Consider the following 52,107-nt stretch of genomic DNA (forward strand, 5'->3'; position numbering starts at 1 on the left):
GCGGGTGCGCGAGACGAGCGAGCCGACTTCTTCCGCGCGGCGGGTGGAATCCTTCACCGTCGTGGTGATCTCTTCCAGCGCGGCGGCGGTTTCCTCCACGGAGGCGGCCTGCTGTTCGGTCCGCCGGGCGAGATCGTCGGCGGCCGAGCGGATTTCCGTGGCGCCGGCATCGATGGCGCGGGCGTTCTGGCCGACCGTCGTCATTGCCGTGTGGAGCTTGGTGAGCGAGTGGTTGAAGTCGGTGCGCAGGCGATCGAGATGGCCGACGAAGGGCTTTTCGATACGGTGGGCAAGATCGCCCTCGGCAAGACGGCCGAGGCCGTCCGCAAGCGCCTCGACGGCGTGCTGGATCTCGCCAGCTTCGCGCGCCTTGACGGCTTCGCGCTCGCGGCGCTCGCTTTCGGAGAGCACGCGGCCTTCTTCCGCAGCGTTTTCAAGACGGGTGCGCTCGATGGCATTGTCGCGGAAGACCGCGACGGCAGCAGCCATGCGGCCGATCTCGTCGGTGCGGTTCTCGCCGGGAATATCGGTGCGGACGTCACCCGCGGCGAGCTTATCCATGGCCGATGTCATATCCTTGACCGGGCGCACGACGAGGCGGGAGAGCACGGTGGCAAGGAAGCCCATCATGACGACGACGGCAAGGATCGTGGCGATCGTCGCGGCGATGCGGAACTGGTCGATCGCCGCATAGGCCATGCCGCTGTCAATGGTGAAACCGAGATACCATTCGACCGACGGCAGACCGGTGACCGGCACGAAGGAGACGAGCACCGGCTTGCCGGCATAGGTCGTGTGCGTGATGCCGTCGCCGATGGCCGGCGTTGTCTCGGGGAAAGCATCGGTGAGCGTCTTGGTGACGAGCGCCTTGTCCTGGTGCACGAGGATCTGGCCGTTCTTGCTGACGAGGAAGGCGAAGCCCGTGCCGCCGAGATCGACCGAATTGACCATGTCGACGAGGGACTTCAGCGAGAAGTCGCTGCCGGCGACGCCCAGCAGCTTGCCGTCGTGCTTGACGGGTGTCGCGGCGCTGATGATCAGGTCGTTGGTGGAAGCGTCGATATAGGGCTCGGTCAGCACGCTGCCGTTTGCCTTGACGGCATCCTGATACCACGGGCGCTTGCGCGGATCGTACCCCTCGGGCATCTCCGATTTCGGCCACTGGGTGAAGAGGCCCGTCTCGTCGCCGACATAGGTGGTCATGAACTGGCTGACGAGAACGTCATTCTGCAACACGGCTTCGATACCCGTCGCATCCACGGCCTTGCCGGCGGCATTGCCGGCCATCTCGGTCAGCGAGACGCGGGCATTCAGCCAGTTGGCGATGCTCTGGGCGGCCTGCTTGCCGGAACTGTCGATGCTTTCCTCGACGGAATTCGTCAGGACGCTGCGCTGCAGGCTGTCGATATAGAGGGAAAAGCCGGTGAAGGCGGCAACGACGACGAGGGACGCGACAACGAGAATGCGCGTCATCAGATTGGAGCGCTTGGCCATGGGCGATGTTCTCTGGGGCGCCGCGCCGGAAACGGCGGGGACGCGATGCTGAACGGCATGCCGAAAGGCGAAAAATCGGGCGCATCATGCGGCCGCCGGCTGGACGCCGGAGAATGCCGCACAATAGGAAAACGTGTTTAAGGCGCCGTTAAAATTGACAGACCACAAATGGGGTGCAACCGGTGCCTGCGGAACAGGGTGCGGAAAATCGACCGGATCGGGAGGCGCCGAAAGGCGCTCCAACCCACCAATCTGCTGGTTTTCCCGGCGGAAGAGCGGTTCCCGTTTTCAGGACCGGTTCTAGCGACGGGCCATGAAGGCTTCGAAGGCGGCGCGAGCTTCCGGGCTCTTCAACTGCGCCGCGAAATGTTGGGCCTCCTCGTCGATCCGCCTTGCCACATCCGCGCCATCGCCCCGGATAAGGGTGCGGGCGATGGCGAGCGCCTTCGGTGGCTTGGCGGCAAGACGCACGGCGGCGGCGAGCGTGTCGCGCTCCACCGCGGCGGGCTCGACGACGGCATAGACGAGGCCCGCCTCCCGCGCTGCGGTGGCGGAGAAGCCCTCCCCCGCAGCCAGCAGCGCGAAGGCCCGCTGGTGGCCCATCAGGCGGGGGGCGAGAAGGCTGGACGCCGCCTCCGGCACCAGCGCCAGATCGACGAAGGGCGTGCGGAACTCCGTGCGGATCGAGGCATAGGTGAGGTCGCAGTGCAGATGGATCGTCGTGCCGATGCCGATCGCCAGACCGTCGACGCCGGAGACCAGCGGCTTGCCGTGCGCAGCGAGCGCATGGAGAAAATCGACCACCTCGCGCCCCATCGTGCCGCCCATTGCGAAGGCGAGGAAATCGTTGAGATCGTTGCCGGCGGAAAAGCAGCCTTCCGAGCCGAGGAAGACGGTGGCGCGCACGCTGTCATCCGCATCGCCGGCCTTCAGCGCGTCGGTCATCGCCTGGTACATGGCGCGGGTGATGGCGTTCTTCTTGTCGGGGCGGTTGAGGCGGATCACCTGGACGCCCGGCGCGTTTTCCGGGTGCTCGATCAGGATATGGTCGGTCATGGGTATCGGTTTCCTTCGCCGGATGGCAATCGTACGGGGCCGCCCCCTCTGCCGTAGTCCTATCGGTTCGATCGCGGCATCCTATCCCAGCACCACACGTGCGGCTTCAAGGCTCCCGGCACCGGAGATCACCCGGTCGCGCAGCGCCGCCGTCTCGCCGATGATGTTTTCCGCGGCGAAGCGGCACAGCGAGGCCCGTTCGCCGTTGCGGCCGTCACCGCCATCGGCAAGCGCGCCCTTGGCGAGATAGGCCCCCGTCAGCACCAGGCCGAAGAGGCGCTGGTAGGGCGTGGCACCGGCAAGCGCTTCGGCCTGCCTGCCCGCGGCGAGCGTGGCGAGCAACCATTCGGTGGCGGCTTCAAGATCAGCGATGGCAGTATCGAGGCGTTCGCCGGTTTCGCCGAGATCCGGCGCATTTGCCGTGCCCGCACGAAGACGGGCCTTTTCGGCGATCTCGCGCAGTTCGCCGACAAAACCCCGCACATGGCCACCGTCCGACAGCGGCAGCTTGCGCGTGACGAGGTCGATGGCCTGAATGCCGTTGGTGCCCTCGTAGATCGGCGCGATGCGGGCATCGCGATAGAGGCGGGCGGCGCCCGTCTCCTCGATGAAGCCCATGCCGCCATGCACCTGAACGCCGAGCGAGGCGACGTCGACGCCGGCATCGGTGGCGAAACTCTTGGCGATGGGGGTGAGCAGGCTGGCGCGCTCGGCCCAGTGCCGTGCCTCCGCGCCATGGCTCATGTCCACCGCGTGGGCGCAGGCATAGGTGATCGCGCGGGCGCCCTGGGTCAGCACCTTCATGGTCAGAAGCATGCGGGCGACATCGGGATGCTCGATGATCGGACTCATGCCCGAACCCTGGTCGCCACCGTGCCAGCCCGGCGCCTTGCCCTGCGTGCGCTCCTTCGCATAGGCGATCGCCTTCTGCGTCGCGGCCTCCGCGATCGCCACGCCCTGCATGCCGACAGCGAGGCGTGCGTTGTTCATCATGGTGAACATGCAGGCAAGGCCCCGGTTCTCCTCGCCAACCAGCCAGCCGATGGCGCCCGGCTCGTCACCGAAGCGGCCGTCGCCGTAGATCATCGTGCAGGTGGGCGACGCATGGATGCCGAGCTTGTGCTCGATGGAATGGCAATAGGCATCGTTGCGGGCGCCGAGCGATCCATCCACGCCGACCAGGAACTTCGGCACGAGGAAGAGCGAAATGCCGCGCGTGCCGGCCGGCGCATCGGGCAGGCGGGCAAGCACCAGATGCACGATGTTGTCGGTGAAATCATGCTCGCCATAGGTGATGAAGATCTTCTGGCCGAAGAGGCGATAGGTGCCGTCGTCACGGCGTTCCGCGCGGGTCTTCATCACGCCGAGATCCGAGCCGGCATGAGGCTCGGTGAGGTTCATCGAGCCCATCCATTCGCCCGACACCATCTTCGGCAGATAGGTGGATTTCAGGTGGTCCGAGCCGTGCGCCGTGAGCGCCTCGATGGCGCCGATCGTCAGCGTCGGGCCGATCGCAAAGGCCATGGAGCCGCTGTTCCACATTTCGAGCGCGGCGACGTGCAGCATGTGCGGCAGGCCCTGCCCGCCGAAATCGGGCGAAGCCGTCAGCGAGTTCCAGCCGCCTTCCGCCCAGGCCTTGTAGAGCGCCGGCCAGCCGTCGGGCATCGTCACCGCGCCATCGGCGAGGCGGGCACCCTGTCTGTCGCCGATCTCGGCAAGCGGCGCCACGGCTTCCGTGGCGAACCGGCCGGCTTCGGAGAGGATGGCATCGACGAGGTCGTCCGAGAGATCGCCGAGATGGCCGCCTTCGAGCGCGGGCGCAAGGCCCGCCACATGCTTCAGCGTGAACGCAATCTCCTCGACCGGCGCCTTGTACATCTCTATCCTCCTCCGGCCGCCTGCCCGCTTCGGCGGGGCGATCCGCTGGCGCACAGATTATTGATTTTTACGTAAACGTCAACTTGCGATGAGGCCCCAGAAACGGAAACGGGCCGGCCGGCCTCAACGACCGGTCAGCCCGTTCCAGGAGCCGGGGGACCGCCGGCTCGGAGAGGATTGCCCTATCAGCTATAGGGCGAGATGCACTGGCTGCGCGGACCGTTGTAGGGCTGGAACGTGTTGTCGTAGGCCCTGTACGAACGATAGCGGTTTGCGCACCAGTTCACATGCGAGCCACCACCGCCGACATAGGTCCGGTCGTTGGCAATCGCGCCGCCGATGATGGTGCCGATGCCGAAGGCGGCAAGCGGGAACCAGTAACCGTCATAATAACGATAGCCCGGGCGCTGATAGCGGTAGCCGCGATGGCCGCGGTACCAGCCGTAGCGGTCGCCGCGGTCACGCCAGCCCACATCCCGGTCGCGATAACGGTAGTCGGGACCACGGTAGCGGCGGATATCGCGCCAGCCCCGATCGTCGTTCCAGCTGCGCCCGCGGCGCCAGCCGTCGTCGCCCCGCCCGCGGTCAGCGCGCCAGCCACGATCGGAATTCCGGCGCACCCAGATACGGCGGTCATGGTCGCGAACGAGCTGCACATCGTTGCCGCCGGCCGCGGTCGTCTGCACCTTCGGAACCCCAAGCGGCATGGCGCTGGCCGGCACGACCGGGGTGGCGGCAAAGAGCGCCGACATGGCGACCGCCAGGCATTTGTTGAGAAATCTCATGACACTTCTCCCTGAGAGGGCCTTTCGACTGTTGCTCGAACGGCAATTTGAACGCGAAACGCACCAAAGTCCCTTTCGTTCCATATGCGATCTTCTCGCGCGCGATTCAATGTTCAACGCCGGGTTTTGTGCATGTTAGCCATCCGTTAACCATGTTTCGCGCACCATGCGCACTTGCGCCGGCGCGATATCGAACAGGAGCGTCCATGAACCCGAAGCATCTTTCCGGCCTGGCCGCCCTTCTCCTGCTGGCCGCCCTGCCCTTTTCAGCAAGCGCCGCGAACGTCGAACCGTGGAAGAAGCCGGAAAACGCCATCGTCATCGATGCCTATGAGCTGAACGAGATCGACTGGTCGGAAATGCTGTCCGACACGCGCATCGCCGGCTTCATCTCCAAGGCGTCCGACGGCCTGCCGGAAAGCTTCAGCTGCAAGGGCGAGCACAGCGGCGACACGGTGGCGCATTGCAAGACCATGTGGCGCAAATATGCGGTGAGCCGCGAACTCTATGAGACCCGCCGGCTGCTCGCCCGCTCGAAAGGGCTGCTCTGGGGCGCCTATCACCTCGCCCGGCCGGGCAATCCGGTCGATCAGGCCAACCATTTCCTCGACTATGCCAATCCCCAGGACGACGAGATGATGGTGCTCGATATCGAAGGCATCGATCCCGACAACTACATGTCGCTGGAGGATGCGCAGGTCTTTGCCGGACACATCAAGACGCGCACGGGCCGCTATCCCGTGCTCTACACCAACCATTCGACCGCCCGGTTCATCGCCCTCAACCGTGACAGGTACCGCATCCTCTCGCGCCTGCCGCTCTGGTATGCCCGCTACAAGCCGGGCATCGAGGACGCCTTCCCGATTGGCAACTGGGACAATTACGCGCTCTGGCAGTTCTCCGCCGGCGTCAACTGCTCGAAACGGCGCTGCCCCTACCGGGTGAAGGGCGCGCTGACCGATATCGACGTCAACGTCGCGCCGATGACCAAGGCGGCGCTCGGCAAGGCCTGGGCCTTCGGCGAACTCCTGCCGGAAAAGCCCTTCGAGCCCGTCGACACCATGCTCACCGCCTCCATCCCGTCGGGCGGCAGCTTCAAGGCAACGGTAAGGGCCGAGGCCGAAGCCGGCACCGGCGCACAGACGGCCGGCGCCGTCACGCTCGCCTCGGGCGCGACAGCATCCTTCCCCGTCGCCGTGACGGCCGAAGTCCGCGCCGGCATCATGGCCAAGGGCACCGCGACCACCACGGTCGGCCGCCGCCTGGTCGAGGTGACGCCGCTTAACTATCAGGATTTCTGAAACGCTTGCGGCGGGCGCAGGCTCGCCCCTACGCCTCGATCTGCACGTCGCCGACCGGCCGCGAGCAGCAGGCAAGGATGTAGCCTTCCTCGATCTCGTCGTCGAGGATGCCGCCGTTGTGGCGCATGTCCACCTCCCCAGAGAGCTTCATCACCCGGCAGGTACCGCACAGGCCGCCTTCGCAGGCCGCGCCGATGCGCACGCCGGCCGCCCGGGCGGTCTGGAGGATCGTCTGGCCGGGCGGGCATTTCGCATCCTTGCCGGCCATGGTGAAGGTGACGGTCGCAACGGCATTGGCATCGACGTCGTGCTCACCGGCGCCGGCGCGGATGGCGATCTCCTCCGGGGCAGGCGCTGCGGCCGGCTGGAAGCTCTCCTCGTGGTAGCGCTCCATGTTGAAGCCGCAAACCTTGAGAAGGTCTCTGACGCCGCGCATGAAAGGTTCCGGGCCGCAGCAGAAGACGGTGCGCTCGCGAAAATCCGGCGCGAGCAGCGAGAGGCGGGCGGCATCGATGCGGCCGCGCAATCCGTGCCAGCCGTCGCGCGGATTGTGCCCCTCGACGACGAAGCCGAGCGTCAGGTTCGGCATCTGCGCGGCAAGACATTCAAGCTCCGCCTTGAACAGCAGATCCTCCGGCTTGCGCGCGCAGGTGACGAAGGCGACGTCGGACTGCGGCGCGCAATCCGACATCCAGCGCGTCATCGACATCATCGGCGTGACGCCGGAGCCGGCCGAGATGAAGAGATACTTTTCGGCGGGATAGCGCACGAGGGAGAAGTCGCCGAGCGGGCCGAAGGCCTTCAGCTTCATGCCGGGCTTCAGGTTGTCGAACATCCAGCGCGTGCCGATCGAGCTCTTCTGCGCCTTCACCGTCACGGAAACGGAGAAGGGGCGCGAGGGCGTCGAGGAGAGCGTATAGGTGCGCAGGACGGGATCGTCCTGCGCAACCGGAATTTCCAGCGTGACGAACTGGCCGGGCAGGTATCGGAACCAGTTGTCGCGGTCGGACCGGAAGGTGAAGGTCATCACGTCTGATGTCTCCACCGTTGCGGCAATGCATTCCAGCATGTGCTGGCGATCGTTCCACGGATGAAGCTCGTCGAAATGACGGAAATGGCTTGCGATCGTCATGTCATGCCACCCGCGAGAGCGGCTTCTTGGCGCCGTCGAGCCGATCGACCATGAAGTTCACGTACCATTCGACGAACTGCATGACGCCCCCCTCGTCTTCCGGCGAATAGGGGCCGGGCTGGTAGGCCGGCGAGCGGATGCCGAAGGCGTTTTCCTCGACGATGCGGCGGTCCTGGTCGTTGGTCTCGGTCCAGACATGGGTGAGCTCGTCAAGGCGGTAGTCGACGCCCTCGACCGCGTCCTTGTTGACCAGCCATTTCGTCGTGACCTGCGTCAGCTCCGGCCCAAGCGGCAGAACGCGGAAGGTGATGGCATGGTCGGCGAGCACATGATTCCAGGTCGTCGGATAGTGGAAGAGCAGCAGCGTGCCGATGTGGTTTTCCAGCACGTCGTTCGACAGCGGGCGGTTGACGGCGCGGGCGCCGGACATCGTGTAGCTCTCGGCATCCTGGATGAGCGGCATGCGGGCCGCGCGGAACTGGCCGGTCGGCGACATGCGGAATTCGCTCGGCAGGCCCGCCGCCTCGCATTTCTCCCAGTGCGCGGCGATGACGGGATCGTCCTTGGCACCCTGCACGCCGGTGGCGCTCGGCGCTTCGGGATAGGTGCGGCAAAGCTCGGGATGGTTGGCAGCGCAATGATAGCACTCGCGGTTGTTTTCCCAGACGAGCTTCCAGTTGCCCTTCTCGACGATCGTGCTTTCGAAGGCGACCTTGGTCTCGCCGAGGCGGTGACGGGCAAGATAGGGCTCGACCAGGTTGCGGAAAGCGGAAAAGTCCGGCGCCTCGTTTGCAAGGCAGATGAAGATGTATCCGCCGACGGTCTCGCAGTGCACGCGCTTCAAACCGTGCTGGCTCTTGTCGAAATCCTCGGCCATGTGACGGGCGAAGAGCAGCGAGCCATCCAGCTCGTAGGTCCACTGGTGGTAGGGACAGACGAGCTTGGCCGAGGACCCCTTGTGCTGGGTGCAGACGCGCGAGCCACGGTGGCGGCAGGAATTGTGCAGGGCGCGCACGGTCCCCGTGCGGTCGCGGGTGATGACCACGGGATAATCGCCGACCTGCACGGTAAAATAGTTGCCGGCCTTCGGGATCTCGCAGTCATGGCCGATGAACAGCCAGTCGCGATACCAGATCGTCTCGAGATCGAGCCTGTAGTGATCGGGGTCGATGTAGAAGGCCTGCTCGAGGCTGTGGCCCTCGCGCCGGTTCTTGAGCTTGCGGAGCACGTCGCTGCTGATGTCCATGCCGGATCCTCGATATCCTATTGGGGATGAGGCGCACGGAAGGAGACGGCATCCGGGCGCGGGGGCGCCGGACTGCACGCTTCCCGGCCGCCCGCCGCAGCCAGTCACGATCATTCCCAAGGCTGGTTTCCGGGCTCAGGAGTGTCCGTCAGGACCGTCGCGGCGCCTTCCCGGACTTTCTGTCCAGTGGCGTCTCGCCGCGCGTTTCTCCTACACCGTTGCGGGGGCAGCGCCGGATTTCAACCGGCTTCCCAATTCTCCGCTCTTCGTCAGAACGGCACCTCGAGTGTTCTTATCTAAACGCAAGACCGGGCAAACGACATGTCAGTTAGCGACATGCCATTCCGATTTGGCGACAGAGATAAAATGGGCAGAGGCAAGCCAACCTCAGGCCTAATTGCATATATTTCAATCAATTATGCAAAGGAAACGAGCAACATGAATACCCTTTGGGCCACCTGGCCCGCCCGGTGACACAATTGTCATATTGCGACCCCTCCGGAACCTTTGGAAAAAGCGGGGGCGGATTGGCAAGGAATGCTTAACGCCGTTTCCATAAACTTCATCGCATCGGGGCGCGAGGATGGAGTGCCGACGCGTGCAGCAAACCAAGTTCCGTTACTACGACGCAGTCGCCTACAAGCGCGCGAATCAGCCGAAATCAGCCGCCCATACCGAGTTCCTGCGCACCGGCCGCATCGACCGGAATGTCAGCTGGAGCCCGAACGAGAAGCGCTACCTCAGCTACCAGGAAGTGGCCGAGCGTACCGGCCGCAAGCTGGAAAATGCCGGCAGCGTCACGCATGACCGCATCAACGGCTTTCACCAGTCGATCCGCTTTCCCAAGCTGATCTTCCACCGCACGCTCGCCCAGACGCCGCATCTCGGCTATTGCCACATCACCGTCGCCAATTCCCGCTTCGCGGAATTCGAGAATGTGCAATGGGCCTTCTACATGGCCAATTTCTTCGCCGAGATCGGTGAGGAGGAGCAGTTCTTCGCCGACATCTCGAAGAAGGTCGGGCGGATGTATTTCGCCGTCGCCATCACGCCGGCCGAAGAGGAAGGCCGCCTGCAGATCGACCGCAAGGTGCGCGGCAACGGCGTGCTCTTCCGCACCGACGATCCGAAGCTTGCCATGAAGAACGTGCTGATGCTCGGCGCGCACAACGAGGCGCTGCGCAAGATCATCCGGGCGCTCTAACCCCTACCCCGCTGCGTCAGGCCACCCCGGACGGCCGGTAGATCAGCCACTCCTTGCCGGCCGGCACCTCGTCGCCGCGGCCATAGACGACGATCTGGTCGCCGCCCGCGCCCCGCGCCTCCGCCAATGCCCGCTCGCAGGCCGCCGAAAGGTCGAGCGCGCTGTCGGCGCGGTCCGCCATGCACACGCCGGCAGACAAGGTGAGGTGACCCAGATTGCGCCCGGTGCGCGGATCGCGCAGCGCCACCGTCTGGAAGGCGGCGCGCAGCAGGTCGATCAGCCGCGTCACCTCCCCTTCGTCAGCGGTGCGAAACAGGAAGCCGAAGCGCAGGCCGTCGAAACGCACGGCCAGCTCGCCTGCGGGAAAAGCCTGGCGGATAAGGCCGCCGTAGAAGGTGACGAGATGATCGGACAGGGCCTCGATCTGGCCGGCGGAGAACCGCCGCTCGGCATCCACCTCGGCGATCGCGACGCCGCAGAGCATCGGCAGGTCCGGATTGGCATAGACCCGGGCGAGCGCCTTGTTGAAGGCGCGGCGGTTGCCGAGCTTCGTCGGCGGATCGACGAACTTCATCGCCTCGAATTCCGCCATCTCCTTCTGGATGCCGTCCATGACGACCGATTGCGCGGCGACCTTCTCCGCCATTTCCGCCGTATGGGTGGCGCGCAGTTCGGTCGCGCGCTGCAGCGCCTCGAGCGAGGAGCCGAGTGCGCCCTCTCCGAGGCTGCCGGCGTCACGGATGACCTGCGAGGCCTCGCCGATCAGGCGGCCGTAATCCGACAGCGAGGTGCGTTCCTGGCTGAGCAGATCCATGAAATTTGCCATCTCGTTGCTGATGGCGCCGGCCGAGCGCTGCAGCACGCCCGCCTCATGCTGGTGCGGCAGGTACTTGCGGCCGAGTTCGTCGAGCGCGCCCTGCGTCTTGTATTTGCCGAGCGCGATGAAATCGCGCACCAGATCGGGATTGCAACCCGCATAGGCCTCGTAGACCAGTTCATAATTGCGCGGCAGGCCGTCGATGCCCATCTGCTTCATCGCCGTTGCGACGCGCAGGGCGATATCGGTCGTCGAGGATTTCTTATGCGCCATCAATGCGGACCTGCTGCTTGATTTTTCAACCCTCCATAGCAGCCACCACTTTCGGCCGATCTAATCCGGTCGCTCGCATTTTAGGCAATGGGCAACCCTTGGCTTTTGCGGGAAAAGCCCTGTAAAGGAAGCCCGGACAAGGAAGGGCGACATGGCTGATATCGTGGATACGCGGACGGATGCGGAGACGGCGCTGGCCCGGGCCTGCGAAGCGCTCGGCCGGGGCGTGCCGGTCGCCATTCCCACCGAGACGGTCTACGGCCTTGCCGCCGACGCCACCAACCCGCTGGCCATCACACGCATCTACGAGATGAAGGGACGGCCACGCTTCAATCCGTTGATCTGCCACATGGCCGACCTCGCCATGGCAGAGGAGCATGCGGTCTTCGATCCGCTGTCGCGCGCGATCGCCGAGGCCTTCTGGCCGGGGCCGCTGACGCTCGTGTTGCCGATCCGCCCGGAAAGCGCCATCCATCCGCTCGCCCGCGCCGGGCTCGACACGATCGGCATCCGCGTGCCCAAGGGCTTTGCCAGCCGCCTGCTGTCGGCCTTCGGCCGACCTCTTGCAGCGCCGAGCGCCAACACGTCCGGCCGCATCAGCCCGACCACCGCCCGGCATGTCGCCGAGGATTTTGGCGCAAAGCTCGAGCTGGTTCTGGATGCCGGGCCGGCCGTCGTGGGGCTGGAATCCACCATCCTCAAGGTCGAGGGCGACACGATCCGCCTGTTGAGGCCGGGCGGGCTGGATGCCGCCGAGGTCGAGCGCGTCACCGGCCTGAAGGTGGTGCGCAACGAAAAGGCGGGGGCCGCGATCGAGGCGCCGGGCATGCTTGCCTCGCATTACGCGCCCGATGCACCGGTGCGGCTCAATGCACACGACGTGGCGCCCGGCGAGGTGCTGATCCGCTTCGGCGGCGCGGCATTGCCCGGCGAGGCCGATGCCGCACTGGTGCTGGACCTCAGCCCCAGCGGCGACCTTGCGGAGGCCGCCGCCAATCTCTTCGGCTACATGAAACGGGCGGATGCGGCCGGCGCGCGCGCGATCGCCTTCGCGCCGATCCCCTCCCGCGGCCTCGGCGAGGCGATCAACGACCGACTGCAACGCGCGGCTGCCCCGCGCGGCTGACCGCTGCGAACCGATCCAAGCGCACCAGCCCTGTGCGAGGCGGCGCCAACGAGGACAGAGCCATGACCCAGGCGACGCTTGCCCCAGATCTCATCGACCGCTTCGCCACCATCACAGGCCCGGCCCACGCCCTGACGGCGGAGCGCGACATCGCGCCCTATCTCGTCGAAAGCCGGGGGCTCTATCACGGCACCTCGCCGCTCGTGCTGCGGCCGGGCTCCGTCGAGGAGGTCTCGAAAATCCTCGCGCTCGCCACGGAAACGCGCACGGCCATCGTCCCGCAGGGCGGCAATACCGGCCATGTCGGGGGCGCGGCGCCGCGTGAAGGGGCGACGGATGTCGTGCTGTCGCTCTCCCGGCTCAACCGCATCCGCGATGTCGATCCGGTCGGCAATGTCGTCGTCGCCGACGGCGGCTGCGTCCTCGCGGAGATCCAGAAGGCGGCCGAGGCCGCGGACCGGTTGTTTCCGCTGTCGCTCGGCTCGGAAGGCTCCTGCCAGATCGGCGGCAACCTGTCCACCAATGCCGGCGGCACCGCGGTGCTCGCCTATGGCAACATGCGCCAGCTCTGCCTCGGCCTCGAAGTCGTTCTGCCGACCGGCGAGGTCTGGAACGGCCTGCGCCGGCTGAAGAAGGACAATACGGGCTACGACTTGCGCGACCTCTTCATCGGCGCGGAGGGCACGCTCGGCGTCATCACCGGCGCGGTGCTGAAACTCTTCCCGCGGCCGCTCGGCCACGAGGTGGCCTTCGCCGGGCTGAAATCCGTCGCGGATGCGCTCGCCCTCTTCGAACGCGCCTCCAGCCGCTGCGGCACCGCGCTGACCGGCTTCGAGCTGATGCCGCGTCTCGGCGTCGATTTCACCACGCGGCACATTCCGGGCGTGCGCGACCCGCTCGCCAGCCGGCATGACTGGTACGTGCTCGTCGATATCTCGACATCCGACGCGGCGGAGACCGCCGCGCGCATGATGGAGGCCCTGCTGGCCGAGGGCATCGAGGCCGGGCTCGTCGAGGACGCGGTGATCGCCGCCAGCGAGGAGCAGCGCCGGGCGCTGTGGCACATGCGCGAAAGCATGTCGCCGGCGCAGAAGCCGGAGGGCGGCTCGATCAAGCACGACGTCTCCGTGCCGGTCTCGGCCATCCCGGCCTTCATGGCGGAAGCGGATGCGGCGGTCATGAAAGCCATCGACGGGGCGCGCATCTGCTCCTTCGGCCATATGGGCGACGGCAACATCCACTACAACATTTCGCAGCCCGTCGGCGCCGACAGGGACGCCTTCCTCGGCCGCTGGCGCGAGATCAACGACCTCGTGCACGCCATCGTGCTGAGCTATGGCGGGTCGATTTCCGCCGAGCACGGCATCGGCCAGCTGAAGCGCGACGAGCTCGCGGCGGTGCGCGCGCCGATCGAGATGGACCTGATGGCAAGGATCAAGCACGCCTTCGACCCCGCCGGCATCATGAACCCCGGCAAGGTCGTCAGGGGCTAGCGTATTTCCGCTTTTCTTCGAACAGCGAAAACGCTCTCTATCTGTTTAACGCCGTTCCGGGTGCAAAACCGCGCCGCGCTTCTGCTGGAATTGCGCCAGGCGGATCAGCCGCCGGTGCGCAGCTGCGCCAGCGACATCATGAGATCGGCACTGATGCCGGCCGAACCCGAACTGGTGAGCACGGAGAGCGCCGGATCCGTCGTGCTCTGGTTCTCGAGATCGTAGAGCACGGAGAACTTCACGATCATCTTGGAGACCTTCTCCGGATCCTGCAGATCCTTCAGCTCGAGATAGCGCTCGACCATGTCGGCCTGGGCGTCGACATCGGCGCTCGCGATCTCGTCGGGCAGCTGGTAGAGCACCTTGAAGACTTCGAAGAGCGCGTCGTCGGCCAGAAGGTCGTAAGGGCTCGAAACCGTTTCCGCCTTGCGCTCGAAATAGAGCGCGAGGCGCACGCCGGCATTGTCGTTGCCCGCATCCGCCTCCAGCTTCTGGCGCACGTAGCCGTCGATCGTCTGGTAGATGCCGCGGCGCGACTGGATCTCGGCATCGTCCTGCCGCTCGACCTGGCCCTCGGCATTGAAGTTGAACGAGGCCACGATCTGGCGATAGGCGCGGTCGGGCTGCTGGTTGGCAAAACTGTCGGGGTCGTCGAGGTCGGAGGTGAAGATCTTTGCCATGAACTCCGCATCGACGCTCTTCGTATCGATGCCGTTGGCCGTCAGCACGAAGGCGACGAGACGCGGATCGGACAGGAATTCCTTGACGCTGTCGATCTTCTGCATCTGGAGGGAGTAATATTTCGCCTCCTCCTCCGCCAGTTTCTTGTCATCTTCCGTTCCGAAACGGGATTTGGCCGTCACATAGGCGCGCGACATGACGAGGATCTCGGATTCGGACTGTGCCAGCTTCGGCGCCGTGATGTTGCCGTCCGACCCGAAATTGAACGCCTTGGCGAATTCGACGAAGCGCGGGTCGCCGAGCTGGTACACGTAGCTCTTCGGATCGTTGAGATCGCTCTTCAGCACGTTCTTGACCGTCAGGGCCGAGACCTTGGCCGGATCGAAACCGAAGGCCTTCAACGCGAAGTCGTAGAGGCTCGCCTCGCCGACGAACTCGTTGACAGTCTTCACCGCGCCGATCTGGCTCTTGAACCGCCGAATGGCCAGCTCGTCCGCCTCGTCGTCCTTGTCGTTGTAGCGGCTCATGTAGCCGGAGGCGACCGTTGCGGTCTGGGTCGCGGTCTGCGCCGCATCGCCGGCGGCCAGCGTGCCGTCCTCCTGGAAATTGAAGGCGGCGCGCAGGGCGAAATAGGCGTCCTTGTCCGATCCGCCGAACTTGTTGATGTAGCTGTTGGCGTTGTTCGGGTCAGGATCGCTGGTCAGGATGTTGGCGATGGTCGAGCTGACGATCGACAGCTTGTCGAGGCCGAAGGCCACCTTGAGATAATTGACCATGCGCGGATTGCCGGCAACCTCGCTTGCCGTCGTGACGCTGCCGATCCGGCTTTCGAAATACTCCTTATGGATCAGCGCGGCGGCCGATGTCGCGCGCGGATTGGAGAGTGTGTAGAGCTCGGTCGTGCTGGTCTTCTGGCTGGCGTTCTGCACCGTGCCGGCGACCGCCGTGCCATCGGCGGCAAAATTGAAGGCGCTGGCGAGCGTGCCGTATTTCTCGGCATTGGCGATGATGGCGCTCTGGCGGACGATCTCGGCCCTGAGCTGGGCGATGCGGGCCGCGTTGGCGTCGTTGGGTTGGAGTGTCGCCAGCTCGTCATTGGCCGCCTGCATGGCTGCCTGCGCGGCGGTCGCCTTGGCGCCGAACTCCGTGTTGAAGTAGCTGGCGGGATCGTCAAGGTCGCTGGTCAGCACCCCGCGGATCGTCTGGCGCGACCAGGTCGACGGATCGATGCCGAAGGCCGTGAAGACGTAGCTGCGCAGCCGGTCATTGTTGAGCAGCTGGTCGACGCTCGTGACCGTGTCGATGACGGCATTGTAGTAGCGCGTCTCCTCCTTGATCGCCGCGCCGGCATTGGCCGCCGTCGCCGAATAGAGGCCGATGATCTCGTCGAGCTGCACCTCGGTCTGCGCCGAGGCGGTCGACGCCTCGAAACTGAAGGCGGTGGCGAATTCCCGGTAGCGCGAATCCGTCAGGAGGTTGACGAAGCTGTTCGCATCCGACGTATCGCTTTCCAGCACCTTGCGCATGAAGGCGGTGGCATAGGTCATCTCCTCCAGGCCATAGGCTTTCATGGCATAGGAATAGAGCTGGTAGTCGTCGAGAAACGCGTCGACGCTGGTCACCTTGCCGATGTTTTCCTTGTAGTACTCGGCCTCGCGCGCGGTGACCGTCTCGCTCGCCGTGCGGTCCAGCGACACCAGCATGTCACGCGCGATGAGGTTGTAGCTCGTATAGGTGGACAGCATCGGAGGGGTCTCTTTCGACAATGCGGGCGGGCCGATCGGGGGCCACTCTCGCGCGCGAGGCTTGTCCCGACCTGTCGCACGCGTTCACCTCTCCTAAACCCTAGCCCGTGCGGTTTTGCTAACCATCAGGAACTGCAAAGTTTTCTTAACCGCGATTTTTAAGCGGCTCGGAAGGGGGTGCGCCTATTCTCGCCCTCAGAGGACGAAAAGTCCCGATGAGAAGACCGGACACCGGCTCTCAAGGAAAACAAGGGCGAAAGACATGCTGAATACCGTTTCCAAGCCGGCCTGGGCCGGCACCACGCTCCGGCTCGATCCCAAGCGCTTTCCGCAGCAGGTGACCTTCGAGCTGCGCGCCGAGGGAACCGACGCCACCATCACGCTCGACGAACGCGGCGCCGTGCTGCGCAAGGTTCTGCCGTCCAGCGGCCTGCCGCTCTCGATCGCCCTGCCGGCCCGCGCCTTCAAGGGCGTCGCCGCCCGCGCCATCGACCACGGCAACGGCGACGTGACCGTCACCCTCGAACTGCACCACGACGATCCGGACCTCTGCATCCCGCTCCTGGTGGCGCACGACCTGTGCGACATCGCCGCCGACTGGCGCAGCTGGGCCGAGGCCTACCGCATCCCCATGCTGATGGTCGAGGCCGACGGCATCGCCCGGCCGCTCGACGACAACCTGACGGTCGGCAGCCGCCCCGCCAAGCAGCGCCGCCGCCACTCCTACTTCGCCGACCGCCGCCCCCGCTTCCTGGTGCGCCGCACCACCGGCAAGCTCGGCGTGCAGATGAAGATCGACGGCCGGGAAATCATTGCCCGGCGTTGAGCCTGAGCCGCATGACCTCCAGAAAAGCCGGCCGTTCCCTGCGGCCGGCTTTTTCGTGCGCCCTTGCCTGTTCCCTCCGGAACACTTTTCCCGCGCCCGGCGTGGGAAACAGCGTTCAACACACCGGGTTCGTACCGGGGAACGCGAAGCAAGGGACAGATCACAATGGCAAAGTTCTTCACCACCCTCCTCGGCCGCATCCGCACCGTCGACAGCGCGACCGTCGATCGCGTTCGCCCGCCACGCCGCGGTTTCGAGATCGCCCTTCATCCGACGACGCTGCGGCGCGGCGAAGACCGTCCGCAGACCGGCTCGCGCGGGCCGCGGCACCGCTGATCAGGCGAACGGGATGGCGACGGTGAGCGCAAGGAAGAGGCAGAGGCCGACGACGCCGTTGAACTTGAAGAGTGCGAGGCACTGTTCCGGGTCGTCGATGTCGAGCGTGGCGATCTGCCAGGCGAGCATGGCGGCAGCCACGCCGAGGCCGAGCCAGGCCACGATGCCGATGCCGGCAAGCCAGAAGGAAAGCGCGACCAGCACGACCGTCAGGCCGTAGAGGCCGACGAGCCATCCCGCGGTCTTCTCGCCAAAGAGGCGCGCGGTGGAACGCACGCCGATCAGTGCATCGTCTTCCTTGTCCTGGTGGGCGTAGATCGTGTCGTAGCCGATGGTCCAGGCGATGGCGGCGACGTAGAGCGCCAGCGAGGCGGCCGACACTTCGGAAAATTCCGCCGCCCAGCCCATCAGCGCCCCCCAGGAGAAGGCCATGCCGAGGAAGAATTGCGGCCAGTCGGTGAAGCGCTTCGCGAAGGGGTAGATGGCGACGATCGCCAGCGAGGCGATGCCGAGCACGATGGTAAAAAGATTGAACTGCAACAGCACGACGAGGCCGACAAGCGCCTGCAATGCCATGAAGATCTTCGCCTGCCGGCGCGTGACGCGGCCGGAGGGCAGCGGACGCGAGCGGGTGCGGGCCACTGCCTGGTCGATCTCGTGGTCGACGAGGTCGTTGTAGGTGCAGCCGGCGCCGCGCATCGCGACGGCCCCGACGAAGAAGAGGAAGAGCTGCGTGACGAAGCGCGCAAGATCGAAGGTGCCGATCGCCGCCGAGACATTGGCCGCCAGCGCCGCCGACCAGAGGCACGGCAGGAGGAGAAGCTGCCAGCCGATCGGCCGGTCCCAGCGGGCGAGCTGCGCATAGGGCCAGGCCGCGCGCGGCAGCACGCGGTAGACCCAGTTTCGGGACGGCGCATCGGCGACGCGGCCGGAATCGGAGGGAGAGCTGATCATTCCCCTAGATCGCAAGCCGCCCGGCGCCGGTCAAGCCGGCACCGCGCCGCAGGGCAGGTCGTGCGCGCCGAAAAGGTTACGGCAGCGTGAAATCGAACCGGTAGGTGGCTGAAAGGCCGATCAGCACCTGATCGCGGCTGCCGCGCTCCTTGACGAGGCTCGACTTGGCCGCGTCGCCAACGAGGCGCTTGTATTCGGCAAAGGCGCTCGTCTCGATCTTCTCGTTGACCTGCCAGGTGATCGCCGCGCCCGCGCCCACCGAGTGGATGCCGCCGTCGGGATCGTAGGCGGAAAGACCGGACTTGGCGACCTGGTTCGGCTTCACGCCATAATAGGTGTCCATATAATCGTTCGAGGCGAGCGTCACACGCGGGCCGGCCGAGATGCGCACATCAGGGCGCACGTCGACGAAGGCGTCGGCCGCGATATCGGCAACGATACCGTCATGGCTGCGGATGCCGTGGCGCACCTCGCCGCGCACGCGCAGCCAGTCCGTCGGATAGGCTTCGGCGAAGGCGCCGAGTTCGCCGCCAAACTTCACCGGGGTCAGGCCGCGCAGATCCTTCGAATCGTCGTCGTCACGCGGCATGACGAGTTTACCCGTCGCACCGGCACGAAAGCCGCCATTGTCGATCAGCGCGAAGGACGGGTTGTCATTGCGCGAGGAGAAGCGGACGGTGCTGCCCGCCTTGCCGAGCGAGATCATCGGCGTGACCTGGAACAGGTATTTTTTCGCCCCCTCGTAGCGCGGCGCGGCAAAGCCGGCGGCGCCGACCTTCAGATACCAGTCGCCGGACCAGAAATAGCCGCCTTCGCCGGCAAGGGCGGAAACGGGCACAAAAAGGAGAGCGGCCGCAGTCATTGCGGTCGAAACACGGATACTCAAGACACAATCCTCGCTTCACCGGCAGACCCGCCGCGGGCTGCCGAAACCTTTGATTGCGTGAACATTAGCTGCGTTTCATTACCGCTTTGCTAACCATCCGGCCTGGCGGCGCGCGGAACGATTCGGCCGTGCCGACGTTTTTACGGGGAACGAACAAGGAGTTTCCCGATGACCGTCAGCACGATGGAACTGAAGCTGCAGGCGATCCGCAACGACAGCGGCCTTTCCCGCAAGGAGAAGATCGTCAGGCTGGAAAAGCTGCGCACAGAAGCCCGCGCGCTCCAGCGCGCCGCCACCGAAAGCGCCATGGTGGAGGATGATGGCTGGTACGAGGACGTGCACCTGATCGACACGGAGCTGGAGGCGCTCGGCCGTACCGTGGAGGAAAAGGGTGCGGCGACCCTATAAGGGCGGCACCGTACAGTCGCGGCAGCGGGATGAGGGGCAAACCTGACATTCTCCTGCCCGCGCGCGCTCCCGGTCCCGGCAGCCCTTGACCTTTCAGCCCCATCCCCTTAACCCGCCAGCAACGAAGGACGGATCGAGGATATGGGCATGAAGGTTCTGTTGATCGGATCGGGCGGACGCGAACACGCCCTTGCCTGGAAGCTGGCGCAATCTCCCCTCCTCGAAACGCTCTACGCCGCCCCCGGCAATCCCGGCATCGCCGACTGCGCCACGCTCGTCGCGCTCGACATCGAGGATCATGCGGCCGTCGCGGCCTTCTGCAAGGAAAACGGTGTCACCTTCGTGGTGGTCGGACCGGAAGCCCCGCTGGTCGCGGGCATGGCCGACGTGCTGCGCACCGCCGGCATCGACGTCTTCGGCCCCTCGGCCGCCGCCGCGCAGCTCGAGGGATCCAAGGGCTTCACCAAGGATCTCTGCGCGAAATACGACATTCCCACCGGCGCCTACCAGCGCTTCACCGACGCCGCGGCCGCCAGGGCCTATGTGGAGCGCGAAGGCGCGCCGATCGTCATCAAGGCGGACGGACTTGCCGCCGGCAAGGGCGTGACGGTCGCCATGACGCTCGACGAAGCGCTGGCCGCCGTGGACGACTGCTTCGACGGCGCCTTCGGTGCGGCGGGCGCGGAAGTCGTGGTGGAGGCCTTCCTCGATGGCGAGGAGGCGAGCTTCTTCTGCCTGTGCGACGGCGTGAACGCCCTGGCCCTTGCTTCGGCGCAGGACCACAAGCGCGTCGGCGACGGCGACACCGGCCCCAACACCGGCGGCATGGGCGCCTACTCGCCCGCCCCCGTCATGACGCCCGACTTGGTCGCGCGCACCATGAAGGAGATCATCGAGCCGACGATCCGCGGCATGGCGGCAGACGGCCATCCCTTCCAGGGCGTGCTCTTCGCCGGGCTGATGATCACCGCCAAGGGCCCTGAGCTCATCGAGTACAATGTGCGGTTCGGCGACCCGGAATGCCAGGTGCTGATGATGCGGCTCGAAAGCGACCTGCTCCCGATCCTGCATGCGGCCGCGACCAGCCGGCTCGACACGGTTTCCGCCAGCTGGCGCGATGCCCCGGCGCTCACCGTCGTCATGGCCTCGAAGGGCTATCCCGGCGCCTACGAGAAGAACACGCCGATCCGCGCGCTGCCGGCCGACGACGCAGCCAGCAAGGTGTTTCATGCCGGCACAGCCCTGAAGGACGGCCAACTGGTGGCGACCGGCGGGCGCGTGCTCAACGTCACGGCCGTCGCCGCGACTGTCGCGGAGGCGCAAAAGGCCGCCTATCAGGCGCTCGACCAGGTAGAATGGGACAACGGCTTCTGCCGCCGCGACATCGGCTGGCGCGCCGTCGCGCGCGAAAAGGCGTGAGGTCCGGCACGAAAAACGCCGGATCGCTCAAATTTTACCATTTCCCCTGACGGGACCGTAACCGGCGGGCGCTATTCTCCCTACAACCATAAGGGAGAACCGTTGATGCGTACCCTGCTGCCGACCTTTGCTTTCATGCTTCTCGCCGCCCCCGCCCTTGCGGGTTCGATCGAGCCCGTTGCCGGCGCATCGTCCGAGGGGTCGAGCATTTCGGCGGTCCGCTGCGGCGACTGCCCGGCGCTGAAACCGAAGCCCAAACACGCCACCTACCAGGTCGATGCCATCGACCCCGGCACGCAGAAGGTGGAGATCCGCGAGGAGAACGGCGAGCGCAAGATCTTCCGCACCGAAGCCTGGATGGGCGGCTCGCCCGTGCTCTTCGTCAGCAAGGCCCCGGCGGAAGTCCGTCAGGCGGCCACTGTCGAAACGACGGTGGACGAGAAGGCCACGGCCGTGGAAACCGTCGATGCCGGCGCCCATACCAGCGCGCTCGACGAGACCGCAGCCCGCAAGACGGCGGCGGCCGGCATGGCAACTTCACAGGAGTTTGATCCGTCAGGGTTTGAACTTCGGGTCAACTGACCCCATAGTGGGCGCGCCCTGCCTCTCAGTCCCTCCAGGCTGACAGGAATCCGCGGAAGCGGACGTTTTGCGCCCCTGACCTCAAGCGGGGGCGCAGGCGTATCAGCCCCTCTCTCCGAGATCGCCGACCAGCCGATCGACCTCCCGGTCGGAATAGACCGCAATGCCGCCGCGCCGCAGCAGTGCCGCCGTCACTCCCTGCCCCGCATGCCGGATACCTGAAAACGTGCCGTCATAGACGAAGCCGGACCCGCAGGACGGGCTGCCGTCGATGAGCAGCGCATGCCGGCAGCCATTCTCCCGCGCCACGTCGAGCGCAATGCGCGCGCCCGCGATGTAGGCGGCGGAAACATCCCCACCGGACACCTCCAATACCCGCGCCCGGCCGTCGAGCACATCCTCGCCGTCAAGCCCGTTCTCGATCTCCGCTGGCGGCCGCGGCACCTGGAAGCCGCCGGAAAGCTCCGGACAGAGCGTCACCAGCCGCCCCTCCACTCGCCAGCGCTCGACCGCGCCATGGACAAGCGGCTTGGCCGACCCGTTGTACCGCACCGGCAAACCGGCAAGGCAGGCGCTGATGAGGATCTTCGCCGACATCAGCGCCCTTCCCTCATCCCGCGATCTTGGAGAAATCCGCGACCGTGCCGGTTGCGGCGCGGATGGCGGAGAGCAGGGCGAGGCGGTTGGCGCGGATGGCGGGGTCCTCGTCGTTGACGAGCACGTCGTTGAAGAACTGGTCGACCGGGGCACGCAGCGCCGAAAGGGCTTCCATGGCGGAACGGAAGTCTTCCTTCGAAACGGCGGCAGCGGCGTCCTTCGTCGCGGTCTCGACGGCGGCGTGGAGGGCCTTTTCGGCATCGAGCAGGAGAAGGTCGGCCGAGACGGCGCCTTCGACGACGGTGCCCTTCTTCTCTTCGGCAGCGAGAAGCTGCGTGGCGCGTTTGGTGCCGGCGAGCAGGTTCTGCCCCTCTTCCGAGGTGATGAAGGCCGTCAGCGCCTCGACGCGGCGGGCGACCATCAAGAGATCATCGGCTTCGGGCGTCAGCACGGCATCGATGAGATCGTGGCGCGCGCCCATGTCGCGGAGATAGACTTTGAGGCGATCGTGGAAGAAGGCAACGAGGTCCGGATCCTTCGCGACGGAGGCGAGCGGCAGGCGGATGTTCTTTTCGAGCAGCATGCGGATGACGCCGAGGGCGGCGCGGCGCAGCGCGTAGGGGTCCTTCGAGCCGGTCGGCTTCTCGTCGATCGCCCAGAAGCCGATCAGCGTGTCGAGCTTGTCGGCGAGCGCGACGGTAAGACCGACCTTGCCGGCCGGTACGCGGTCCGAGGGGCCCTGCGGCTTGTAGTGATCCTCGATCGCCTCGGCCACCGCGGCGTCCTCGCCCTGGAGCGCGGCGTATTTCCGGCCCATGATGCCCTGCAGCTCTGGAAACTCCCCGACGGCCTCGGTGCGCAGGTCCGCCTTGGCGAGCACCACGGCCCGGTCGACGAGCGCCGCATCCGCGCCGATGACGGGGGCAAGTTCGCCTGCAAGCGTGCGGATGCGCTCGACGCGGGCGCCCTGGGTGCCCAGCTTGGCATGGAAGGTGACGTTCAGCGCGTCGAGCTTGGCCATGCGCTGGTCGAGCGGCTTCTTCAGGTCGAGGCCGAACTTTTCGGCCGATGCCTTCAGCGTGTCGAGGTCCGGCAGGTCGCGCTGGTCGCGCAGCCAGAAGTGCTTTGCATCGGAAAGACGGGCCCGAACGACCTTGCCGTTGCCGTGCACGATCTCCTTGCCGCCGTCCTTCGCCTCGATGTTCGAAATGAGGATGAAGTGGTTGGAAAGTGTTTCGGCGCCCGGCTTGCGGGTGACGAAGCATTTCTGGTTCGTCTTGATGGTGAGGCGGATGATTTCCGAGGGGATCGCCAGGAACTCCTCCTCGAAGGTACCCATCAGCACCTGCGGCCATTCGACGAGGCCGGAGACCTCCTCCAGCAGGCCCTCGTCCTCGACCAGTTCGAGGCCGTTCGCAAAGGCGATGTTGCCCGCATCCGTCGCGATGATCTGCTTGCGGCGTTCGGCATCGAGCACGACCTTCGCCTTCTCCAGATTGGCGACATAATCCTCGAAGCGCCGCACGGTGATCGCGCCCGGCGCATGGAACCGGTGGCCATAGGTGACATTGCCGGCGACGAGCCCGTCGACCTCGAAGGGCACGATGCGGGTTTCCTCCGTCTCCGAGCCGAAGGTGCAGACGATCGACTGCAGCGGGCGCACCCAGCGCAGCGCACCGGGCTTGGCCGAGGCGGCGCCGGAGCGCATCGATTTCGGCCAAGGGAAGTTGCGGATGATGCCCGGCATCACCTCGGCGATGATCTCGTCGGCCGGGCGGCCCGGCTTGACGATGTGGGCGACGTAGAAATCGCCCTTCTTCGGGTCCGAATGGACATGGGCTTCGGAAACCGATGCGAGGCCCGCCTTGCGCAGGAAGCCCTGGATCGCCTGTTCGGGGGCCGAGGTCGTCGGGCCCTTGATGTCCTCGCGCACGTCGCTCGAGCGGGCGTTGAGGCCGCGGATATCGAGCGTCAGGCGGCGCGGCGTCCAGTATTCGCGCGCACCCTCATAGGTCAGGCCCGCATCCACCAGCGCGTCCGTGACGAGCTTCTTCAGATCGCCCGCGGCCTTCCGCTGCATGCGGGCGGGGATTTCCTCGGAGCGGAGTTCAAGCAGAAGATCGGGCATGTCAGCTTTCCTCGCCCTCCCCTTCGCCGGAGAGGGCCGGCGCAGCGGCCGGAGTGGGGGTCAAAATCGTGCGCCTCTGCTAGCAAAGTTCGGCGGTGCTGTTCAACGGCAAATGTGCGCCCCGCCGCCCAATCGCGCCGAATAGGCGGACCGGACGGCGTTCCCGCCGGCCCGCGCTCGCCGTTCAGGCGGCGACGCTGGCCGCCACTTCCCTCGCCAGCTGCTCGAGCAGCCCCCGCGTTCCCTCCTTGCGGCCGTCGATGTTGCCGTCGCGATAGGCGCCCTGCTCGGTGAGGAGAAGACGCGTTCCGCCACCCTCCGCCTGAAACTCGGCCGTCAGCAGCGAGGCGGAGAGTGGTGCCCCGTCCAGCGTCATCGCATAGGCGAGGATGACGCATTCCCCCTCGCGCACCTCCAGGAAGGTCGTCTCGTTGGTCAGCACGACATCCGCGCCGGGCGGGCTGAACTTGCTGAATTCCTGCGCGCCGGCAGCGACGCGCCCGGCGGGCCGATATTCGTGCACCGTCCAGCCGTCAGAGCTGATGAGCCAGCGGTAACGCGCCTCGGCTTCCACATAGGCGGCAAAGACCTTTGCCACGGGCGCATCGTAGAGACGGTCGAGCGTGAAGCTGCCGTGAATGATCTTCGGATCGGTCATGTTCATTCCTCTTCCTTGGTTTCTTTCAGATAGGCATCGAGATGGTCGAGCTTGCGCTCCCACGGCCGGCTTTGCGCGGCAGCCCAGCGTTCCAGATCCTTCAAGGCCCCCGGCTTCAACGACACGGTCCGCACGCGGCCGACCTTTTCCGACACGATCAGCTTCGCCTCTTCGAGCACGCCGAGATGCTGCATCACCGCGGGCAGCGAGATCGGCGCGACCTGCGTAAGGCCGCTGACGGAGCACGGCCCCTTGGCCAGCCGCTCGACGATACGTCGGCGCACGGGCTCGGAAAGGGCGTTGAGCAGGATGTCTATCGGGTCTGAATAGTTAGGCATACGCTTAAGTATTGGAAGGCAACCTTCCCTGTCAACAAAAAACTTCAGCCGCGACTTAAGTGTTTGAGAAACGCGCTCCTGCGGCATGTGCCATCGACGGAGCAAGCCAGCTGCAAATGATTGTGCCTGAGCCGGCCGGCTACCAGCCGCCGCCGCCACCGCCGCCGCCGCCGCCCCCGGACGAGCCGCCACCGCCGCCCGAGGAGAAGCCGGAAGAGGAGCTTTTCGGCGGATCCGGCAGGGAGGAGGTCATGGTGCTCGCCATGGAGCCGGCAAAGCCGCCCATGCGATCGGAAAACCGGCCGGAGGAAAAGCTGTCGCCACGGTACCAGGCGGGCTGGTAGGCGGCAGCGGCGGCACCGGCTGCCGCGGCGGCGACGAGCCAGCGGTCGAAGGTTTCAGACCAGGGTTTCTCGACGCCCAGCGCCACGGCATAGGGCAAGAGGGTCTCGTAGTGGCGCGGCGACATGTCCGGCGCGCCGGCCATGTTCATGCGGTCCTTCTCGGCAAGCGTCAGATACTGGCGCAGGCCCTCGATGCCGTCCATCATCCTGCGGCCGAGCGGCGTCGGCGCGCCCATCAGGAAGAAGAAGACGAGATTGGTGACGACGATGCCGCCGACGGCGGCAAAGAGCGGCATCTGGCCGGCGGCGGCGCTGGTGACGAACAGCGCGAGGATGATGCTGCCGAAGACCGTGAGGAAGACGAAGCCGACGAAGGCGATCATAACGACGGCGAGGATGCGCGCGCCGAGCGACTTCGCCCGCCGGAAATTCTGCCCGAGCGCCAGCGCGAAGATGGAGATGAAGACCGAGGCGAAGACCGGCAGGATGACGAGCGCGATGCCCTCCTCCGGCAGCGAGCCGAAGATGAGGAGAGCCGCAAGGCAGACGAGCGACAGGAGAATGCCGCAGATCACCTGCGGCCAGTTGGCAAGGTAATACTTGTAGCGGTGCTCCTTCTCCATCGCCTCGCTGAAGTCCAGGCCGAGCGTCTGCACCCGCTTGCCGTTCGACTTGTCGATGATGAAGGTGCTGCCCGCCGAGCCGACGGTCTTCAGCAGGGTCGCCTCGCCGGTCGGCAGCGCACCTTCGACCGGCTTTTCCGTCCGGGTGACGGTGATCGAGGTCTTCAGGTCCTTCAGTTCGACGAGCCCCTTGACCGCAAGGTTGAGGAAGGCGGCGGAAATCGCCGTCCAGCCCTGCCCGCCGAAGCCTTTCTCGTCGATATAGTTGACGAGCGCCGGCGACAGGCCCTCCGGCGCATCCCAGCGCGGCACGATGACGCCACCCGCCGGATCGCGGCCCACGGAAAGCCAGGCCCAAAGGTAATAGCCGACGACCAGCACGAGCCCGCCGAAGGCGAGGAAAAGGTTGCGGTTGTCCTTGAGGAACAGGGTCCGCTCTTCCGCCGCCGTCGGGCGGTCGATGCTGCCGGCCGGCATTTTCACACCGATCGTCAGCCCCTCGTTCGGGCCGAGTTCGCGCGTCGTCTCGAACGTTGCCCGGTTGCCCTGGTTTTCGCTGCGCGCGTCCTTGCCCGTGGCGCCGAGCGGTCCGGTGAAGACGGTCAGTTCCTCCGCCCGCACCCCCTCGGGCAGGGTCACCGTCGCCGTGGCCCTGTCTATCGGAAAGGCCCATTCGGTGCCGGTGACGTTCCAGAAGAGTTCGTCATGCGTGTCGAAGAAACGGATCTGCCGCGTCGTCTCGTAGGTCAGGCGATACTGGTGGAAGCCGGGATCGAGGAGCACGTCGGCCGAGCCGAAATAGATGCGGATGCCGCGGCGGATGGTTTCCGTGCGGTAGGGCTCCGGCCGGCCGTCCCGCTCGACGCTGAGGATCTTGAAGCCCACCTCCCGCTCCCGCCCGCCGGCGTCGACGAAGGTCAGCGGAAAATCGCGATAGATGCCGCGGCGGATCTGGTTGCCCTCGGCGTAGACGCGGATCGTTTCCGTCACGGTCAAGGTGCCGTTCTTCGCGACAGCGATGTCGGAATGATAGCGGTCGAAATACTCCTCCGCCCGCGCCGCGTTGCCAGCCAGAAGACAGAGCCACAGCGTCAGGACAACGGCAATCCGCATCATGAAGGGCTCCGGTATTAGAACTTGACGGTCGGCACGGCCCGGTCGGCCGGGTTCTCGATCTCGAAATAGGGCGCCTTCAGGAATTTGAAGAGGCTGGCGACGAGGTTCGAGGGAAAGCTTTCGACCTTGACGTTGAGATCGCGGGCGGCGCCGTTGTAGTAGCGGCGGGACATCTGGATCTCGTTTTCCAGTGTCTCCAGCGTCTCCTGCAGCTCGGCGAAGTTCTGGTTGGCCTTGAGGTCCGGATAGGCTTCGGCCAGCGCGAAGATGCGACCCAGCGCCTGGCTGAGCAGGCCTTCCGCCTGCGCCCTGCCCGCGACGTCCCCGGCCGGCACGGCCTGCGCCCGGTTGCGCAGCTCCACCACCTTTTCCAGCGTGTCCTTCTCGTGCGCGGCGTAGCCTTTCACGGTTTCGATCAGGTTGGGGATGAGGTCGGCGCGGCGCTTCAGCTGCACGTCGATGCCGGACCAGGCCTCCTCCTTCACCTGACGGGCTTTGACGAGGCCGTTGTAGAGAATGATGGCGTAGAGAACGACCACCGCCGCGATTGCCAGACCGATCATGAAAGCCTCCGCTCGTTCTTTGTCTCGGGCACGACCTTAGCATCCGCATCGCCGCAGAAAAGCCCCCCAAGGGGCCCGGCGCCGCCTCCTCTTCCTCAAAGCAGGCGAGCGCCCGCAAACCCTGTCACCCCGGGAACCGCGCCACGGCGCGCTTTGGCCGATAGTCGCTTCACCAACCACACGAACCCTGAAGCAACCGCCATGAAAGCCCTCGTCCTCACCATCAACGTTCTCGGTTTCACCGCCCTCTTCCTCGCCTACACGATGGGCGCTGCGGTCGACCGTCCGAAGGGTGTACGCCGGGCGCTCCAGACCTATGCCGGCCAGCTTCCCACCGGCGCGATGCCGACGCTGAAGCCCGTCTGGGAACTCGGCGTGAAGGTTTCGACCCTCGCCTGAAGAAAATGCCTCCCCGGCCGGACCGGAGAGGCACAACAAGGCATCCCGCTTTCCGCCTCAGATCGCGCGCGTGATGCCGCCATCGACGCGGATGTTCTGGCCGGTGATGTAGGCGGCGCCATCGGAGGCGAGGAAGGCCACCGTCGCGGCGATCTCCTCGCTCGTGCCGTAACGCTTCATCGGCACACCGTCGCGCCGCTCCTCGGTCGCCGGCAGGCTGTCGATCCAGCCGGGCAGCACGTTGTTTATGCGGATGTTGTCGGCCGCATAGGTATCGGCGAAGATCTTGGTGAAGGAGGCAAGACCCGCGCGGGCGACGGCCGATGTCGGGAACATCGCGCTCGGCTCGAAGGCCCAGGCGGTGGAGATGTTGATGATCACGCCGGACTTCTGCTTCTGCATGACCGGGGTGACGAGGCGCGTCGGGCGCACGGCGTTGAGGAAATAGACGTCGATGCCAGCGTGCCAGTCCTCGTCCGTCAGATCAAGGATCGGCTTGCGCGGGCCGTGGCCGGCGCTGTTGACGAGGACGTCGATACGGCCCCAGCGTTCCAGCGCCCCATCGACGAGCCGCTTCAGGTCGTCAGTCGACTGGTTCGAGCCGGTGACGCCGAAGCCACCGGTCTCGGCGGCCAGCGCCTCGCCCTTGCCGGAGGAGGAGAGGACGGCGATCTTGAAGCCATCCGCCGCCAGCCGCTTTGCCGCCGCTGCACCCATGCCGCTGCCGCCAGCCGTGATGATTGCCACTTTTTCTACTGCCATCGCTTGTCTCCCTCTTGAGAACCGGTTGCGGGCAAGCCGCCTTTCTTCATTTTCCGCCAAGTGATATCATTGCTCCAGCAGGAGTGCGAGCCAGTTCCACTCTCATCATCCAGTAGAAAATCTACTCCATGACAGACGCCATACGACGCCTCCCTCCACTCAACGGCCTGCGTGTTTTCGAGGTGGTGACACGGCATCTCAATTTCCGGCTGGCTGCGGAGGAGCTCGGCGTCACCCAGGGCGCGGTGGCCCAGCAGATCCGCGGGCTGGAGGCCGAACTGGGGCTAAAACTGTTCGACCGCCAGCCGCGCATGCTCGCGCTCACCGAGGCCGGGCGCAGCTATGTCGCCAACGTCCGCCGCGCCTTCGAGCTGATCGCCGAGGCGACGGAGGCCCTGCGACCGGAGCCGCAGCACCTGACGATCAGCGTGACGCCGACCTTCGCCTCGAAATGGCTGATCCCGCGCCTGCCCGAATTCACCGCAGCCCATCCGGACATCGACCTGCGCATCCTGGCGACGGACCGGATCTCCAATTTCCAGACGGATGCGGTGGATCTCGCCGTGCGTTACGGCCGCCCGCCCTTCGGCCCGGGGCTCGATGTGGACCTCCTGTTCGAGCAGGTGCTGGTAGCCGTCGCCAGCCCGCTCCTCATCGAGAAGCTGGGGAACCCGACACGCCCGGAGACCTTCGCCCGCTACGCGCTGCTGCACGATGCGCATGACTTCTGGCCGCAATATCTCGAAACGGTCTTTCCGGATGGCACGCCCGCGGCAGCGAAGAACATCCGCTTCAACCAGACCGCCCATGCCATCGAGGCCGCGATCGCCGGCCAGGGCATGGTGCTGGCGAGCCGGTTCTTCGTCGAGGAGGATATCCGCACCGGGCGGCTGGTTCGCCTGTTTGCAGGCGACATGCGTGCGGGGGCGGACTTCTATGCCGTCTCGCCCCGCAAGCCGCGCCACGCCGCATCCGTCGCAGCGGTTCGCGCCTGGCTGGCCACCACCGGCGGCCAGGCCTTTCGGAGCCCGCGTTTCCGCTGAAAGACGGAAACGCGCGGAAAACAGGCTCAGGCCGCGTCCTTCGTCCAGTTCACGCCGCCGGCATCCGTCAGCAGGAAGGCCTCGCCGCAGGCCTTTGCCAGCGTGCGCACGCGCAGGATATAGCTCTGGCGTTCGGTGACGGAGATCACGCCGCGCGCATCGAGCAGGTTGAAGACGTGGCTGGCCTTGATGCACTGGTCATAGGCCGGCAGCACGCATTTGTGCAGGCGCTGGTTTTCCGCATCGCCCGGTGCGCCGGCCGCGAGCAGCGCCTGGCACTCCTTCTCCGCATCGATGAAATGGCGGTGCAGCATGGCCGTATCGGCGAATTCGAAATTGTGGCGGGAATATTCCTGCTCGGCCTGCAGGAAGACGTCGCCATAGGTGATCTTTTCAGCGCCCTCTCGGCCGTTGAAATTGAGGTCGTAGACATTGTCGACGCCCTGAACATACATGGCGAGGCGCTCGAGACCATAGGTCAGTTCGCCCGCGACAGGGGAGCACTCGATGCCGCAGACCTGCTGGAAATAGGTGAACTGCGAGACTTCCATGCCGTCGCACCAGCATTCCCAGCCAAGGCCCCAGGCGCCGAGCGTCGGGCTTTCCCAGTCGTCCTCGACGAAGCGCACATCGTGCAGCAGCGGATCGAGGCCGATGGCGGCCAGCGAGCCGAGATAGAGCTCCTGCAGGTTCGACGGGTTCGGTTTCAGGATGACCTGGTACTGGTAATAGTGCTGCAGGCGGTTCGGATTCTCGCCGTAACGCCCGTCGGACGGGCGGCGCGAGGGCTGCACATAGGCGGCGCGCCACGGGCGCGGACCGAGCGCACGCAGCGTCGTTGCCGGGTGGAACGTGCCGGCGCCCACTTCCATGTCATAGGGCTGAAGCACCGCGCAGCCCTTGTCCGCCCAGTAGTTGTGCAGCGTCAGGATCAGCCCCTGGAAGGAGCGCGTCGGGTTCATGTGGTCAGGCAGGGCGGCAGGGGTCATCGGTTTCGTCCGGGCATTCTGGAAAAAGGTGCCGGACTGGTGCCACGATGCGCCTTGGGGGTCAAGGGTTTCGGCCCCCGGCCCCGCATGCATCAATGCCGTTCGAGCGAACGGAAGAGCCCGGAGCCGGCCGCCTGGGTGACGGCCTGCACGCGCTGCGGGGCGAGATCCGGCACATGCCGCACCTGACGGCGCAGGCCGACCGGAATGCGTGCGCCATACCAGGCGGCAAGCATGGGCAGCTCGCGGCGCAGCGTGCCCTTCGCCTGCCAGCCGAGCGCCTTCAACGCCCGCGTGTCGAGCGGCGGACGGCTGACATTGTCCGGCCGGCCAGCCGTGAAGCTGACGCCGGAAACCGGGTCCTGCACGGCATCGAGGACAAGGCGGGTGATCGCGAGGATGTCGAGAAGATCGTCGCCGGCGACATTGTAGGTGGCGTTCTCCGCCCCGCGCGTCACCACTGCGCGCAACGCCGAACAGAAATCCGCCATGGTGACGAATCCGCGCGTCTGCAGGCCGTCGCCATGCACCGGAAGCGGGCGGCCGACGGCGGCAAGTTCGAGGAAGCGTGGCAGCAGTTTTTCCGTGTTCTGGCGCGTGCCGACGATGTTGACGGGGCGCAGCACGCGGATATCGAGATCGAACGAGCGGCGCAGGCCGGCGATCAGCATTTCGGCGGCGGCCTTGGAGGCGCCGTGCGGGTTGTCCGGCAGGAGCGGCGCAAGCTCGCCCATCGGCTGGCCATTGCCGGCGCCGTAGACCTCGGCGGAGCTGACATGGATCATCAGCGGCACGCGGCGGCGCCCCATCGCCTCGACCAGCACCTGCGTGCCGAGCGCATTGGCCAGCGTGAACCGCTCCGGCACCGAGAAGGCGCGCTCGACATGGCTTTCGCCCGCCGCATGCACGACGAGGTCGGCATCCTTCAGCATTTCGGTGACGAGATCGAGATTGCCGACATCGCCATCCTGCAGCGTCACGCGGCCGGTGCGGAAGGCGGCATCGAGATGCGACATGTCGGCGGCATAGGTGAAGGCATCGAGAACGCGGATGCGCGCATTCGGGCAATGGGCGAGCAGATCATCGACGATATGCGAGCCGACGAAGCCGGCACCGCCCGTTACAACGATGGTGCGAATCCAATCGAGGTCGAGCGAGGCCATGCGCATTCTCCGTTCACTGCCGGGCCTCCCTCATGGCGGCCCTGACCGCTAGATCGGCCTTCCTGCGCGCGGGGGCAACGCCGGCCGGCAGACGCAAAAGCATAAATCCCGCGTTAACCTTACGGAGCGTGGTTAATGTGCCGGAGCCGCACGGCAGGCCTTCTGCTCCAGTCCCGCGCTGGCACACAGTCGTATCGCGGCGACCGGTTTTTTCAACGTGCCCGCGAACCGAAGGTGTAAAATGCTTGGAGGCCGGGCTGACACAGCCCTAGTCGTCGTCACGGCGCAGGCGGTATTCGCCGGTTTCCGGATCCTTGACGAGCGTGCCGTTGGCGCCGGTGCGGCGCTCCTCCTCGGAACGCTTGCGTGCCTTGCTGAGGCGCTCGGCATCGGCCACGAACTTGCGATAGCCGAACCAGGCAAGGCCGACGACCAGCAGCAGAAAGATGATCTGGGCCATCGCCCCTCCCCTCGTTTTCCCGGCGCCTTATCCGGAAAGGCCGAAGCGGCCCCACAGCGCCTTTTCTTCCGCGAGGCCCGCCACGGCGGCCACGCCCGCAGAGCCTATACGCTCCGCCATATCCGATGAAAGCCCCCCGATGCCCGGCGCCTTGCGACCAAACAGCCCCTTGGGCGCGGAGACCAGCTCCAGCCGCGTCTTGTCGCCATACCGCTTCTTCAATTCCGAACGCATGTCGGCAAGGCCGTCGACGAGGCCGAGCGTCACGCCGCGGCCACCGGTCCAGAACAGGCCGGAGAAGAGATCGGGATCGTCGGCGAGTTTCGCACCGCGGCGCTCCTTCACCATGTCGATGAACACCTGATGGATCTCGAGCTGCAGGGATTTGAGATATTCGATCTCGTTTTCACGCTCGGGCTGGAACGGATCGAGGATCGCCTTGTTCGTGCCGGCCGTATAGACGCGGCGCTCGACGCCGATCTTCTTCAGCATTTCCGGAAAGCCGAAACCACCCGAGACGACGCCGATCGAACCAACGATGGAGGTCGGGTCGGCATAGATCTCGTCGCCAGCGAGCGCGATCATGTAGCCGCCGGAGGCCGCCACGTCCTCGACGAAGACGAGCACACGCTTGTTCTTCTCCGCCGCGAGCTCGCGGATGCGCTGGAAGATCAGTCGCGACTGCACGGGCGAACCGCCCGGCGAATTGATGGAGATCGCGACGGCGGGCGCGTCCTTGTAGGCGAAGGCCTTTTCGAGCGCCGGCGCGGCGGTGGCCAGATTGAGCGGCGGCCGGAACTGGCTGCCCGACGCCATGATCGCCCCGTGCAACCGGACGACCGGGATCGCGACACCCTCCTTGCGGAACCTCTTCGGCACCAGCGTCTTCAAAAATCCGGCCATCGCGCGATCCTGTCTCCTGTTCGTTTGCCCGGCTGATGTATGCACGACGAGCGAAAACGCAAGACAATCACGGAATATTCAGGGCTTCGACAGGCGTGGATAGCTTGTTCGACCGTTGTTGAGATCGTCGACGAAGGGGGTGAAGGCGTGCCGGCCGGGCTCGTGCATGACGAACGGCATGCGCAGCGTCAGTCTGGCGCGCGAGCCCTTGATGGCGGTGACGAGGATGCGCAGGGCCGGCTCGCCGGGGCGGGGATGGAGCGCCGTGATCTCGATGCCGCCGAAGCGACGGCCACAGGCGGCGACGATATCGGCGATTGATTCCGGCCGGGCGATGAGCGAAAGCTGGCCGCCCGGCTTCAGGATCGCGCCCGCCGTCCGGATCCAGCGTTCGAAGAGGTTCTGCTCCATGGCATGGGCCTCGGCCTTCAGCGCATCCGGCGTGCGGCTGCCGATGCGGTCGTTGAAGGGCGGGTTCATGATGACCTGATCGAAGGCCTCGTCGGCAAGGCCCGCCGCCACACGCGCCGTGCCCGCGAGCCCGACATCGGCCTCCAGCACGCCGACACGGGCGGAAAACGCGGCGTTTGCCGCAAGCGCTATCGACTTGCGGGCAAAACCTGCCATCAGCGGCGAGCGCTCGACAAGCAGCACCTCCGCCTTTTCGTTGCAGGCGGCAACGGCAAGGCCGGCAGCCCCCGCCCCCGCACCGAGATCGGCGACACGCGTCGGCCCCTCGCCGTCCACCAGCGCGGCGAGCAGCATGGCATCCATGCCGGAACGATGGCCGATGCCCTTCGGCTGGACGACGTGGAAGCGGCCACGATGGAAGGCGTCGATGGTCTCGGTGACCGGTTTTTCCGGCGCCGGGTCGGCTTCGCTCACGCCCGCAGCTCCGCCGCCAGACCCGCATCCGTCAGGATCTGCCGGGCCTCGTCCTCCCGGTCGCTTTCGACCAGGAAGCGGCGCGGCAACATCCCGAGCGAACCTTCGAGGATGCTCATCGCCTGATCGGCGATCAGGCAATGGATTCCGGCCTCCTTCATCAGGCTTTCCGCGAAGGAGAGCAGGACGGCGTCGTTGGTGCGGATCAATTCGATCATTCCGGTCGTTTTCCAGCCATAATTGGGGAGGCGGGACAATTCGCCTCTTGCCGCAGGAAGCCCCGCTTTCTATTGTCTTTCAACAAAAATGAACAGGAGTCCGGGCATTTGGGCGTCGTGATACCGCTTGAAGAAGGCAAAAACAAACAGGCATCGGTGAAGCCGCTCGTCGATCTGACAAAGGCCGACATGGAGCGGGTGAACCAGCTCATCCTGTCGAAAGCCGGCTCCGACGTCGCGATGATTCCGGAGGTCGCCAATCACCTGATTTCGTCCGGCGGCAAGCGTCTGCGCCCGATGCTGACCCTCGCCTCCGCCGCAATGTTCGGCTACGACAGCGACCAGCATATCAAGCTCGCGACCAGCGTCGAGTTCATGCACACGGCGACGCTGCTGCATGACGACGTGGTGGACGAGAGCGACATGCGCCGCGGCAAATCCACCGCCCGCATGATCTGGGGCAACCAGGCGAGTGTGCTCGTCGGCGACTTCCTGCTCGGCCAGGCCTTCAAGATGATGGTGGAAGTGGGTTCGCTGGAGGCGCTTGATGTGCTCTCAACAGCCGCCACCGTGATTGCGGAAGGCGAAGTGCTGCAGCTCTCCGTCGCCAAGAACATGGAGACGACCGAGGACGACTACCTCCAGGTCATCCGCGCCAAGACGGCGGCGCTCTTCGCCGCGGCCGCGGAAGTGGGCCCCATCATCGCCAATACCAGCCGGGCCGAACGCAATGCGCTGAAATCCTACGGCATGAATCTCGGCCTTGCCTTCCAGCTCGTCGACGATGCGCTCGACTACGGCGGCAAGGCAGCCGATCTTGGCAAGAACACCGGCGACGATTTCCGCGAGGGCAAGATCACCCTGCCGGTCATCCTCGCCTGGCGGCGTGGCACGGCGGAAGACCGCACCTTCTGGCGCGAAGCCATCGAGGGCGGAAAGAGCGACGAGGCGAACCTCGAGCGCGCCTTCGGCCTCATCACCCGTTATGGCGGGCTGACGGACACCATCGCCCGTGCACAGCACTACGGCATGATCGCCCGCGATGCGCTGGCGCCTCTGCCGGCCTCGCCGTGGAAGAACGCCCTGCTCGAAGTCATCGACTTCTCCATCGCCCGCGTGAGCTGACCGGCGGCCGCGCAGGCCTGTTGCCATCAGAGGCGGCCGTGGCGGACGGCCGCCCTCTTGTGACGCTTTCATAGCGGCAACGTCGGTGCTCGAAGCGCGCCGTTCCATCTCGCGCAAGACGAAAACGATCCAGCAGGATTTTCTTGCCGCACCGCGCCAAAAAAGCCATTCTCTACCGTCATGAGTCCGTGACTGATTTGGGCGCCATCGTGGCTGAATTTGCCGCGGCAGGTCCTATATGAGGGTTGAGGCGTCCTTGCGAGGATGCCGTACGGGGCGGACTCCATAGATTCTGGCGAAAGGCATTTTGATGCGGCATTCCCTTTTCCTTCGGCTTTTCTCCGGCGTGGCGCTTGCGGCCAGCATAGCGTTCACCGGTCCTCTGGCGGCATACGCGGAGGAAAAGCCCGCAGCCGCGGCCGCAGAGGAAACGCCGTTCGACCCCTTGAGCGTCAATACGTTCTCCGGCGCCTTCCTTGCCGCCCGCACGGCCGACTATGACAAGGAATACGAAACCGCCGTCGCGCTCTACAAGATCGCCCTGCAGTTCGACCCCACCAACAAGGACGTCAAGCAGCGCCTGATGGTGACGCAGCTGATGAACGGCGAGTTCGAAGAGGGCGTCAAGCTGGCCGACGCGCTGCGCAACGACCCGGCCGTCGAGCGCATCACCGCCGTGGTGCGCGGCATGGAGGCGATCCGCAAGCGCGAATACAAGAGCGCCGAAAAGATCCTCGTCTACAAGGGACCGAACGACCTCGACCGCATGATGAACGACCTCCTGCTCGCCTGGGCCAAGTTCGGCGACGGCAAGTCGAAGGAAGCGATCAAGCTGATCGGCGGCATGGAGGGACCGGACTGGCTGGCCATCTTCAAGAACTACCATGCCGGGGCGCTGGCCGCCGCGGCCGGCGACAAGGCGACGGCGCGTGCGCGCCTCAACGACGCCATTCTCGACCGCAACGGCGCCAGCGCCGCGCCGGACACCTTCATCCGCGCCGTGATGGCGCTTGCCCGTCTCGAGGCTCATGAGGGCAACAAGCAGAAGGCGCTCGATGCCATCTCGGTCGGCGACAACTTCATCACCAGCTATGCGCCGCTGAAGGCGCTGCGCCAGAGCATCGAAGCCGGCGAAAAGCAGGAACAGCAGGTCCGCAACGCTGCACAGGGCGCTGCCGCCGTGCTCTTCTCCATCGGCGGCGCGCTCAACCGCGACGGCGCGGAAGACATCGTCTCGCTCTATCTTCAGGCCGCCCGCGCGCTCGACCCCGACAGCGACGACATGCTGGTGCTGCTCGGCGGGCTGGCCGAGAACCAGAAGAAGCCGGAGCGGGCGATCGAGTATTACCGCGCCGTGCCGGAAAAATCGCCGATGCGGCGCATTTCCGAGCTGCAGCTCGGCCTCAACCTCGCCGATACCGGCAAGGTTCCCGAGGCGAAGAAGCACCTTCAGGCACTGATCGAGGCCGATCCGTCGGACCTTCGTTCCTACCTCGCGCTCGGCAGCGTGCTGTCGGATGCCAAGGACTACAAGGACATGGCCGCGCTTTACGATCGCGCTGTCACCGCCATCGGCCCCGTTCCGACGCGCAACCACTGGAGCATCTTCTTCCAGCGCGGCATCGCCTATGAGCGCCTGAAGGAATGGGAGAAGGCCGAGCCGAGCTTCCGCAAGGCGCTGGAGCTGAACCCGGAGCAGCCGCAGGTGCTGAACTATCTCGGCTATTCCTGGGTCGACATGAACATGAACCTCGACGAAGGCCTGGACATGATCCGACGGGCCGTCAGCATCAAGCCGGATGACGGCTATATCGTCGATTCGCTCGGTTGGGCCTACTACCGCCTCGACCGCTTCTCCGACGCCGTGGCGGAGCTGGAGCGGGCGGCGGAACTGAAGGCCGGCGATCCGACGATCAACGACCATCTGGGTGACGCCTACTGGCGCGTCGGCCGCAAGCTGGAAGCCACCTTCCAGTGGAACCGCGCACTCGGCCTGAAGCCGGAAGAGGCGGAAATCCCGAAGATCAAGCTGAAGATCGAGAACGGCCTGCCGGAGCTGAAGAAGACCGAGCCGGCCTCCGCCGAAGCCAAGGACGAAAAGCCGGTGCAGAACCCCTCGCCCGAGGGCACGGCGGCCGACCGCAAGTCCTGACGCCCTATGGCTGACGCCGACGCCTTGTCGGGGTTTGCGGTGGTCGAGCCGGCCCCGGCCAAGATCAACCTCGCGCTTGCCGTCACCGGCCGGCGCGAGGATGGCTACCACCTCCTCGACAGTCTCGTGACCTTCACCGCCTTCGGCGACCGCATCGGCCTTGCGCCTGCCGCCGAGGACCGCTTCACCCTGTCCGGCCGTTTTGGCGAAGCGCTTTCGGCCGACGCCGACAACCTCGTGACCCGCGCCCGCGACCGGCTGCGTGCAGCGCTCGCCCCGATAGGCCAGGCGACCCCGCCCGTGCACATTCATCTCGAGAAGAACCTGCCCATCGCGTCGGGCATCGGCGGCGGCTCGGCGGACGCGGCCGCGACGCTGCGCGGCCTCCTCTCGCTGTGGCGGGCGGTTCTGCCTGGCGACACGCTGGAGGCGCTTGCCCTCGGCCTTGGCGCCGACGTGCCGATGTGCCTTGCCAACCGTCCGCTGCTCGCGCGCGGCATCGGCGAGGCAATCACCCCCGTCGCCCTGCCGGCCCTTCCCATGGTGCTGGCCAATCCGCTCGTCGGCGTTTCGACGCCTGCCGTCTTCAAGGCACTCGCCTCGCGGAACAACCCGCCGCTTGCCCTTGCGGGCGCCGCTGGCTGGGCGGAGGCGCTTGCGGGCCTGCGCAATGACCTGGAGCCCCCTGCCCGCACGCTCTGCCCGGAGATCGTCGCGCTCTCCGAAAGCCTTGCGACAACAGGTCCCGGCCTGGTGCGCATGTCCGGTTCCGGCGCGACCTGCTTTGCGCTATACGATACGGACACGGCCGCAAGAGGCGCGGCAGCGGCACTCGCGCGTCGGCATCCGCACTGGTTTTTCACCGCCACGCGCACGCTTGAAGCGAAAGGCAAAGGAGCCGACGATGGCGCATGTTGACGAGACGAGACCCTTCATTCCCGTCGGCATCGCCGTGCTCACCGTCTCCGACACGCGCACGCTCGACACGGACCGTTCCGGCGACACGCTGGTCGCACGCATCACCGAGGCCGGGCACCGCCTTGCCGACCGCGCCATCGTGACGGACGACGTGGCCGCGATCCGCGCCAAGGTGGAAGCCTGGACGCGCGACGACGCGGTGGATGTGGTCATCACCACGGGCGGCACGGGCTTTACCGGCCGCGACGTGACGCCGGAGGCACTGGAACCGTTGTTCGAAAAGCGCATGGACGGATTTTCAGAAGTCTTCCACCGCATCTCCTACGACAAGATCGGCACCTCGACGATCCAGTCGCGCGCGACCGGCGGCGTTCTCAACGCCACCTTCATCTTCGCGCTGCCGGGCTCGCCAGGCGCCTGCAAGGACGCCTGGGACGGCATCCTGAAGGCGCAGCTCGACTATCGCCACATGCCCTGCAACTTCGTGGAAATCATGCCGCGGCTCGACGAGCACCTGAAGCGCACGCCCGGCTGACCTGTTCCCCGGGGGACTGCGCGCCTCCCGCCGCACCCCTATGACTTTCCCGGCATCACGGAGCTGAGGAGAGACAAATGGCACGCACGATCACCGGAACCAACGGCGCAGACCGCATCGTCCAGGGCGGCAACATCAACAACACCGAACTGACGATCTTCGCCCGCGGCGGCGCGGACACCATCATCCTCAACCGCACCGACGATTTCGGCGGCCGCAACCAGGTCGATGCCGGCAAGGGCAACGACAGCGTCGTCAACATGAAGGAAGACGGCAACGTCATCCTGCTCGGCGCCGGCAACGACACCTATGTGGGCACCGGCTTCGGCTCCTTCGTCAACGAGCGTGCCGATATCGTCAAGGGCGGCTCCGGCAACGACAAGATCGTCGTCAGCACCTTCAAGAGCAGCTATTTCGGCGAGAGCGGCAAGGACAGTTTCTTCTCCGTCGGCCAGCAGAACACCTTCCACGGCGGCTCGGGCACCGATTCGATCAGCTACATCGCGCGCGACGACGACACCGTGCTCGGCGGTTCCGGCGTCGCCATCGATCTCGGCGCAGGCCTGGCGCAGACCGGCGCCAATCGCTTCGAACGCCTCATCAGCATCGAGAATGCCGCCGGCACGGGCGTCGCGGACGCCATCGCCGGCTCCAGCGTCGGAAACGTCCTGAGGGGGCTTGGTGGCGACGACGAGATTGCCGGGCGCGGCGGCAACGACGTGCTCGTCGGCGGCCGAGGCCGGGACCTGCTGCAAGGCGACAGCGGTGCCGACCGGTTCGACTTCAACGGCGTGCTCGATACGGCGTCCGGCGCGCGACGCGACGTCATCCTCGATTTCAACAGCGGCGAAGGCGACCGCATCGACCTGCGCGACATCGATGCCGATGCCGGCCGCGGCGGCAACCAGGCCTTCGATTTCATCGGGGGGAACAGCTTTTCCGGAACGGCCGGAGAGCTGCGCTTTTCCGGCGGGATCGTTGCCGGCGACACCAATGGCGACGGCGCGGCCGATTTCGAAATCGAGCTTTCCGGCGTCGGCAGCGTCTTCCGCAGTGATTTCCTGCTCTGAGAAAGGCACGGCACGGCCGCCGTCAGCCGGGGTTGCTCAACCGATCTCCGCCCGCATGGCCTTTGCGACCCAGGCCGGCACCAGTTCCACGGCGAGGCGGCGAACGCCGGCGCCCGTGGCGATGTCGGCGAGCGTCATGCCGGTGCGCACGGCGGCCGAGGCCTGGCGCTTGCTGACGAGATACCCCTGCTCCAGCGGCGCGCGGCGGCGCGCAAGGCGCTGGAAGAACGGCCGGCGATGGCTGCGCGAGCCCAGGAACTGCGCCGGATTGCGGTTGACCGCCACATGGTCGACGACGGCGTCCACCCAGCCCGACATCGGCCGGGCACCCGGCTCCAGCAGCAGCAGCCAGTCGCCACGGGCGGAGCCCACCACGTCCTTCATGTCCCAGCTTGTCAGGAAGCGGCAACCCGCGGCGTCCGCCACCTCAGAGGAACCGTCGCGCGAGCCGTGATCGAGCACGATCACGTCGCGAACGACCCCCTCGACGGCGCCGGAAACCAGCGCCGACAGCGTCTGCGCAAGCTCGGCCTCATTGTCCCGGCATTCCATGATGATGGTCAGCATGTCCTCCCATACCGCATTGCAGCATCGATTTCCACCGCAGGCTTCCGTGATGTTTCCTGCATGGTTAGGCAGCATGGTTAGCGGCACCCTGAAATTTGTTCTTGCATTGTTCTCGTTCGCGCGATAGGAATATAGTCATTGAATCGGGGCCTGTCCCCGGCGGAGACACCCATGAACGATCTGGCCAGCCTCAGGCAGGGCGCCCTTGCGCCCGGCCATGCGAAAGACGTTGCCGAAGCGCTGATGGCCGAGACGGGCATGCGCGTCGAGAGCGAGCGCCGGCGCGGCCGGGGTGCGGGTCTCAATTTCACCGGCCGCTTCGAGCCGATGACGCGGGAGACCTTCGACGACGGCTGGCAGACGCTGGAGGAGCTGCCGCCCTTCCGCACCGAGGTGCAGGTGGAGAAGCCACGCACCATCATCACACGCAACGAATCGCCCGACATCCCCTTCGACCGGTCGATCAACCCCTATCGCGGCTGCGAACACGGCTGCATCTACTGCTTCGCACGGCCGACCCATGCCTTCATGGGTCTGTCCGCCGGCCTCGATTTCGAGGCGCGGCTGTTTGCCAAGCCGGATGCGCCGAAGCTGCTGGAACGGGAGCTTTCCAAGCCCGGCTATAAGCCGCGCGTCATCGCGATCGGCACCAACACCGATCCGTACCAGCCGATCGAGAAGGAATGGCGCATCATGCGGCAGATCCTCGAAGTGCTGGATGCCGCCAATCATCCGGTCTCGATCGTCACCAAGTCGGCGCTCGTGCTGCGCGACATCGACATCCTCTCGCGCATGGCGGCACGCGGCCTTGCCTGGGTCGGGCTATCCGTCACCACGCTCGACCGCAAGCTCGCCCGCACCATGGAGCCGCGCGCCGCAACGCCGCCGCGCCGGCTGGAGGCCATCCGCACGCTTTCGGAGGCCGGTATTCCCGTCGCCATCATGATGGCGCCGATCATTCCCGGCCTCAACGACCATGAGATCGAGCGGGTGCTCGATTCGGGCAAGGCCGCCGGGGCGCTGGAGGCGAGCTATGTGCTGCTCCGCCTGCCGCTGGAGGTGAGCCCCCTCTTCCGCGACTGGCTGCTGCGCCACTACCCGGACCGCTACCGCCATGTCATGTCGCTGGTGCGCTCCATGCGCGGCGGCAAGGACTACGACGCCGAGTTCGGCAAGCGCATGAAGGGCGCCGGTCCCTATGCCTGGCAGATCGCCCGCCGTTTCGAAATGGCGGCCAAGCGGCTGGAGTTGACCCGCACCCGCCGCAGCCTTGCCTGCGACCAGTTCGTGCCGCCCTCGGGCAGCGGCGTGCAGCTCTCGCTGCTGTGAGGCAGAAAGTTTTCCGCCCGCGTTCCCCAAAGCGTTTGGCAGGGCAAATCGCGCCGCCCTCCCGAAGGGACTGACAGCGCGGGGAGATCCGGTTCGGCCCGAGGCGGACGGACTGCAAAACGAAATCCCGCCGGGCGTCCGCGCCCGGCCTCTTCTTCCGGTCTGCCTTTCCCCGGGGCACACCGGCGCTCCTCCGGCGTCCGCCTCCTGCCGGAGGACTTGCAGGGAATCGGATGGATGTGCGAGGTTCGCCGCATGTCCCGTACCGCATCCTCCGATTCCCGCCTTCTTTTCGACCTGCCCGAAGGGCCGGATTTCCAGATGGAAATCGCCGCCCGCAAGCGCGGGATCTGGCCGGTGGCCGGCACGGACGAGGCCGGCCGCGGGCCTTTGGCAGGCCCCGTCGTCGCCGCTGCCGTGGTGCTCGACCCGGACAACATTCCCGCTGGGCTCAACGATTCCAAGCAGCTCAATGCCGCAAGGCGCGAGGCGCTCTTCACGCTGATCCTGCAGTCAGCCTTCGTCTCCGTCGCCTCCAGCTCATCGCGCCACATCGATACCAGCGACATCCGCAAGGCGAGCCTCGACGCCATGCGCCGCGCCGTGGCCGGCCTGGAGGTTGTGCCGAAACTCGTGCTTGCCGATGGCCGCGACGTGCCGCCGGGCCTTGCCTGCGAGGGCCGCGCCGTCGTCAAGGGCGATGCCCGCTCGCTCTCCATCGCCGCCGCCTCCATCATCGCCAAGGTGATGCGCGACCGCATGATGGCACGCGCCGAGGACACCTATCCCGGCTACGGCTTTGCCATCCATGCCGGCTATGCCACCGAGGTGCACCGCAAGGCCATCACCGCGATCGGCCCCTGCCGGCTGCACCGCATGAGCTTCCGCCCGCTCCGCCAGGACTGAACCCGGCGAAGACCGGCCGCTCCTGCCGGCATGAAGGGCCATTGCAAATCAAATAAGTCTATGCTTATCTCATTCTCATGATCGAGAACGAGATATTCAAGGCCCTTGCCGATCCTACGCGCCGCACGATCTTCGAGAAGCTGGCGGACGGCGCCATGAATGCCAGCGCCCTGCGCGAGGGCATGGAGATCAGCCAACCCGCCATGTCCCAGCATCTGGCGGCGCTGCGCAATGCAGGGCTGGTGCGCGAGGAACGGCAGGGGCGTTTCATCAACTACGAGGTCGATCCGGACGGGCTTGCGCTCATCGCCGGATGGCTCGCGAGGTACCGGGCCTACTGGCCGGCACGGATCGACGCCCTCAAGGATTTGCTGAAGGACATGGACCAATGAGCGACAGGCAGGCCGGGCAGGCAACGGATCTCGTGCTCGAATACGACCTCGACGCACCGACCGAAAAAGTGTGGCGGGCGATCAGCATTCCGGCCTTCCGCGAGCGGTGGCTGCCCGACGGCGCGCTTGCCGATGCCGAGCCGATCCTGGCGGCGCCCGGCGAGGAAATCCGCTTCAGGATGCGGGACCGGGAACCGCCCCATCTCGAAAGCGTCGTGGCGTTCCAGCTGCGCCCGAATGAACAGGGCGGCACCACGCTCCGGATCGTCCACGGCCTTGCGGACGCGCGCGCCGCGCCGCGCCCCCTCCACGACAATGGCAACGACAACGGGCGCACGCTGATGCGCGCCGCCTGACCTACCCCCTCCCCGAAACAATCCGGAAGACAGGAGTTCGCCCATGCGCGAAACGATGCAACTCGTCCCTATGGTCGTCGAACAGTCCAGCCGGGGAGAACGCTCCTTCGACATCTATTCCCGCCTTCTGCGCGAGCGGATCATCTTCCTCAACGGCGAGGTGAACGACACCGTGTCCGCACTCGTCTGTGCACAGTTGCTGTTCCTAGAGGCCGAGAACCCGCAGAAACCGATCCAGCTCTACATCAATTCGCCCGGCGGCATGGTGACCAGCGGCTTTGCGATGTACGACACCATGCGCTACATCCGCGCGCCCGTTCACACGCTCTGCATGGGCACGGCCCGCTCGATGGGCTCGTTCCTGCTGATGGCCGGCACCCCCGGCATGCGGGCCGCCCTGCCCAATGCCAGCATCCTCGTCCACCAGCCCTCCGGCGGCTTCCAGGGTCAGGCTTCCGACATGCTCATCCATGCCGAGGAGATCCTGAAGACCAAGCAGCGCATGACGCGGCTTTATGCCCGCCATTGCGGGCGCAGCTACGAGGAATTCGAACAGGCCATGGATCGCGACCGGTTCATGACGGCCGAGGAGGCGCTGGACTGGGGCCTGATCGATCGCATCCTCACCGAGCGTGACGTTCTCGAGATACAGCACGCCGGTCCGTAGGCGGCGCTTCGGCGATCGATCGGCGCCACCCGTCTCACGACGACATGGCCCGTTTTGCCATCCACTCCGCCATGATCTGACGGCTGTCCACGGCAAACGTCGCCTCGAGCAGCGTGGACCTGACGATGCGTTCGGCCCGGAAATGCCGGAAGTCTCCGCGCAATTCGCACCAGGCCGCAATCAGCGTGACATCGACATAATAGACCGTGGCGATCGGCCAGATCGTCCGCTGCGTGCGGCGATCCTGTTCGTCGCGATAGGTGATGCGGATCTTCCGGCAGGCACGAATGGCGTTGCGCACGTCGAGCAGAGCGATGCCCTCGGGGCGCACGGTGTCGCCTTCGGAGACCAGAAAGCGCGGGGCCTGCAACTGCGCACAGAGTTCCGCCGGAATGGCGTGCTGGAGCTTGCTCAGCACGCTTTCCGCCGCATCCTGCAACTTGGGATCCCGAATGCGGTGGACGAGGTGCGCGCCGATGGAGATGGCCTCCACCTCCTCCATCGTGAACATCAGCGGTGGCAGGTCGAACCCCTTGCGCAGCACATAACCGAGCCCCGGCGCGCCCTCGATCGGCACGCGCCAGGCCTGAAGGGTGGCTATGTCGCGATAGATGGTGCGGGCCGTCACCTCCAGCCGCTCCGCCAGCGCCGCCGCCGTCATCGGCTTGGCGCGGCCGCGCAGCGTCTGGATGATGTCGAACAGGCGATCGGCGCGGCGCATGCGAAACTCCCGAACACCACTGACAAAACGCTGTCAGCAGCATGGGCCTATAGACATCCCGAGACAAGGGAGGGCGCTATGCGCGACGAACAAAACACCTGGCTGGGCACGGTCCTGATCGTCGGATCGGCGGTGGCCTACAGCCTGTCGGGCTACTTTACCCGGCTGATCACATTCGACGTCTGGACGATCCTGTTCTGGCGCGGCCTTTTCGGCGGGCTCTTCATCGCCGCCTTCCTCGCCTGGCGCCATCGGCACGAGGGGTGGGCCGCCATCCGCGCCATGGGCCTGCCCGGCCTGTGGGTGACGATGCTCTCCACCCTTGCGACGATCTGCTTCATCAATGCCCTGCGCCTCGCGCCGGTCGCCGATGTCATGACGATCCATGCGGCGATCCCGTTCATGACCGCCATTCTCGCCCTGCTTGCCACCGGCGAGCGGGAGGACTGGACGACATGGGGCGCCAGCATCGTCGCGCTGATCGGCGTGGTCATCATCGTCGATCCGGGCGCCTCCGGCGGCCATCGCCTGGGTTATGTCTTCGCAACGGTGATGGCCCTCGCCTATGCGGCGATGATGGTGATCATCCGCCAGAACCGGCATGTCTCCATGCTGCCGGCCGCCGCGCTCTCGGCGTTTCTCTGCGCGGCCATCGCCCTACCCTTCTCCCGGCCGTTGCAGGTTCCCCTGGCGGACATGCCGGATCTCGTGCTCTTCGGCACCGTACAGTTCGGCCTTGGCCTTTTGCTGATGACAATCGGAACGCGGTTGATCTCGGCCACCCGCTCGGCCCTCATCGGCAGCATGGAAAATCCGCTCGCCCCGCTCTGGGTGTGGCTTGCCTTCGGGGAACGCCCGCTGCCGGCGACCTTCATCGGCGGCGGGCTGGTCATGGGGGCGGTGGTGCTGGATGTGCTGGCGAAGTCGCGGCGCCAGAGACGCGCCGTCATAGCGGCGCAATGATATCCGCCGGGGTCTTCAGGCAAAGAAAAAGGCCGGATCGCTCCGGCCTCTTTTTTGAAGTTGGTCGTCCGGCAACCTCAGTTGAGGCGGGTCTTGACTTCGCTGATGGCGTTGTCGAAGAGCGCCTTGCCGGTCGTGGCATCAGCCTTGGCGGCGATCACCTTTTCGGCAGCGGCGACGGCGAGGTCGACGGCGGCGGCGCGCACGGCATTGATCGCGTCGGCTTCGGCCTGGCGGATCTTCTGCTCGGACAGCGTCGTGCGACGGGCTACGTATTCCTCGGTCTTCTGCTTGGCGTCGGCCGTCAGGGCGCTTGCCTCGCGTTCAGCGGCGGCAACGATGCTTGCGGCTTCCGCCTCGGCATCCTTACGCTTGCGCTGGTATTCGGCGAGCAGGTGCTGGGCCTCCTCGCGAAGACGCTTGGCTTCCGCCAGCTCGTTCTGGATCTTCTCGGCGCGGGCGTCGAGACCCTTTGCCATCATGCCGGGAACCTTGAGGTAGGCGATGAGGGCAAGGAACAGAAGGAGGCCGACAAAGGCATAAAATGTTGCGTCGAATGCCATGATGTCCTCCTTATTCGCCCGCTGCCGTCTTCACGGCGGAAGCGATCTCGGCTTTGGTGGCCTTAGCACCGAGCAGCTGCTCGACGAGGGCTGCCGTGGTGTCCTCGGCGATCGAGCCGACATCGGCGAGGGCCTTGGCCTTGATCTCGGCGATACGGGTCTCGGCACCGGCAATCTTTTCCTGCAGCGAGGCTTCGATCTTGGCGCGCTCGGCGTCGGCCTTGGCCTTGGCTTCTTCGCGGGCGGTCGAGGCGATCGCGTTGCCCTTGGTGCGGGCGCTGGCAAGGTCCTGCTCGTAGGAAGCAATCGCGGCGTCGGCTTCCGCCTTCAGGCGCGAGGCCTCGTCGAGATCCTGCGCGATACGGTCATGACGCGTCTCGAGGATCGAGCCGATGCGCGGAATGACGACCTTCGACATGAGAAGGTAGAACAGACCAAAGGTAATCGCCAGCCACAGGAGCTGCGATGCGAACGTGGTCTGGTCGAAAGGCGGGAAAACGCCGGAACCGGCTTCTTCACCATGGGCAACACCCGTTTCGGTGTTGACTTCGCCTGCCGGCTGAGCCGCATGCGCATCCGCAGGGGTCTCATGCGACGTCGCAGGGGTTTCCACCTGGGCGATTTCGAAAGGGGCGGACTCGGCCGATGCCGGGGTCACGGACATGCTCACCTCCAGGGGGCACTCTCAGATCTTGTACGGAACGTACGATGGACCACGGCCCGAAGGCCATGGTCCAGTCCTCGGCCGATATCAGACGGCGAAGAGGAGGAGGAGAGCGATGAGCAGCGAGAAGATGCCCAGAGCTTCCGTAACGGCGAAGCCGAATACGAGACGGCCGAACTGGCTGTCAGCAGCAGACGGATTGCGAAGAGCGCCGGCCAGGTAGTTGCCGAAGATGTTGCCGAGGCCGAGAGCCGTGCCGGCGAGACCGAACGTGGCAAGACCTGCGCCGATGAACTTTGCTGCTTCCGCTTCCATGTTGAACTCCTTGAATGGGTTGTTGCGGCTTATGAGCGACGCCCGAAGGCGCCGACGACTGTTTCCTTAGTGACCACCCGGATGCACGGCATCGTTGAGGTACATGCATGTCAGAACTGCGAAGACGTAGGCCTGCAGGAACGACACGAGGAATTCGAGACCGGTCAGGGCGACGGTCATGAGAAGAGGCAGGATCGCACCGGCGACACCGACGGCGCCGAGCGCGCCGAGCGAGGTGACGAAGCCGGCGAAGACCTTCAGCGTGATGTGACCCGCCAGCATGTTGGCGAAGAGACGGATCGAGAGGCTGATCGGACGCGAGAGGAACGAGATAACCTCGATCGAGACGACCAGCGGCAGCAGCGCGCCGGGAACGCCCGACGGCACGAAGAGCTTCAGGAAGCCGAAGCCATGCTTGTAAAAGCCGTAAACCACCACGGTGCCGATGACCAGGATGGCAAGGGCGAAGGTGACGATGATCTGGCTGGTGACCGTGAAGAAGTAGGGAACCATGCCGAGCAGGTTCGCCGTCAGCACGAACATGAAAAGCGAGAAGACCAGCGGGAAGAACTTCATCCCGTGGCTGCCCGCCCCTTCGCGGAGCATCGAGGCGATGAACTCGTAGGACATTTCCGAGACGGACTGCATGCGGCTCGGAACGAGGCCGCGCTGACCGGTCGTGAAATAGAGGAAGCCCACAGCGGCCGCGACGGTGGCGACCATGAACAGCGAAGCGTTGGTGAACGAGAAATCGATACCGCCGATTTCGATCGGAACAATCTTGTTGACCAGGAACTGATGGGTCGGATCGTTTGCCACCGTGTATCTCTCTCGCTTGCCCGCCTTGCAGCGGAAGTCACCCGTGAATGGGACAACGCCGTCAGGCGCCGTCCTTCGTGTCTTTCTCGTCCCGTCCGCTGCCGGCCTTGCCGGGCTCTCGCCCCGCCAGCCTGTCGACCGGATGGGGCGCTGCCACCATGCCAGCCGCGCGCATGACGTTCAGAACGCCGGCACAGAAACCGAGGAGCAGGAGTACGATCATCCCCCACGGCCCTGTACCCGCAAAATGGTCCAAAAGATAGCCCAGAAGCGCCCCGACGATGACGGCAGCGACGAACTCGCTCGAGAGCTTCATGGCCACCGCATAGCCCTTGCGGCTCTCCGATGCCCGTGCCTCGGCGGCTGCTTCCGCCCCGTCATCCTTGCGCCGTTCCGCGAGTTCCGCGTCCAGGCGCTTCAGCCGGTCTTCCAGACTTGTCTTTTGATCGTCGGCCATGGCGCGTTCCTCATACCCTTCCGCGGGGCTTTCGCCCCATTGCGGACATATTGCAGGCTAGGATTCAAGCCATATCCGACCCCTTTCGAAGTCGGCCGCAACATAGTTTTAGGTGCCAGTATAGTCAAGGCATGGCGAAGCTTTGCGCAACAGCAAATATTTTGAGGAAAATCAATGGATTAGCCGGAATCGCACATCAGGTGTGACCGATCGCCCCGGGAATCGCGAAGGCTGTGGCACGGACTCACCACACGCCGCCCTCAGCTCCAGCCGCCGCCATAGGTGCGGTAGAAGATGTGCTTGCCGATCTTGGCCACCCGCTTCATCGTGCGGCCCCACGGCGGCTTCACATAGGTCGCGTGGTAGTGGGTGGAAGAGCCCACGTCATCAAACCAGATCTTTCCCGCGGTGACCGCCATGGCGATCTCCTTGGCGGTCTTCCAGTGCCAGGGCGAGAGGATCAGGTCGGGAATGCGGTCGCAGGCGAAGGAGAACTGGCAGCGGTTGTGCCAGTTTTCGTTCTGGTAGACGACGCCGCAGATCGTGTTCGGATAGGCAGGATTGCGCACGCGGTTGAGGATGACCTGCGCGACGGCGGCCTGGCCCTTCAGCTCCTCGCCGCGCGCCTCGAAATAGATGCCCTCGGCCAGGCATTTCTGCTCCTTGGCGGTGAAGACTTCCGCCGGCAGCGGGGTGGCGGCCCAGGCGTGGTCGTCCGGCGAGATATCGGGCACGAAGCGGCCGAGTTCCTTCTTCGGCTTGAGAATCGAATCGAAGGGCGATTCCCGGGCATAATCCGGCTCGACGCGGGCATAGGCAGTCGCGAGAACGTCGGCCTTGTCGTTGGTGACGAGGCTCGCGATCATCGGCGAGACGCCGGGGTCCTTGCGCACGGGCTCCTTTTTATAGAAGGCGGTGGCGATCTCGATTTCCTTGCCCTTGATCCTGGGCTTGTCGAACGCCATGCGCTGGCCGCTGTCAAAGGCCGGGGACAACAGGAAACTGGTGCGCTCGAGGATGGAGCCGGCGGCGAACCCCTTCGGCGGCAGGACAGGCAGGACGGCGATGATGCGGCCCTTCTTGTCGCGGCGGTTGACGCGATCCTCGTCGGGAATGCCGCCCGCACCCTTGTGCTCGCTGCGCAGCGCCGCCGTCACGCCGCCCGGAAGCTCGACGCCGGCACCGCTTTCGACACCGCCCGTCGTCATGGCATCGGCAAAGTCGATCTCGATCTCATGGACGGAACCGGCGGGCGAACGGGTGAGCACCATGGTCTGGTTGCCGCCCTTGCGGTTGAGGCCGGCGAGATAGGTGGCAAGGTCCGTATGGGCGATGGGCGTCGGAAAGGTGGCGACGAGGCCGAGGCCGACGGCCAGGGGAATTTTCCATTCCCGCTTCAGATAGGCGAGGAAACGGCCTGCCCCTGCATGACGAATGCTACGCTTACGCAACTTTTTACTCCGCACGCATGCGCAGGCGCGCCGCCCCTGTCTGTGGCGTGTCTCCTGCCCGAAACTGACTGTATGGGAGCCCTGCCGCGCCGAAGCACGGGCCCGAAGCGGCTCGTTGTCAGGGTAAAATGAAGCATTAACCTTGCTGCTTATGCGCTTTGTACGCATTAGCGCCGGATTAACACCTCATCACTAACCCTGTCTGCATTAACCATATGAGCCGCGTGGTTAATGCAGGTTTAATGGAAGACTACGAAATGAAGTTTGCTGACGGTACTGTCGCCTACTCTTATATACGCATCAGTTCTAGCAAGCAGGCGTTAGGCGATGGCCCGGGACGTCAGATCGCGTTGTCTGAAGCGTATGCTGCACGGCACGACCTAAAACTTGACGAGACGCTTGAGGACATAGGCCGATCAGGCTGGAGCGGAGCCAACGTATATAAGGGAGCGTTGGGCCGCTTTCTCGACATGGTATCATCCGGACAGGTTTCTCGCGGTTCGGTCCTGCTGGTCGAATCTCTCGACCGCCTGTCTCGTCAGCATCCGATAGACGCACAGGTCATATTGACCTCAATTCTCACAAGCGGCGTGAACGTGGTCACGCTCGATGACAACAATGTGTATTCGGCCGAAAGCCTTCGCGAAGACTGGACCGAGTTGGTCCGCATCATCTCAATTCAGGCTCGTGCCCACGGAGAAAGTCAACGCAAGTCGAACCTCTCGAAATCGGCCGTTCAAAAACGCCGCGCTCTTGCCCTAGAAGGAAAGGCCAAATTCACGACGAACATTCCCGCGTGGATCAGCCAACACAAGGATAGGGACGGCGTAACCCAATATGAGCTAAACGAACATGCCGACACGATCCGTAAAATCTTCTCCTTGGCGAAAGACGGTTGAGGTCAGATGACGATCACCAAGGAACTCAATCGGCTCAAGTTGCCGACGTATCGCGAGAAAAGCACTGGCTGGCACCAAACCGGCGTTGGCCGCATTCTCGACAACCACGCCGCTTATACCAACGAGCGCTGACGGCGACTCGTGGAGGGTTCCCAAATCATCGAATTTCTGACTCCCTGTGCCGAACGGAGGTTCGGCATGACGAGAGCAATATCGTTGCGGATGGACTATGACGGCTCGACGTTGAGACGGCTTGCGAAGAAAGCCAGGGACGCCGCGCAAGTTCGCCGGCTTCTGGCTCTGGCTTCGATCTATGACGGCGGGTCCAGGCAGTATGCATCCGAGATCGGCGGCGTGACGGTACAGATCGTTCGTGACTGGGTCGTGCGCTTCAATGAGCGCGGTCC

55 protein-coding genes, 1 pseudogene and 1 riboswitch are annotated in these 52,107 nt (G+C 65.4%); of the genes and pseudogenes, 25 read left to right on the forward strand and 31 right to left on the reverse strand.

Annotated elements, in window-relative coordinates:
- The 4 genes from EXZ48_RS29585 to EXZ48_RS29600 all read right to left on the reverse strand — a co-directional run.
- Positions 1–1,494 (reverse strand): methyl-accepting chemotaxis protein (locus EXZ48_RS29585; protein WP_130520484.1); only part of this gene is annotated, 1,494 nt, incomplete at its 3' end.
- A 300-nt stretch (positions 1,495–1,794) separates the two neighbouring features.
- Positions 1,795–2,550: a crotonase/enoyl-CoA hydratase family protein gene (locus tag EXZ48_RS29590; protein WP_130520486.1), complete on the reverse strand. Its 756-nt coding sequence runs from the start codon at positions 2,548–2,550 to the stop codon at positions 1,795–1,797.
- A gap of 81 nt (positions 2,551–2,631) precedes the next feature.
- Positions 2,632–4,428 carry an acyl-CoA dehydrogenase gene (locus EXZ48_RS29595; protein WP_130520488.1) on the reverse strand — a complete coding sequence of 599 codons (1,797 nt, stop codon included), beginning with the start codon at positions 4,426–4,428 and terminating at the stop codon, positions 2,632–2,634.
- 185 nt (positions 4,429–4,613) lie between these two features.
- A complete protein-coding gene (locus EXZ48_RS29600) occupies positions 4,614–5,213 on the reverse strand; it encodes a BA14K family protein (RefSeq protein WP_245462391.1) in 600 nt (199 codons plus the stop codon).
- A gap of 206 nt (positions 5,214–5,419) precedes the next feature.
- On the opposite strand from EXZ48_RS29600, the gene EXZ48_RS29605 reads away from it, so the two are divergent.
- A complete protein-coding gene (locus EXZ48_RS29605; RefSeq protein ID WP_130520490.1) occupies positions 5,420–6,514 on the forward strand; it encodes a glycoside hydrolase family 25 protein in 1,095 nt (364 codons plus the stop codon).
- A gap of 28 nt (positions 6,515–6,542) precedes the next feature.
- On the opposite strand, the gene EXZ48_RS29610 is transcribed toward EXZ48_RS29605, so the two are convergent.
- Positions 6,543–7,646 (reverse strand): hybrid-cluster NAD(P)-dependent oxidoreductase, encoded by a 1,104-nt coding sequence (locus EXZ48_RS29610; RefSeq protein WP_130520492.1) that lies wholly within the window; start codon positions 7,644–7,646, stop codon positions 6,543–6,545.
- A 1-nt stretch (position 7,647) separates the two neighbouring features.
- On the reverse strand, positions 7,648–8,892 hold the full coding sequence (locus EXZ48_RS29615) for an aromatic ring-hydroxylating dioxygenase subunit alpha (protein ID WP_130520494.1): 1,245 nt from the start codon (positions 8,890–8,892) through the stop codon (positions 7,648–7,650).
- A 102-nt stretch (positions 8,893–8,994) separates the two neighbouring features.
- Positions 8,995–9,192, reverse strand: a riboswitch (cobalamin riboswitch).
- Between the two features lie 298 nt (positions 9,193–9,490).
- On the opposite strand from EXZ48_RS29615, the gene EXZ48_RS29620 reads away from it, so the two are divergent.
- Entirely contained in the window at positions 9,491–10,096 is a 606-nt protein-coding gene (locus EXZ48_RS29620) for a DUF6656 family protein (protein WP_245462392.1), read from the forward strand.
- Positions 10,097–10,112: 16 nt separating this feature from the next.
- On the opposite strand, the gene EXZ48_RS29625 is transcribed toward EXZ48_RS29620, so the two are convergent.
- A complete protein-coding gene (locus EXZ48_RS29625; protein WP_130520498.1) occupies positions 10,113–11,186 on the reverse strand; it encodes a diguanylate cyclase domain-containing protein in 1,074 nt (357 codons plus the stop codon).
- Between the two features lie 151 nt (positions 11,187–11,337).
- Here EXZ48_RS29625 and EXZ48_RS29630 point away from each other — a divergent pair, with 151 nt between their 5' ends.
- Positions 11,338–12,312: an L-threonylcarbamoyladenylate synthase gene (locus EXZ48_RS29630; protein ID WP_023515269.1), complete on the forward strand. Its 975-nt coding sequence runs from the start codon at positions 11,338–11,340 to the stop codon at positions 12,310–12,312.
- Positions 12,313–12,374: 62 nt separating this feature from the next.
- Positions 12,375–13,805 carry an FAD-binding oxidoreductase gene (locus tag EXZ48_RS29635; RefSeq protein WP_130520500.1) on the forward strand — a complete coding sequence of 477 codons (1,431 nt, stop codon included), beginning with the start codon at positions 12,375–12,377 and terminating at the stop codon, positions 13,803–13,805.
- Between the two features lie 104 nt (positions 13,806–13,909).
- On the opposite strand, the gene EXZ48_RS29640 is transcribed toward EXZ48_RS29635, so the two are convergent.
- On the reverse strand, positions 13,910–16,231 hold the full coding sequence (locus EXZ48_RS29640) for a DUF1217 domain-containing protein (protein WP_130520502.1): 2,322 nt from the start codon (positions 16,229–16,231) through the stop codon (positions 13,910–13,912).
- A gap of 262 nt (positions 16,232–16,493) precedes the next feature.
- Here EXZ48_RS29640 and EXZ48_RS29645 point away from each other — a divergent pair, with 262 nt between their 5' ends.
- The gene (locus tag EXZ48_RS29645; RefSeq protein WP_023515266.1) at positions 16,494–17,057 is read left to right on the forward strand and encodes a DUF6101 family protein; all 564 of its coding nucleotides are present in this window, start codon (positions 16,494–16,496) and stop codon (positions 17,055–17,057) included.
- A gap of 165 nt (positions 17,058–17,222) precedes the next feature.
- On the forward strand, positions 17,223–17,393 hold the full coding sequence (locus EXZ48_RS35070; RefSeq protein WP_024271035.1) for a hypothetical protein: 171 nt from the start codon (positions 17,223–17,225) through the stop codon (positions 17,391–17,393).
- On the opposite strand, the gene ubiA is transcribed toward EXZ48_RS35070, so the two are convergent.
- The gene (gene ubiA / locus EXZ48_RS29650) at positions 17,394–18,347 is read right to left on the reverse strand and encodes a 4-hydroxybenzoate octaprenyltransferase (RefSeq protein ID WP_130520504.1); all 954 of its coding nucleotides are present in this window, start codon (positions 18,345–18,347) and stop codon (positions 17,394–17,396) included.
- A gap of 76 nt (positions 18,348–18,423) precedes the next feature.
- Entirely contained in the window at positions 18,424–19,209 is a 786-nt protein-coding gene (locus tag EXZ48_RS29655) for a MipA/OmpV family protein (protein WP_023515263.1), read from the reverse strand.
- 192 nt (positions 19,210–19,401) lie between these two features.
- Here EXZ48_RS29655 and EXZ48_RS29660 point away from each other — a divergent pair, with 192 nt between their 5' ends.
- The 3 genes from EXZ48_RS29660 (at position 19,402) to EXZ48_RS29670 (ending at position 21,642) form a co-directional block, all read left to right on the forward strand.
- Complete coding sequence (locus EXZ48_RS29660) at positions 19,402–19,641, forward strand: hypothetical protein (protein ID WP_130520506.1); 240 nt, start codon at positions 19,402–19,404, stop codon at positions 19,639–19,641.
- Between the two features lie 147 nt (positions 19,642–19,788).
- A complete protein-coding gene (gene purD, locus EXZ48_RS29665; RefSeq protein WP_130520508.1) occupies positions 19,789–21,060 on the forward strand; it encodes a phosphoribosylamine--glycine ligase in 1,272 nt (423 codons plus the stop codon).
- Between the two features lie 105 nt (positions 21,061–21,165).
- A complete protein-coding gene (locus tag EXZ48_RS29670) occupies positions 21,166–21,642 on the forward strand; it encodes a plant virulence effector HPE1-like domain-containing protein (RefSeq protein ID WP_130520510.1) in 477 nt (158 codons plus the stop codon).
- A gap of 102 nt (positions 21,643–21,744) precedes the next feature.
- Here EXZ48_RS29670 and EXZ48_RS29675 read toward each other — a convergent pair whose 3' ends face one another.
- From EXZ48_RS29675 to EXZ48_RS29700, 6 genes are all read right to left on the reverse strand, one after another.
- Entirely contained in the window at positions 21,745–22,239 is a 495-nt protein-coding gene (locus EXZ48_RS29675; protein ID WP_023516158.1) for a DUF523 domain-containing protein, read from the reverse strand.
- A gap of 13 nt (positions 22,240–22,252) precedes the next feature.
- Positions 22,253–24,367, reverse strand: coding sequence for a glycine--tRNA ligase subunit beta (glyS, locus tag EXZ48_RS29680; RefSeq protein WP_023516159.1), 2,115 nt, complete (start codon positions 24,365–24,367; stop codon positions 22,253–22,255).
- Between the two features lie 184 nt (positions 24,368–24,551).
- Positions 24,552–25,031, reverse strand: a complete 480-nt coding sequence (locus tag EXZ48_RS29685) for an SRPBCC domain-containing protein (protein WP_130520512.1) — start codon at positions 25,029–25,031, stop codon at positions 24,552–24,554.
- Positions 25,028–25,450, reverse strand: coding sequence for a helix-turn-helix transcriptional regulator (locus EXZ48_RS29690; RefSeq protein ID WP_245290244.1), 423 nt, complete (start codon positions 25,448–25,450; stop codon positions 25,028–25,030). The genes EXZ48_RS29685 and EXZ48_RS29690 overlap by 4 nt, the downstream gene beginning before the upstream one ends.
- Before the next feature lie 52 nt (positions 25,451–25,502).
- Positions 25,503–27,446, reverse strand: coding sequence for a DUF2207 domain-containing protein (locus EXZ48_RS29695; protein WP_130520514.1), 1,944 nt, complete (start codon positions 27,444–27,446; stop codon positions 25,503–25,505).
- 14 nt (positions 27,447–27,460) lie between these two features.
- Positions 27,461–28,009, reverse strand: coding sequence for a LemA family protein (locus EXZ48_RS29700; RefSeq protein ID WP_023515131.1), 549 nt, complete (start codon positions 28,007–28,009; stop codon positions 27,461–27,463).
- 201 nt (positions 28,010–28,210) lie between these two features.
- On the opposite strand from EXZ48_RS29700, the gene EXZ48_RS29705 reads away from it, so the two are divergent.
- Entirely contained in the window at positions 28,211–28,408 is a 198-nt protein-coding gene (locus EXZ48_RS29705) for a hypothetical protein (RefSeq protein ID WP_023515130.1), read from the forward strand.
- Positions 28,409–28,465: 57 nt separating this feature from the next.
- Here the strand turns inward: EXZ48_RS29705 and EXZ48_RS29710 are convergent, their stop codons facing one another.
- A complete protein-coding gene (locus EXZ48_RS29710; RefSeq protein WP_130520516.1) occupies positions 28,466–29,170 on the reverse strand; it encodes an SDR family oxidoreductase in 705 nt (234 codons plus the stop codon).
- Positions 29,171–29,298: 128 nt separating this feature from the next.
- On the opposite strand from EXZ48_RS29710, the gene gcvA reads away from it, so the two are divergent.
- On the forward strand, positions 29,299–30,213 hold the full coding sequence (gene gcvA / locus EXZ48_RS29715; protein WP_207900536.1) for a transcriptional regulator GcvA: 915 nt from the start codon (positions 29,299–29,301) through the stop codon (positions 30,211–30,213).
- 26 nt (positions 30,214–30,239) lie between these two features.
- On the opposite strand, the gene EXZ48_RS29720 is transcribed toward gcvA, so the two are convergent.
- The 6 genes from EXZ48_RS29720 to EXZ48_RS29740 form a co-directional block, all read right to left on the reverse strand.
- Positions 30,240–31,202, reverse strand: a complete 963-nt coding sequence (locus EXZ48_RS29720; protein WP_037405784.1) for a glycine--tRNA ligase subunit alpha — start codon at positions 31,200–31,202, stop codon at positions 30,240–30,242.
- A 92-nt stretch (positions 31,203–31,294) separates the two neighbouring features.
- A complete protein-coding gene (locus EXZ48_RS29725; RefSeq protein WP_165909465.1) occupies positions 31,295–32,365 on the reverse strand; it encodes a dTDP-glucose 4,6-dehydratase in 1,071 nt (356 codons plus the stop codon).
- Between the two features lie 268 nt (positions 32,366–32,633).
- Complete coding sequence (locus EXZ48_RS29730) at positions 32,634–32,825, reverse strand: hypothetical protein (protein WP_023515125.1); 192 nt, start codon at positions 32,823–32,825, stop codon at positions 32,634–32,636.
- Positions 32,826–32,852: 27 nt separating this feature from the next.
- The gene (locus EXZ48_RS35310; protein ID WP_207900538.1) at positions 32,853–33,728 is read right to left on the reverse strand and encodes a S49 family peptidase; all 876 of its coding nucleotides are present in this window, start codon (positions 33,726–33,728) and stop codon (positions 32,853–32,855) included.
- Positions 33,729–33,806: 78 nt separating this feature from the next.
- Positions 33,807–34,613, reverse strand: coding sequence for a tRNA1(Val) (adenine(37)-N6)-methyltransferase (locus tag EXZ48_RS35315; protein ID WP_245462393.1), 807 nt, complete (start codon positions 34,611–34,613; stop codon positions 33,807–33,809).
- Positions 34,610–34,831, reverse strand: coding sequence for a DUF2007 domain-containing protein (locus EXZ48_RS29740; protein ID WP_130520520.1), 222 nt, complete (start codon positions 34,829–34,831; stop codon positions 34,610–34,612). Before EXZ48_RS29740 ends, EXZ48_RS35315 begins: the two co-directional genes overlap by 4 nt.
- Positions 34,832–34,939: 108 nt before the next feature.
- Here EXZ48_RS29740 and EXZ48_RS29745 point away from each other — a divergent pair, with 108 nt between their 5' ends.
- The 5 genes from EXZ48_RS29745 to EXZ48_RS29765 all read left to right on the forward strand — a co-directional run bounded on the left by EXZ48_RS29745 (position 34,940) and on the right by EXZ48_RS29765 (position 40,631).
- On the forward strand, positions 34,940–35,956 hold the full coding sequence (locus EXZ48_RS29745) for a polyprenyl synthetase family protein (RefSeq protein WP_130520522.1): 1,017 nt from the start codon (positions 34,940–34,942) through the stop codon (positions 35,954–35,956).
- Between the two features lie 310 nt (positions 35,957–36,266).
- Positions 36,267–38,108, forward strand: a complete 1,842-nt coding sequence (locus EXZ48_RS29750; protein ID WP_130520524.1) for a tetratricopeptide repeat protein — start codon at positions 36,267–36,269, stop codon at positions 38,106–38,108.
- Between the two features lie 6 nt (positions 38,109–38,114).
- Entirely contained in the window at positions 38,115–39,026 is a 912-nt protein-coding gene (locus EXZ48_RS29755; RefSeq protein ID WP_130520526.1) for a 4-(cytidine 5'-diphospho)-2-C-methyl-D-erythritol kinase, read from the forward strand.
- Positions 39,013–39,561 carry a molybdenum cofactor biosynthesis protein B gene (gene moaB, locus EXZ48_RS29760; RefSeq protein WP_130520529.1) on the forward strand — a complete coding sequence of 183 codons (549 nt, stop codon included), beginning with the start codon at positions 39,013–39,015 and terminating at the stop codon, positions 39,559–39,561. Before EXZ48_RS29755 ends, moaB begins: the two co-directional genes overlap by 14 nt.
- A 77-nt stretch (positions 39,562–39,638) precedes the next feature.
- Complete coding sequence (locus tag EXZ48_RS29765) at positions 39,639–40,631, forward strand: calcium-binding protein (protein WP_130520531.1); 993 nt, start codon at positions 39,639–39,641, stop codon at positions 40,629–40,631.
- Between the two features lie 36 nt (positions 40,632–40,667).
- Here the strand turns inward: EXZ48_RS29765 and EXZ48_RS29770 are convergent, their stop codons facing one another.
- Positions 40,668–41,198, reverse strand: coding sequence for a glycosyl transferase (locus EXZ48_RS29770; RefSeq protein WP_130520534.1), 531 nt, complete (start codon positions 41,196–41,198; stop codon positions 40,668–40,670).
- 171 nt (positions 41,199–41,369) lie between these two features.
- On the opposite strand from EXZ48_RS29770, the gene EXZ48_RS29775 reads away from it, so the two are divergent.
- From EXZ48_RS29775 to EXZ48_RS29795, 5 genes are all read left to right on the forward strand, one after another.
- Positions 41,370–42,527, forward strand: a complete 1,158-nt coding sequence (locus EXZ48_RS29775) for a PA0069 family radical SAM protein (RefSeq protein ID WP_037405793.1) — start codon at positions 41,370–41,372, stop codon at positions 42,525–42,527.
- A 237-nt stretch (positions 42,528–42,764) separates the two neighbouring features.
- On the forward strand, positions 42,765–43,433 hold the full coding sequence (locus EXZ48_RS29780) for a ribonuclease HII (RefSeq protein WP_130520536.1): 669 nt from the start codon (positions 42,765–42,767) through the stop codon (positions 43,431–43,433).
- Between the two features lie 77 nt (positions 43,434–43,510).
- Entirely contained in the window at positions 43,511–43,825 is a 315-nt protein-coding gene (locus tag EXZ48_RS29785) for a helix-turn-helix transcriptional regulator (protein WP_023516710.1), read from the forward strand.
- Complete coding sequence (locus EXZ48_RS29790) at positions 43,822–44,181, forward strand: SRPBCC domain-containing protein (RefSeq protein ID WP_130520538.1); 360 nt, start codon at positions 43,822–43,824, stop codon at positions 44,179–44,181. Before EXZ48_RS29785 ends, EXZ48_RS29790 begins: the two co-directional genes overlap by 4 nt.
- 43 nt (positions 44,182–44,224) lie before the next feature.
- Entirely contained in the window at positions 44,225–44,848 is a 624-nt protein-coding gene (locus EXZ48_RS29795) for an ATP-dependent Clp protease proteolytic subunit (RefSeq protein ID WP_130520540.1), read from the forward strand.
- 34 nt (positions 44,849–44,882) lie between these two features.
- Here the strand turns inward: EXZ48_RS29795 and EXZ48_RS29800 are convergent, their stop codons facing one another.
- Entirely contained in the window at positions 44,883–45,569 is a 687-nt protein-coding gene (locus EXZ48_RS29800) for a YafY family protein (RefSeq protein ID WP_130520542.1), read from the reverse strand.
- A 78-nt stretch (positions 45,570–45,647) separates the two neighbouring features.
- Here EXZ48_RS29800 and EXZ48_RS29805 point away from each other — a divergent pair, with 78 nt between their 5' ends.
- A complete protein-coding gene (locus EXZ48_RS29805; protein WP_130520544.1) occupies positions 45,648–46,532 on the forward strand; it encodes a DMT family transporter in 885 nt (294 codons plus the stop codon).
- A gap of 77 nt (positions 46,533–46,609) precedes the next feature.
- Here EXZ48_RS29805 and EXZ48_RS29810 read toward each other — a convergent pair whose 3' ends face one another.
- From EXZ48_RS29810 to EXZ48_RS29835, 6 genes are all read right to left on the reverse strand, one after another.
- Positions 46,610–47,095 (reverse strand): F0F1 ATP synthase subunit B, encoded by a 486-nt coding sequence (locus EXZ48_RS29810; RefSeq protein WP_023517407.1) that lies wholly within the window; start codon positions 47,093–47,095, stop codon positions 46,610–46,612.
- Between the two features lie 10 nt (positions 47,096–47,105).
- Positions 47,106–47,759, reverse strand: coding sequence for a F0F1 ATP synthase subunit B (locus EXZ48_RS29815; protein WP_023517408.1), 654 nt, complete (start codon positions 47,757–47,759; stop codon positions 47,106–47,108).
- Between the two features lie 87 nt (positions 47,760–47,846).
- Positions 47,847–48,074: a F0F1 ATP synthase subunit C gene (locus tag EXZ48_RS29820; RefSeq protein WP_024270186.1), complete on the reverse strand. Its 228-nt coding sequence runs from the start codon at positions 48,072–48,074 to the stop codon at positions 47,847–47,849.
- 66 nt (positions 48,075–48,140) lie between these two features.
- Complete coding sequence (locus EXZ48_RS29825; protein ID WP_024270187.1) at positions 48,141–48,893, reverse strand: F0F1 ATP synthase subunit A; 753 nt, start codon at positions 48,891–48,893, stop codon at positions 48,141–48,143.
- A 61-nt stretch (positions 48,894–48,954) separates the two neighbouring features.
- Positions 48,955–49,350, reverse strand: coding sequence for an AtpZ/AtpI family protein (locus EXZ48_RS29830; protein WP_023512461.1), 396 nt, complete (start codon positions 49,348–49,350; stop codon positions 48,955–48,957).
- A 260-nt stretch (positions 49,351–49,610) separates the two neighbouring features.
- Positions 49,611–50,786, reverse strand: coding sequence for a cell wall hydrolase (locus EXZ48_RS29835; protein WP_371687684.1), 1,176 nt, complete (start codon positions 50,784–50,786; stop codon positions 49,611–49,613).
- Positions 50,787–51,043: 257 nt separating this feature from the next.
- Here EXZ48_RS29835 and EXZ48_RS29840 point away from each other — a divergent pair, with 257 nt between their 5' ends.
- From EXZ48_RS29840 to EXZ48_RS29845, 3 genes and pseudogenes are all read left to right on the forward strand, one after another.
- Entirely contained in the window at positions 51,044–51,700 is a 657-nt protein-coding gene (locus EXZ48_RS29840; RefSeq protein ID WP_165909466.1) for a recombinase family protein, read from the forward strand.
- Positions 51,701–51,706: 6 nt separating this feature from the next.
- Positions 51,707–51,832: a hypothetical protein gene (locus tag EXZ48_RS35840; RefSeq protein WP_256370931.1), complete on the forward strand. Its 126-nt coding sequence runs from the start codon at positions 51,707–51,709 to the stop codon at positions 51,830–51,832.
- Between the two features lie 66 nt (positions 51,833–51,898).
- Positions 51,899–52,107 (forward strand): annotated as a pseudogene (locus EXZ48_RS29845) (IS630 family transposase); the annotation flags it as partial.

The organism is Shinella sp. JR1-6 (assembly GCF_004284735.1).
In the GTDB taxonomy this organism is placed as follows: Bacteria; Pseudomonadota; Alphaproteobacteria; order Rhizobiales; family Rhizobiaceae; genus Shinella.

Bases quoted from the DNA above. Each gene is read 5' to 3' on its own strand.
- EXZ48_RS29590 (WP_130520486.1), bottom strand. From the start codon at position 2,550: ATGACCGACCATATCCTGATCGAGCACCCGGAAAACGCGCCGGGCGTC.
- EXZ48_RS29595 (WP_130520488.1), bottom strand. From the start codon at position 4,428: ATGTACAAGGCGCCGGTCGAGGAGATTGCGTTCACGCTGAAGCATGTG.
- EXZ48_RS29600 (WP_245462391.1), bottom strand. From the start codon at position 5,213: ATGAGATTTCTCAACAAATGCCTGGCGGTCGCCATGTCGGCGCTCTTT.
- EXZ48_RS29605 (WP_130520490.1), top strand. From the start codon at position 5,420: ATGAACCCGAAGCATCTTTCCGGCCTGGCCGCCCTTCTCCTGCTGGCC.
- EXZ48_RS29610 (WP_130520492.1), bottom strand. From the start codon at position 7,646: ATGACGATCGCAAGCCATTTCCGTCATTTCGACGAGCTTCATCCGTGG.
- EXZ48_RS29615 (WP_130520494.1), bottom strand. From the start codon at position 8,892: ATGGACATCAGCAGCGACGTGCTCCGCAAGCTCAAGAACCGGCGCGAG.
- EXZ48_RS29625 (WP_130520498.1), bottom strand. From the start codon at position 11,186: ATGGCGCATAAGAAATCCTCGACGACCGATATCGCCCTGCGCGTCGCA.
- EXZ48_RS29630 (WP_023515269.1), top strand. From the start codon at position 11,338: ATGGCTGATATCGTGGATACGCGGACGGATGCGGAGACGGCGCTGGCC.
- EXZ48_RS29635 (WP_130520500.1), top strand. From the start codon at position 12,375: ATGACCCAGGCGACGCTTGCCCCAGATCTCATCGACCGCTTCGCCACC.
- EXZ48_RS29640 (WP_130520502.1), bottom strand. From the start codon at position 16,231: ATGCTGTCCACCTATACGAGCTACAACCTCATCGCGCGTGACATGCTG.
- EXZ48_RS29645 (WP_023515266.1), top strand. From the start codon at position 16,494: ATGCTGAATACCGTTTCCAAGCCGGCCTGGGCCGGCACCACGCTCCGG.
- EXZ48_RS35070 (WP_024271035.1), top strand. From the start codon at position 17,223: ATGGCAAAGTTCTTCACCACCCTCCTCGGCCGCATCCGCACCGTCGAC.
- ubiA (WP_130520504.1), bottom strand. From the start codon at position 18,347: ATGATCAGCTCTCCCTCCGATTCCGGCCGCGTCGCCGATGCGCCGTCC.
- EXZ48_RS29655 (WP_023515263.1), bottom strand. From the start codon at position 19,209: ATGACTGCGGCCGCTCTCCTTTTTGTGCCCGTTTCCGCCCTTGCCGGC.
- EXZ48_RS29660 (WP_130520506.1), top strand. From the start codon at position 19,402: ATGACCGTCAGCACGATGGAACTGAAGCTGCAGGCGATCCGCAACGAC.
- purD (WP_130520508.1), top strand. From the start codon at position 19,789: ATGAAGGTTCTGTTGATCGGATCGGGCGGACGCGAACACGCCCTTGCC.
- EXZ48_RS29670 (WP_130520510.1), top strand. From the start codon at position 21,166: ATGCGTACCCTGCTGCCGACCTTTGCTTTCATGCTTCTCGCCGCCCCC.
- EXZ48_RS29675 (WP_023516158.1), bottom strand. From the start codon at position 22,239: ATGTCGGCGAAGATCCTCATCAGCGCCTGCCTTGCCGGTTTGCCGGTG.
- glyS (WP_023516159.1), bottom strand. From the start codon at position 24,367: ATGCCCGATCTTCTGCTTGAACTCCGCTCCGAGGAAATCCCCGCCCGC.
- EXZ48_RS29685 (WP_130520512.1), bottom strand. From the start codon at position 25,031: ATGAACATGACCGATCCGAAGATCATTCACGGCAGCTTCACGCTCGAC.
- EXZ48_RS29690 (WP_245290244.1), bottom strand. From the start codon at position 25,450: ATGCCGCAGGAGCGCGTTTCTCAAACACTTAAGTCGCGGCTGAAGTTT.
- EXZ48_RS29695 (WP_130520514.1), bottom strand. From the start codon at position 27,446: ATGATGCGGATTGCCGTTGTCCTGACGCTGTGGCTCTGTCTTCTGGCT.
- EXZ48_RS29700 (WP_023515131.1), bottom strand. From the start codon at position 28,009: ATGATCGGTCTGGCAATCGCGGCGGTGGTCGTTCTCTACGCCATCATT.
- EXZ48_RS29705 (WP_023515130.1), top strand. From the start codon at position 28,211: ATGAAAGCCCTCGTCCTCACCATCAACGTTCTCGGTTTCACCGCCCTC.
- EXZ48_RS29710 (WP_130520516.1), bottom strand. From the start codon at position 29,170: ATGGCAGTAGAAAAAGTGGCAATCATCACGGCTGGCGGCAGCGGCATG.
- gcvA (WP_207900536.1), top strand. From the start codon at position 29,299: ATGACAGACGCCATACGACGCCTCCCTCCACTCAACGGCCTGCGTGTT.
- EXZ48_RS29720 (WP_037405784.1), bottom strand. From the start codon at position 31,202: ATGACCCCTGCCGCCCTGCCTGACCACATGAACCCGACGCGCTCCTTC.
- EXZ48_RS29725 (WP_165909465.1), bottom strand. From the start codon at position 32,365: ATGGCCTCGCTCGACCTCGATTGGATTCGCACCATCGTTGTAACGGGC.
- EXZ48_RS29730 (WP_023515125.1), bottom strand. From the start codon at position 32,825: ATGGCCCAGATCATCTTTCTGCTGCTGGTCGTCGGCCTTGCCTGGTTC.
- EXZ48_RS35310 (WP_207900538.1), bottom strand. From the start codon at position 33,728: ATGGCCGGATTTTTGAAGACGCTGGTGCCGAAGAGGTTCCGCAAGGAG.
- EXZ48_RS29740 (WP_130520520.1), bottom strand. From the start codon at position 34,831: ATGATCGAATTGATCCGCACCAACGACGCCGTCCTGCTCTCCTTCGCG.
- EXZ48_RS29750 (WP_130520524.1), top strand. From the start codon at position 36,267: ATGCGGCATTCCCTTTTCCTTCGGCTTTTCTCCGGCGTGGCGCTTGCG.
- EXZ48_RS29755 (WP_130520526.1), top strand. From the start codon at position 38,115: ATGGCTGACGCCGACGCCTTGTCGGGGTTTGCGGTGGTCGAGCCGGCC.
- moaB (WP_130520529.1), top strand. From the start codon at position 39,013: ATGGCGCATGTTGACGAGACGAGACCCTTCATTCCCGTCGGCATCGCC.
- EXZ48_RS29765 (WP_130520531.1), top strand. From the start codon at position 39,639: ATGGCACGCACGATCACCGGAACCAACGGCGCAGACCGCATCGTCCAG.
- EXZ48_RS29770 (WP_130520534.1), bottom strand. From the start codon at position 41,198: ATGCTGACCATCATCATGGAATGCCGGGACAATGAGGCCGAGCTTGCG.
- EXZ48_RS29775 (WP_037405793.1), top strand. From the start codon at position 41,370: ATGAACGATCTGGCCAGCCTCAGGCAGGGCGCCCTTGCGCCCGGCCAT.
- EXZ48_RS29780 (WP_130520536.1), top strand. From the start codon at position 42,765: ATGTGCGAGGTTCGCCGCATGTCCCGTACCGCATCCTCCGATTCCCGC.
- EXZ48_RS29785 (WP_023516710.1), top strand. From the start codon at position 43,511: ATGATCGAGAACGAGATATTCAAGGCCCTTGCCGATCCTACGCGCCGC.
- EXZ48_RS29790 (WP_130520538.1), top strand. From the start codon at position 43,822: ATGAGCGACAGGCAGGCCGGGCAGGCAACGGATCTCGTGCTCGAATAC.
- EXZ48_RS29795 (WP_130520540.1), top strand. From the start codon at position 44,225: ATGCGCGAAACGATGCAACTCGTCCCTATGGTCGTCGAACAGTCCAGC.
- EXZ48_RS29800 (WP_130520542.1), bottom strand. From the start codon at position 45,569: ATGCGCCGCGCCGATCGCCTGTTCGACATCATCCAGACGCTGCGCGGC.
- EXZ48_RS29805 (WP_130520544.1), top strand. From the start codon at position 45,648: ATGCGCGACGAACAAAACACCTGGCTGGGCACGGTCCTGATCGTCGGA.
- EXZ48_RS29810 (WP_023517407.1), bottom strand. From the start codon at position 47,095: ATGGCATTCGACGCAACATTTTATGCCTTTGTCGGCCTCCTTCTGTTC.
- EXZ48_RS29815 (WP_023517408.1), bottom strand. From the start codon at position 47,759: ATGTCCGTGACCCCGGCATCGGCCGAGTCCGCCCCTTTCGAAATCGCC.
- EXZ48_RS29820 (WP_024270186.1), bottom strand. From the start codon at position 48,074: ATGGAAGCGGAAGCAGCAAAGTTCATCGGCGCAGGTCTTGCCACGTTC.
- EXZ48_RS29830 (WP_023512461.1), bottom strand. From the start codon at position 49,350: ATGGCCGACGATCAAAAGACAAGTCTGGAAGACCGGCTGAAGCGCCTG.
- EXZ48_RS29840 (WP_165909466.1), top strand. From the start codon at position 51,044: ATGGAAGACTACGAAATGAAGTTTGCTGACGGTACTGTCGCCTACTCT.
- EXZ48_RS35840 (WP_256370931.1), top strand. From the start codon at position 51,707: ATGACGATCACCAAGGAACTCAATCGGCTCAAGTTGCCGACGTATCGC.